This window comes from Streptomyces sp. NRRL S-31, assembly GCF_000718775.1.
In the GTDB taxonomy this organism is placed as follows: domain Bacteria; phylum Actinomycetota; class Actinomycetes; order Streptomycetales; family Streptomycetaceae; genus Streptomyces.
On the sequence record NZ_JOCB01000003.1, the window covers coordinates 172,553 to 230,223 of the forward strand.

At 70.7% G+C, this 57,671-nt stretch carries 36 protein-coding genes and 4 pseudogenes (2 of these 40 running past the window's edge); 18 read left to right on the forward strand and 22 right to left on the reverse strand.

Features of this window, described 5'->3' with window-relative positions:
* Window positions 1-181, forward strand: the end of a protein-coding gene (locus IF37_RS0102540; protein WP_030735364.1) for an MFS transporter. The gene continues 1,007 nt to the left of window position 1, outside the view; 181 of the gene's 1,188 nt are visible here — the last part of the coding sequence; its start codon lies off the left edge, out of view; its stop codon occupies window positions 179-181.
* A gap of 168 nt (window positions 182-349) precedes the next feature.
* On the opposite strand, the pseudogene sbnA reads toward IF37_RS0102540, so the two are convergent.
* From sbnA to IF37_RS0102575, 5 genes and pseudogenes are all read right to left on the reverse strand, one after another.
* Window positions 350-1,300 (reverse strand): annotated as a pseudogene (sbnA, locus tag IF37_RS41435) (2,3-diaminopropionate biosynthesis protein SbnA); the annotation flags it as partial.
* A gap of 37 nt (window positions 1,301-1,337) precedes the next feature.
* Complete coding sequence (gene sbnB, locus IF37_RS0102560; protein ID WP_030735366.1) at window positions 1,338-2,405, reverse strand: 2,3-diaminopropionate biosynthesis protein SbnB; 1,068 nt, start codon at window positions 2,403-2,405, stop codon at window positions 1,338-1,340.
* Window positions 2,402-3,406: a TauD/TfdA family dioxygenase gene (locus tag IF37_RS0102565; protein ID WP_030735368.1), complete on the reverse strand. Its 1,005-nt coding sequence runs from the start codon at window positions 3,404-3,406 to the stop codon at window positions 2,402-2,404. The genes sbnB and IF37_RS0102565 overlap by 4 nt, the downstream gene beginning before the upstream one ends.
* A gap of 43 nt (window positions 3,407-3,449) precedes the next feature.
* Entirely contained in the window at window positions 3,450-6,713 is a 3,264-nt protein-coding gene (locus IF37_RS0102570; protein WP_030735371.1) for a non-ribosomal peptide synthetase, read from the reverse strand.
* Between the two features lie 14 nt (window positions 6,714-6,727).
* Window positions 6,728-9,334: a Pls/PosA family non-ribosomal peptide synthetase gene (locus IF37_RS0102575; protein WP_253915624.1), complete on the reverse strand. Its 2,607-nt coding sequence runs from the start codon at window positions 9,332-9,334 to the stop codon at window positions 6,728-6,730.
* Between the two features lie 396 nt (window positions 9,335-9,730).
* Between IF37_RS0102575 and IF37_RS0102580 the strand changes: the two genes are divergently transcribed.
* The 5 genes from IF37_RS0102580 (at window position 9,731) to IF37_RS0102600 (ending at window position 15,064) form a co-directional block, all read left to right on the forward strand.
* Window positions 9,731-10,546: a hypothetical protein gene (locus tag IF37_RS0102580; RefSeq protein WP_030735377.1), complete on the forward strand. Its 816-nt coding sequence runs from the start codon at window positions 9,731-9,733 to the stop codon at window positions 10,544-10,546.
* 157 nt (window positions 10,547-10,703) lie between these two features.
* Window positions 10,704-11,297 carry a sigma-70 family RNA polymerase sigma factor gene (locus IF37_RS0102585; RefSeq protein WP_030735381.1) on the forward strand — a complete coding sequence of 198 codons (594 nt, stop codon included), beginning with the start codon at window positions 10,704-10,706 and terminating at the stop codon, window positions 11,295-11,297.
* A gap of 163 nt (window positions 11,298-11,460) precedes the next feature.
* Window positions 11,461-12,741, forward strand: coding sequence for an MFS transporter (locus IF37_RS0102590; RefSeq protein ID WP_030735383.1), 1,281 nt, complete (start codon window positions 11,461-11,463; stop codon window positions 12,739-12,741).
* Between the two features lie 344 nt (window positions 12,742-13,085).
* Window positions 13,086-14,438, forward strand: a complete 1,353-nt coding sequence (locus IF37_RS0102595) for a PepSY domain-containing protein (protein ID WP_253915614.1) — start codon at window positions 13,086-13,088, stop codon at window positions 14,436-14,438.
* Entirely contained in the window at window positions 14,435-15,064 is a 630-nt protein-coding gene (locus tag IF37_RS0102600; RefSeq protein WP_030735388.1) for a DUF5134 domain-containing protein, read from the forward strand. Before IF37_RS0102595 ends, IF37_RS0102600 begins: the two co-directional genes overlap by 4 nt.
* Window positions 15,065-15,272: 208 nt before the next feature.
* Here the strand turns inward: IF37_RS0102600 and IF37_RS45455 are convergent, their stop codons facing one another.
* The gene (locus IF37_RS45455) at window positions 15,273-21,368 is read right to left on the reverse strand and encodes a LamG-like jellyroll fold domain-containing protein (RefSeq protein ID WP_158727274.1); all 6,096 of its coding nucleotides are present in this window, start codon (window positions 21,366-21,368) and stop codon (window positions 15,273-15,275) included.
* 809 nt (window positions 21,369-22,177) lie between these two features.
* Here IF37_RS45455 and IF37_RS0102610 point away from each other — a divergent pair.
* Window positions 22,178-28,888, forward strand: coding sequence for an RNase A-like domain-containing protein (locus tag IF37_RS0102610; protein ID WP_158727275.1), 6,711 nt, complete (start codon window positions 22,178-22,180; stop codon window positions 28,886-28,888).
* A gap of 2 nt (window positions 28,889-28,890) precedes the next feature.
* Entirely contained in the window at window positions 28,891-29,178 is a 288-nt protein-coding gene (locus IF37_RS44270; protein ID WP_063886349.1) for a contact-dependent growth inhibition system immunity protein, read from the forward strand.
* Between the two features lie 98 nt (window positions 29,179-29,276).
* Here IF37_RS44270 and IF37_RS0102615 read toward each other — a convergent pair.
* The 3 genes and pseudogenes from IF37_RS0102615 to IF37_RS38945 all read right to left on the reverse strand — a co-directional run.
* Window positions 29,277-30,600, reverse strand: a pseudogene (locus tag IF37_RS0102615) (tyrosine-type recombinase/integrase).
* Window positions 30,600-30,788 (reverse strand): helix-turn-helix domain-containing protein, encoded by a 189-nt coding sequence (locus tag IF37_RS0102620; protein ID WP_030735398.1) that lies wholly within the window; start codon window positions 30,786-30,788, stop codon window positions 30,600-30,602. The pseudogene IF37_RS0102615 and the gene IF37_RS0102620 overlap by 1 nt, the downstream one beginning before the upstream one ends.
* Window positions 30,785-31,498, reverse strand: a pseudogene (locus IF37_RS38945) (replication initiator); the annotation flags it as partial. The pseudogene IF37_RS38945 and the gene IF37_RS0102620, both read right to left, overlap by 4 nt.
* On the opposite strand from IF37_RS38945, the gene IF37_RS41440 reads away from it, so the two are divergent.
* The 5 genes from IF37_RS41440 to IF37_RS44280 all read left to right on the forward strand — a co-directional run bounded on the left by IF37_RS41440 (window position 31,461) and on the right by IF37_RS44280 (window position 33,685).
* Complete coding sequence (locus IF37_RS41440; protein ID WP_253915617.1) at window positions 31,461-31,622, forward strand: hypothetical protein; 162 nt, start codon at window positions 31,461-31,463, stop codon at window positions 31,620-31,622. The pseudogene IF37_RS38945 and the gene IF37_RS41440 overlap by 38 nt on opposite strands.
* Window positions 31,623-32,072: 450 nt before the next feature.
* The gene (locus IF37_RS38950) at window positions 32,073-32,288 is read left to right on the forward strand and encodes a type II toxin-antitoxin system HicB family antitoxin (RefSeq protein ID WP_030735400.1); all 216 of its coding nucleotides are present in this window, start codon (window positions 32,073-32,075) and stop codon (window positions 32,286-32,288) included.
* Entirely contained in the window at window positions 32,285-32,509 is a 225-nt protein-coding gene (locus IF37_RS0102640; protein ID WP_030735403.1) for a type II toxin-antitoxin system HicA family toxin, read from the forward strand. The genes IF37_RS38950 and IF37_RS0102640 overlap by 4 nt, the downstream gene beginning before the upstream one ends.
* A 375-nt stretch (window positions 32,510-32,884) precedes the next feature.
* On the forward strand, window positions 32,885-33,064 hold the full coding sequence (locus IF37_RS46545) for a hypothetical protein (RefSeq protein ID WP_158727276.1): 180 nt from the start codon (window positions 32,885-32,887) through the stop codon (window positions 33,062-33,064).
* A gap of 6 nt (window positions 33,065-33,070) precedes the next feature.
* A complete protein-coding gene (locus tag IF37_RS44280; RefSeq protein WP_158727277.1) occupies window positions 33,071-33,685 on the forward strand; it encodes a hypothetical protein in 615 nt (204 codons plus the stop codon).
* 22 nt (window positions 33,686-33,707) lie between these two features.
* Here the strand turns inward: IF37_RS44280 and IF37_RS41445 are convergent.
* Window positions 33,708-34,098, reverse strand: a pseudogene (locus tag IF37_RS41445) (tyrosine-type recombinase/integrase); the annotation flags it as partial.
* A gap of 579 nt (window positions 34,099-34,677) precedes the next feature.
* Entirely contained in the window at window positions 34,678-36,207 is a 1,530-nt protein-coding gene (locus IF37_RS0102650; protein ID WP_030735409.1) for a UDP-N-acetylglucosamine 1-carboxyvinyltransferase, read from the reverse strand.
* 473 nt (window positions 36,208-36,680) lie between these two features.
* On the opposite strand from IF37_RS0102650, the gene acnA reads away from it, so the two are divergent.
* The gene (acnA, locus tag IF37_RS0102655) at window positions 36,681-39,398 is read left to right on the forward strand and encodes an aconitate hydratase AcnA (protein ID WP_030735412.1); all 2,718 of its coding nucleotides are present in this window, start codon (window positions 36,681-36,683) and stop codon (window positions 39,396-39,398) included.
* Window positions 39,399-39,513: 115 nt separating this feature from the next.
* Here acnA and IF37_RS40680 read toward each other — a convergent pair whose 3' ends face one another.
* Window positions 39,514-43,905, reverse strand: coding sequence for a HEAT repeat domain-containing protein (locus IF37_RS40680; protein ID WP_052844936.1), 4,392 nt, complete (start codon window positions 43,903-43,905; stop codon window positions 39,514-39,516).
* A gap of 273 nt (window positions 43,906-44,178) precedes the next feature.
* Between IF37_RS40680 and IF37_RS0102665 the strand changes: the two genes are divergently transcribed.
* Window positions 44,179-44,808, forward strand: coding sequence for an antibiotic biosynthesis monooxygenase (locus IF37_RS0102665; RefSeq protein ID WP_030735417.1), 630 nt, complete (start codon window positions 44,179-44,181; stop codon window positions 44,806-44,808).
* A gap of 28 nt (window positions 44,809-44,836) precedes the next feature.
* On the opposite strand, the gene IF37_RS0102670 is transcribed toward IF37_RS0102665, so the two are convergent.
* Genes IF37_RS0102670 through IF37_RS0102675 form a run of 3 tightly spaced genes read right to left on the reverse strand, consistent with a single transcriptional unit; the run spans window position 44,837 to window position 48,306 of the window.
* A complete protein-coding gene (locus IF37_RS0102670; protein WP_030735419.1) occupies window positions 44,837-45,157 on the reverse strand; it encodes a GYD domain-containing protein in 321 nt (106 codons plus the stop codon).
* Window positions 45,158-45,192: 35 nt separating this feature from the next.
* Window positions 45,193-45,561 (reverse strand): hypothetical protein, encoded by a 369-nt coding sequence (locus tag IF37_RS44285; protein ID WP_158727278.1) that lies wholly within the window; start codon window positions 45,559-45,561, stop codon window positions 45,193-45,195.
* Window positions 45,562-45,612: 51 nt separating this feature from the next.
* A complete protein-coding gene (locus tag IF37_RS0102675) occupies window positions 45,613-48,306 on the reverse strand; it encodes a SpoIIE family protein phosphatase (protein WP_173456698.1) in 2,694 nt (897 codons plus the stop codon).
* Window positions 48,307-48,981: 675 nt separating this feature from the next.
* On the opposite strand from IF37_RS0102675, the gene IF37_RS38965 reads away from it, so the two are divergent.
* Window positions 48,982-49,626, forward strand: coding sequence for a TetR/AcrR family transcriptional regulator (locus IF37_RS38965; RefSeq protein WP_063886350.1), 645 nt, complete (start codon window positions 48,982-48,984; stop codon window positions 49,624-49,626).
* 22 nt (window positions 49,627-49,648) lie between these two features.
* On the opposite strand, the gene IF37_RS0102685 is transcribed toward IF37_RS38965, so the two are convergent.
* On the reverse strand, window positions 49,649-50,269 hold the full coding sequence (locus IF37_RS0102685; protein ID WP_030735428.1) for a ScbR family autoregulator-binding transcription factor: 621 nt from the start codon (window positions 50,267-50,269) through the stop codon (window positions 49,649-49,651).
* A 146-nt stretch (window positions 50,270-50,415) separates the two neighbouring features.
* Window positions 50,416-51,078, reverse strand: a complete 663-nt coding sequence (locus tag IF37_RS0102690; protein WP_030735430.1) for a response regulator transcription factor — start codon at window positions 51,076-51,078, stop codon at window positions 50,416-50,418.
* A 624-nt stretch (window positions 51,079-51,702) separates the two neighbouring features.
* Between IF37_RS0102690 and IF37_RS0102695 the strand changes: the two genes are divergently transcribed.
* Both IF37_RS0102695 and IF37_RS0102700 read left to right on the forward strand, forming a co-directional pair.
* Window positions 51,703-52,722, forward strand: a complete 1,020-nt coding sequence (locus tag IF37_RS0102695; RefSeq protein ID WP_052844950.1) for a ScbA/BarX family gamma-butyrolactone biosynthesis protein — start codon at window positions 51,703-51,705, stop codon at window positions 52,720-52,722.
* A 25-nt stretch (window positions 52,723-52,747) separates the two neighbouring features.
* Window positions 52,748-53,674, forward strand: coding sequence for an NAD(P)-dependent oxidoreductase (locus tag IF37_RS0102700; protein WP_030735435.1), 927 nt, complete (start codon window positions 52,748-52,750; stop codon window positions 53,672-53,674).
* Window positions 53,675-53,719: 45 nt separating this feature from the next.
* Here the strand turns inward: IF37_RS0102700 and IF37_RS40685 are convergent, their stop codons facing one another.
* The 5 genes from IF37_RS40685 to IF37_RS0102730 all read right to left on the reverse strand — a co-directional run.
* Window positions 53,720-54,571, reverse strand: coding sequence for a hypothetical protein (locus IF37_RS40685; protein ID WP_158727279.1), 852 nt, complete (start codon window positions 54,569-54,571; stop codon window positions 53,720-53,722).
* A gap of 34 nt (window positions 54,572-54,605) precedes the next feature.
* A complete protein-coding gene (locus IF37_RS0102715; protein ID WP_052844938.1) occupies window positions 54,606-55,289 on the reverse strand; it encodes an antibiotic biosynthesis monooxygenase in 684 nt (227 codons plus the stop codon).
* A gap of 45 nt (window positions 55,290-55,334) precedes the next feature.
* Window positions 55,335-56,258: an MBL fold metallo-hydrolase gene (locus IF37_RS0102720; RefSeq protein ID WP_030735438.1), complete on the reverse strand. Its 924-nt coding sequence runs from the start codon at window positions 56,256-56,258 to the stop codon at window positions 55,335-55,337.
* Window positions 56,259-56,286: 28 nt separating this feature from the next.
* Window positions 56,287-56,790 (reverse strand): flavin reductase family protein, encoded by a 504-nt coding sequence (locus IF37_RS0102725; protein WP_030735440.1) that lies wholly within the window; start codon window positions 56,788-56,790, stop codon window positions 56,287-56,289.
* A gap of 144 nt (window positions 56,791-56,934) precedes the next feature.
* Window positions 56,935-57,671, reverse strand: partial view of a ketosynthase chain-length factor gene (locus IF37_RS0102730; RefSeq protein ID WP_030735443.1) — the 3' portion only. Its footprint extends 532 nt past the window's final position; the window shows 737 of its 1,269 coding nt (coding positions 533-1,269); its start codon lies off the right edge, out of view; the stop codon is at window positions 56,935-56,937.

Genomic DNA, 57,671 nt, shown 5'->3' on the forward strand with positions numbered 1-57,671 from the left:
CGCGATGGGCACCACCGGCCTGCTGGGCGGGCCGGCCCTGATCGGCTTCGTGGCGAGCGCGGCGAACCTGACGCTGGGCATGGCGACGGTGGCGCTCAGCGCGCTGATCGTCACGGTGACCGCCTGCTGGATCCCCTGGCGGGCCCGGACCGCCCGGACCGCCGCGCTCGCCGAGACCTGAGCCGGCCAGGAGGGACCCGACCGGAAGCAGACCCGACCGGAAGCGGACCGGCCGGGAAGAGGTCCCGACCGGGAGCGGTTCGGTTCGGAAACGGATCGGCCCGGGGCGACCGTCCGGCGCCCGGGACGCCGACTCCTCGTCCCAGGGCACCGCGTCCAGCCCCGCGGAGTCGAGCAACTGGTCGCCGTACAGGTCCTGGAGCCAGTTGGTCTGGTAGATGGTGTCGAGGTAGCGCTCGCCCAGGTCGGGGGCGATGGCCACAGCGGTCAGGTCACGGGTGCCGTGCCGGGCCAGCCAGTCCGTGGCGGCGCTGACCACCGTCCCGGTCGAGCCGCCGAACAGGAAGCCCCGCCGGGCCAGGCGGTGGCAGGTGCGGATGGTGTCCGCCTCCTCCACCCGGATCACCTCGTCCACGTAGGACTCGTCGAGCAGCGGCGGCCGCATGCTCATGCCCAGGCCCGGGATCATCCGCCGGCCGGGCGGGCCGCCGAAGGCGACCGAACCCATGCTGTCCACGGCGACGATCCGCACCGGCCGGTTCCAGTCGCGGAAGTAGCGCGCGCAGCCCATCAGGGTCCCGGCGGTGCCCGTGCCGACGAACAGCACGTCCAGGCGCGGGAAGTGGCTGGCTATCTCCGGCGCCGTCGTGCGGAAGTGCGCTCGCCAGTTGCCCGGGTTGGTGTACTGGCTGAGCCACACGTACCGGTCGTCGGAGGCGCACAGCGAACGGACGTACTCCAGTCGCGTGCCCAGGAAACCGCCGTTGGTGTCCAGGTCGGTCACGACGTGCACATGACCGCCCAGGGCCTCCATCAGCAGTTTCGTCGACAGATTGCACCTGGGGTCCGTCACGCACAGGAACCGGTAACCCTTGCTCGCCGCGATCATGCTGAGGGCGACGCCGAGGTTGCCGGAAGAGGACTCGACGAGGATGGAGTCCGGTGTCAGGTTCCCGTCCCGCTCGGCACCTTCCACCATCTCGTTCGCGGCCTTCAGCTTGATGGATCCCGCGAAGTTGAAGCCCTCGCACTTGAGATAGAGGCGGTATCCGAATACCGACTCCAGGTCGACGAAGAGGCTTCCTTCGTTGAAGGCGTGGGGAGCGGAGATCACGGGCACGGCAGGCCTCCTGTTACCAGGGCTGAGGACAACGGCCTCAGCCGTACCGGCGCAGATCGTGGAAGAAGTCGTCGATGAGGCGGAGCTCTCCCGCCCGGGCCACCCGGTCGTAGACGTACTTGCCGACGGCCAGGTCGAGGACGCCGAGGCCGAAGGGCGAGAAGATCACCGGCTGGTCCTGGGGCGGCGCGGCCCGTCCCAGCATCACGTCGTCGAGCGTGCCGTTGAGGAAGTCGCGGTCGCCGGTGAGCTGCTCCACCAGGTGCGGCGAGGTGTCCGCCTTCAGACAGTGCTCGACGTCGTCGACGAAGTTGGCCGCCTCCAGCAGCACCTCCGGGGCGAGGTCGCGCAGCGACACGTGCAGCACCAGCGGGTTGTGGGCGAACCAGCCCGGGGTGGTGACATGCGGCCGGCCGGCGACGGTCGCGAAGACCACGAGGTCGCTGGAGCGGATCAGGCCCTCCGCGCTCTCGTGCACGGTGACCGGCTCGGTGGCACCGGCCTGCCGCAGATAGCCGCAGAAGCCCTCGGTGCTGTCGGCGGACACGTCGTGCACGCCGATCGCCTCGAAGGTCCAGCCGGTGCGGGCCAGGAAGGTGTGGATGTACCGGGCGATCAGACCGGTGCCGCAGAACCCGACCCGGGCCGGCCGGGGCCGGTCACGGCTCAGCCAGTCCGCGGCGAGCGCGGCGGACGCGGCGGTCCGGGTCGCGCTGATGATGGAACTCTCCAGGCAGGCGAACGGGTAGCCGGTGTCGTGGTCGTTGAGGATGAGCACCGCGGAGGCCCGCGGCAGCCCGGCGCCCACGTTCTCCGGGAAGCTGGAGATCCACTTCAGGCCGTCCACGCGGACCGATCCGCCGATGGACGCCGGCAGCGCGATGATCCGGGCCGTGGGACGGTCGGGGAAGCGCAGGAAGTACGACGGCGGGTTGACCGAGTCCCCGGCGCCGTGCAGCCGGTAGGTCTCCCCGACCAGCTCCACGAGCTGCTTCTCGGCTCCTTCCAGTGCCCTCTTCACCTGCTCACCGGAGATGACCGCGAACCCGGGAACCGAGGGGGCGTCGCCGGCCGTGCGGGCGGTGCTCGACAGCAGATCGGTCATCGTCCGCTCGCCTCCGGGGTGGGGGAGCCGTCGGCCAGGCGCCGCGGCTCGGCCATGCCGACCAGGATCCGCCGCTCCCCGGTGTACGGCTCCCGGCTGTGCGCGGTGCGGATGTTGTCCACCAGCATCAGGTCGCCGGTCTGCCAGGGCTCGCGCCGGGTGTGCCGCTCGTAGGTGGCGTTGAGGAACTGGACGACGTCCTCGCCGATCTCGCCGCCGTCGCCGTAACGGGTGTTGAACGGCAGGCCGTCCGTGCCGTACTCGTCCACCAGGTACTCGCGCACCTCCGGTGCCAGCGTCCACTCGTTGAGGAAGGCGATCTGGTTGAACCAGCAGCGCCGGCCCGTGACCGGGTGCCGGACGACCGCGGCGCGGCGCTGCTCGGTGTGCAGCGAACCGTCCGCCCGCCAGGTGAAGTCGATGGCGTGCGCGCGGCAGTACCGCTCGATCTCGGCGCGGTCGTCGGTGCCGAACGACTCCTCCAGGGACGCCCCGATCTCGTCGTTGTAGCTGCGGGTCAGCAGCCAGCCCTCGCGTTCGAACCGCTCCGTCAGGCCGGCGGGCAGCGCGTCGAGGACCTGCTCGGCGTCGGCCACCCCGGTCGCCCCGCCCGTCTCGGGCGCGGTCAGGCACGCGAAGAGCATCAGCCCGGGCACCTCCGAGTGGTAGCTCAGCTCGTGGTGCATGCACATCGGCTGGTTGGCCGGCCAGGGCGTGGAGGAGTACAGCCCCGGGCCGTGGGCCTCGCGCGGGGCGAACGCCTCCGTCTCCGTCATGAGCCCGCCCGCCAGCCGGGCGAAGACGGCACCGGTCCGCTCCGCGTCCGTCAGGCCGAGGCCGCGCACGAGCAGCGCCCCGTGCTCGGCGACCTGCGCGCGCAGCGCCTCTCGGTGCTCGGCCGCCCAGCTCACGGCGTCGCCCGGTGGCGCGACGCGCAGCAACGCTGGTCGGTCCGGCCGCAGCTCCACGTCGAGTGGTGCTGCCAGGGATGAGGACGGCATCTCGGTTTCCTTTCGAATCGCCCGTCGGATGGAGGTACGGGCCTCAGGTGGAGGCCAGGGGCGCGGTCGCCGTCAGGACGGCCCGCGCTGCCTCGGCCGGGCGGGTGCGCAGGAAGTGGTGGCCCCCGTCGGCCAGCTCGTGCAGCTCGACCCGCTCGGCCAGCAGCAGCCAGTCGCGGTGGTGTGCGGCGTGCCCGGCGGTGTGCGGGTCGTCGGCGGCGACGACCACCGTCACCGGCGCGGACAGCCGCACCGGTGGCGGGGCGGCGAGGGCCGCGAGGAAGTAGCGGTGCGCCGCGACGCAGTCGTGCCGGTAGGCGGCGCCGACGCGCTCGGCGTGCCGCTCGTTCAGCTCGGCGAGCTCCGGGTGGCCGCCGTCCGCGGCCAGCCGCCCGGCGATCTCCGCGTCGCCGAGCGCCGTCAGCTCGGCGACGGCGGCGCCGCGGTCGGCGGCCGTGCCGAGCAGTTGCGCGCCGAGGAACACCCGCGTCACCCGCACGCCCCGCTCCTTGAGCCTGCGCGCCGTCTCCAGGGCCGGCGCCGCCCCCGAGGAGTGGCCCCACAGCATGACCCGGGTCAGACCGCGCGCGACGATCTCGTCGGTGACCTGAGCGGCCACGTCCGCGATCGACGCGAACGGCTCCCGGCGGGCCGCCAGGTCGTGACCGGGCAGGTCCACCGCGAGGACCGCCGGGCCGCCGCCCGCCAGCGCCGCCGCCAGCGGCCGGTAGTTGACCGCGTTGCCGCCCGCGTACGGGAAGCACACCAGCGCGCCCTCCGGCGCGCCGTCCGCCTCCGACAGCGGCTGGAGCAGTTCCGGCCGCTGCCGAGCGGCGCCGTCGAGCACGGCGGCCAGGTCGGCGAGGACCGGATGCCGGGTGATGTCCTTCAGGGACACCGCTCGGTCCAGGGCGACGCTGAGCCTGACTGCGGTCAGGGAGGTGCCGCCGGAGTCGAAGAAGTGGTCCGTCCGGCCGATCCGCTCCTCGGGCACCCCCAGCAGCTCCGCCCAGGCCGCGGCCAGCCGCCGCTCGGTGGGGCCGAGCGCCTCCCGCTCCGCCGGCTCGGGCCGCTCGGTGTGCGCGGCCCGCTCGGCCCGCGCCGTCAGATCCTTGCGGTCGATCTTGCCGTTGGCGGTCAGCGGAAGGCTGTCCAGCCAGTGGAACGCGGAGGGGACCATGTAGCCGGGCAGCGCCGCCGCGAGCGCCTCGCGCAGCACCTCCGGCTCGTGCCGCCGGCCGGTGTGGAAGGCGATCAGGTGCTTGTTCCCGCCGCCCCGCTCCACGACGACCACCGCGCCGTCCCGCACCCCGTCCACCCGCAGCAGGGTGTTCTCGATCTCGCCGATCTCGATGCGGAAGCCCCGGATCTTCACCTGGTTGTCCCGGCGGCCGAGGAACTCCAGCTTGCCGCCCGGGTGCCAGCGGCCCCGGTCACCGCCCAGGTACAGCCGCTCACCGGGCCGGTACGGGTCCGTGCGGTACGCCTCCCGGGTCCGCTCCGGATCGTTGACGTAGCCGCGTCCCACGCAGACACCGGAGAACGCGATCAGCCCCGGGGCGCCCAGCGGCACCAGCGCCAGGTCCTCGTCCACGACGTAGACGCGCACGTTGTTCACCGCGCGGCCCAGCAGCACCCGGTCCGGCACGTCCGCCAGCACCTCGTGGTTGGTGTCGTCCGAGGTCTCCGTCAGCCCGTACGCGTTGAGCAGCCGGACTCCCGGCATGAGCGCGAACCAGCGCTGGACCAGCTCCCGTTTCAGCGCCTCGCCGGTCACCGACACGCAGCGCAGGTCCGGCAGCTCGCGGGGGTGCTGCTCCAGGTACGCGACCACGACCTCCAGGTAGGAGGGGACGACCTGGGCGACGGCCACCCGGCCGCGCGCCAGGGTGTCGACGAACCGCTCCACGTCCACGACCACGTCCTGGCCGACCAGCAGCGTCCGCCCGCCGACCAGCAGCGCGGACACCAGCTGCCACAGCGAGATGTCGAAGCACTGCGGGGCCGTCTGCGCCACCACGGACCCCTCGCCGATCCCGAGGTCGTCGATCTTGGCGTACAGGTGGTTGAGCATGCCCGCGTGCTCGCACATCGCGCCCTTGGGCTCACCGGTGGAGCCGGAGGTGAAGTAGATGTAGGCCAGCTGTCCGGCGTCCACCGGCAACCCCAGGTCGGTGTCGGCGTGCGGCTCCGCGTACGCCGTCTCGACCGGCAGTTTCCCGGCCCCCGGCACACCGGCCAGCGCCTCGTCCAGGTTCTCCATGCCGCCGGGCCCGGTGAGGACCAGCCGGCACTCCGCCCGCGTCAGCATCGCCGCGATCCGGCCGGCCGGGAAGTGCGGCTCCACCGGCAGGTAGACACCGCCCGCCTTGAACACCGCCAGCGTCGCCGCCAGCCAGTCGAGGCCGCGCTCGGTGACGACGGCGACCACGTCCTCCCGGCCCACCCCGCGCTCCAGCAGGGCCCGCGCCAGCCGGTTGGCACGCGCGTTCAGCTCGCCGTACGTCCAGACGTGCTCGCCGTGCACCGCGGCCACCGCGTCCGGGTGCGTCCGGGCCCGGCGTTCGAAGAGTTCGTGCGCGCGGGCGTCGGGCAGCGGCCGGTGGGGTCCCGCGAGCCCCTCCAGCTGCTCCCGCACCTCCTCGGCCGACAGCAGGCTGTGCTGGTCGTGCCCGGTGTCCGGGCCGGCCGCCAGCAGCCCGAGGGCCTTCAGGTGGTAGCCGCCGATCCGGGCGGCGCCGTCGGCGTCCAGCACGTCCGCGCGGTACCGGAGGCGCAGCACCAGCCGGCTGCCCCGCTCGCACCAGCGCACGTGCAGCACACCGTCGTCGGCGTGGGCCTCGTCGGCGCCCAGGGGGCCGAACACCACCTCGTACGGCGGCTCGGCCACCGCCAGTTCCCGCCGCAGCTCGGCCACCGGGAACTCCCGGTGGGCCAGCACCGCCGCCTCGGCCTGCTCGGCGGCCGTCACCAGCGCCCGCCAGGACCCCGGCGGCACCCGGAGGCGGCACGGCAGCGGCTCGCCGCGCACCCCGGCGGTGTACCCCGTCACCACCTCCCGCTCGCCGGACAGCGCGGCCAGCACCTTGGCGTGCACCGCCAGCAGCACCGCGCTGAGCGGCAGACCCGACCGCCGCACCAGGGCGCGCAGCGCGGTCGTCACGTCGTCCGGGACCGCCGTCTCCTGCTCCACCGCCTCCGGCACCGGCTCCCGGACCCAGCGGGGTACGGCGGTGGCGCCGCCGGCGGTCAGCACACCGCTCCAGAACTCCCGGTCGGCCGTGTCGGCCTGCACGCGCGTCTCCATGAAGATCGCCTTCCTCAACTCGTGGCAGCCGCAGCGGCGTCGGTGGTCTGGACGGCCCCGTCCGGGCCGGGGGACGGCCCGGACGTCCCGGGCATGTCCACGGCCGGGTTGCCGCCCCACCGGGCGTACGGGGGGACTTCCTCGCCCTTCATCAGGAAGGAGTCGGCCGCCAGCACCGCGCCCTCGCCCAGGGTCACGCCGTAGTGCACATGGGCGCCGACGCCCAGCGTGCAGCCGGCGCCCAGCGTGATGACGTCGGACTTGAAGGTGCCGTCCTCCTGCGAGTGGCACTGGACCTTGCACCCGGCGTTGAGGGTGCAGTCGTCGCCGATGGCGGCGAGGGTCCGCTCCGTGATGTAGCAGCCGTCGTCGAACACCCGCCTGCCGATGCGCACACCGAGCAGCCGCCAGACCAGGCTCTTGAACGGCGTCCCGTTGAAGATGTTCAGGTAATGGTCCGGGACCTTCCACAGGCGCTCCTGCCGCCAGAAGACCGGGTCGTAGATCGAGCAGAGCTGGGGGCGCAGCGGGCGGAACCGGGTCAGGAAGCGTTCCACCACCACGTAGTACGCGGTGGAGAACAGCAGCGTCAGCGCCAGGTACAGGCCGATCACCACATGGCCCGCCACCCCGTAGAGGTCCGTCGTGGCGAGGGCGAACAGCGTGAGCGCGAAGACGTGCAGCCAGCGCACGAACAGCATGCAGGCCATCGAGCGCAGGTTGTAACGGTTCTTCGCGGCGAGGTGGCGGCTCAGCTCCCGGCCCGTGCGCAGGTGGTCGAACCGGGCGTCCCGGTCCACCGAGCGGGGGATCTCGAAGCACGGCGAACCGAGCAGCCCCACCCCCTCCCGCAGCTCACCGTCGAGCGGCACCATCACCTTCGTCGCGAGGAGGCAGTTCTCGCCCGTCCTGCCGCCGGAGGGGTAGGCGATGTTGTTCCCCAGGAAGTTGCGCGGACCGATCGACACCCGGGACACCCGGAAGGAGGTGCTGGAGTAGTCCGCGTTGATCAGCGAGAGCCCGTCGGCCACCATCGTGCCGCTGCCGACGGAGACCAGGAACGGCGTCTCGTGCTGCACCTCGGTGCCGAAGTTGGACCCGGTCTGCTCCACCCGCGACAGGTCGTAGCCCAGTCCGCGCAGGTAGTGCACGATGTACGAGCTGTCCCCGAACAGCCAGGCGAAGAACTTGACGTTCGTCATCCGGGCCGCCGCGCGGTGCAGCGTGTAGTGCAGGCCGTAGAGCGGGTAGACCCGGTCGGGCCGGACCGGCAGGCTCAGCAGCCGCGGGACGGTGCACAGGACGACGAGCCCCAGCACGACGAAGCCGAAGAACAGGACGAGCGAGACGGCCAGCGCGTCCGGGACCAGTTCCCCCCGGGTCAGCACGGCCGTCTCCGGATCGAGCCGCTTGCCGACCGCCGGCACCTCGGTGAAGACCATGTACATCCCGCCGACCGCGAGCGGCACGTACACGAAGAGCAGCTGGAGCAGCGTGACCGTGCCGAACCAGGTCCGGCGCCCGGTGCCGCACCTGGCCGGCGGCACCCGCACGTAGTCGACGCGCGTGGGCTCCGCCGGGGACCCGTGCCAGCGCTCGCCGGCCGGGACCGCCTGACCGCTGTGCAGCGCGGAGGCATGGCCGAGCTGGGCGCCGTCGCCCATCGAGGTGCCGATGTCCAGGACGGTCTTCTCGCCGATGAACACGTCCCGGCCGAGCGTGACCCGGCCGGTCTGCACCCGGCCCGCGTGGACCCGGTAGCAGAGGAAGAAGGAGTCCTTGCGGATCACCGTCCCGGCGCCGATCGTCACCAGGTCGGTGCAGACCGGCACGGAGTGGGAAAGGATCGTGACCCCTTTGCCGATCCGCGCGCCCAGCGCCCGGAGATACAGCACATACAGCGGGGTACCGGCGAGGAGCACCATCGGATTCGCGTGCAGCAGTACCTTGACGAGCCAGAAACGCAGATAGGCCATTCCCCACACCGGGAACTCGCCCGGTTTCCACCTGCCGACGAGAAGCCATTTCGCCATGACCGGGAAGGCGCACAACGCCAGGAATCCAAGGCTTCCGAACAGCAGTGACCGAACGTAGATGTCCAGTGCACCGGAACCGGTGGCGATCCATTCGTAGCCGCGCGCCGTGACGAATCCGGAGACGAGGGAGTACCCCAGGAAGACCAGCAGCTGGAACGCCCCGCACAGCCGATGGCTCCACGCGCCGGCGCGTGCGGCCGGAGCGGGTGCGGACGGCACGGCGGCGTCTGTTGCCGGTGATACCGGTGATGCGGGTGACGCCGTGAGTGTCGCTTCCGCCGGGACAACGGCCGGAACGACGGTGCCGGGGGCGACGGTGGTGACGTCCGCGACCGCGGCGGCCGGCGCGAGGGCCGCCGTGAGGCTCCGGATCGTGGGATGCCGGTAGATGTCCCGCATGGACGGGGACGGCAGGTCCGGATCCTTCCTGAGCCGTGCGCAGAACTGGGCCATGACCAGGGAATTGGCACCCAGATCGGTAAAGAAGTGACTCTCCGCCGGAACATGTTCGGCATCGACGAGTTCGGCCAGCGCCGCCGCGAGTTTTCTTTCCGTCTCCGCCCCGGCCGGACCGGTGTCGCCCATGGTGACGGCAGGTACGTCCGCCCCGGATATGGGGACCTCGGAGGACTGCTCCACCATTGGATCTCCTGAGGACGTGTGGATCGCCTGTGGCCGACCGGATCTTTTTCGATCACGAACCGCCGGTTTCAGTTTGGCCAGGCGGAACCCAGCCTGCCACTTCGGACCGCCGCCCCCACACACGAGAAATGCGCTCCGGCTCCGTTTCCCCGCGTTTTCCGCACCCGCGCCGCACCAGGGTTCACCCGTACGGCGGCCCCCCACACGATCGCGGGGCACCGGGGCCGGGCGCTGAGAGCGCGGGGAACCTCCGGCGCATGACGTCTGCCGCACGGAGCCTGTCCGGCGGGTGAGCTCCCCTTGTCGGCGTCCGCCTGCCGGGTGCCAGGATGAGGCGTCATGCCTGTCGGAGGGTTTCTGCGCGCAGCACGGGCCGCGGTGTTCGCGGCCGTCTGTGTGCTGCTCGCCGCCCTCGGCCACGTCCTGATGTCCGGTCGGGGGCTGCCCTGGTGGGTGCTCCTCTCCGGGGCCGCGGCGGTCGGCGCCCTCGGCTGGGTCTTCGGCGGTCACGAGCGCCGGCACCGCACGGTGGCGGGGTTGACCGTGGCCGTCCAGACCTGTCTGCACATCGTGTTCACGCTCGCGCAGTCCGGCGGCCGGGCGGCCGAGGCGGCGCCCCGGGTGACGCGGTCACCGTGGGAGTGGGCCGGTCACCTCCTCCGCGCGGCGGCCCCCACGGCCGCGCGGGCCGCTCGGGTCCACGACGTCGCCGCGGACGCGGGCCCGGTCGGGCACGCGCGTCACCTGGCCGCCGACGGCACCCATGCCGAGGCGTCGATGGGCCACGACATGGCGTCCATGGGCATGGGCGGCATGCATGACATGTCATCCATGGGCATGAGCGGCATGGCCGGCACGCACGGCCTGGGGCACATGGCCGGTACGTTCTCCTGGGGCATGCCGGCCGCCCACCTGCTGGCCGCGCTCCTGTGCGGACTGTGGCTGGCCCAGGGGGAGAGCGCCACCTTCAAGCTGGTGCGCGCCTGCGCCGACCACGCCTTCGTGCCGCTGCGGCTGGTGCTGGCCGTACTCCTGCCGCTCCCCGCCCCGCCTCCCGTTCGGCCGTCCCCGCGGTCCCGGCGGCGTCTGCGGCGGTTCCTGTTCGTCCACGCCCTCACCACCCGCGGCCCTCCCGAGGTGATCGCTGTCTTCTGACAGCCGGTGCACCGCTCCCGCGTCCGTGCGGTGGCGGTCCCCGTCCGTGCCCGTGTCCGGAGCGCGGACGGATCTCCCTCACACCCGTGCGACCACCGAGGGCCTCAAGGCCGTGCTCGGCCCGTCCGCGCGGGATTCCGGAAGGACCCACGGGATCATGACCCCTGCCCTGCCCACCGTGCCCGACGAGACGGTCACCGCCTGGGCGCTCGCCGCCGCCGGTGGCGACGGCGAAGCGGTCGACCGCTTCGTCCGCGCGCTCCAACGCGACGTGCGCCGCTACGTGACGTACCTCGCCGACGACACCCAGGCGGCGGACGACCTCACCCAGGACACGTTCCTGCGTGCCCTGACGGCGCTCCCTCGCTTCGAGGGGCGTTCCTCGGCGCGCGTCTGGCTGCTGTCCATCGCCCGTCGCGCCGTCGCCGACGGCCTGCGCCGAGCCGCCAGCCGCCCCCGGCTGGCCCACACCGAGGACTGGCTGAGCGCGGCGGAACGCGCGCAGCCGGCCGGCCTGCCGGGCTTCGACGAGGGCATCGCCCTGATGGAACTGGTCGGTGCCCTCCCCGGCGACCGCCGTGAGGCGTTCGTGCTGACCCAGCTCCTCGGCCTGCCGTACGCCGAAGCCGCCGAGGTCGGCCGGTGCCCGGTCGGCACGGTCCGCTCCCGGGTGTCGCGCGCCCGGACGGCGCTGGCCGAGTGGATCGCGGACGAGGCGGTCTCGCCCCCGGCCGAACCCGCCGTGGCCTGACGGCTCGGGCGGACGCCTCGGCCGGCAACCGCCGTCGCCGCACGGACTCGACGGCCCGCTCCGCGTCCCCGTCCCGCGGCGGCGGGCAGAAGGCATCGGAGCCCACACCCTCCACTCCTGCATGCTGTTTGTTATTGCAATTCACAAGCAATAAGGTCGGGTTGTGCACTCCTCCCCACCCCCTCGCCCAGGACGGCGGTCAGTTCTGCGGGACGTCGCCTTCCTGCGGCTGTGGGCCGGCGCCACGGCATCGGGCCTGGCCACCTGGGCCCTGCCGTTCGTGCTCGGGCTCGCGGTGCTGGACGGCGCGCTCACCGGGGCCCGACTCGGCGTGCTGCTCGCGGCCCGCACGGTGGGCTTCCTCGCGGCGGTCCCCGTCGCGGGCGTCCTCGCCGACCGCCACTCCCGGCGGGGCGTCGTCCGGTGGGCGGGACTGGCGGCGGCGGGCGCGGCACCCCTCATGGTCCTCGGGCTCGGCCGGTCGGTACCGCTCATGGCGGTGGCCGCCGTCGTCGCCGGGGCGGGGCAGGGCGCCTGCCGGCCCGCCTTCCAGGCGCTGACCGCCGAGGTCGTCGAGGAGGAACACAGGCGGCAGGCCAACGCCGCCCTCACCCTGGCCGTGCGGGTCACCACTCTCGCCGGGCCCTCGCTGACGGCCCTGGCCGCCCTGTCGCTCGGCACGGGGGCGTTGCTGCTGGGCATCGGCCTGCTGTGGCTGCTGGCCGCGCTCGTCCCCGGTCCCGGCGCGCGCCTCGGAGGCGAAGGCACCGGCTCCGGCGGCCGTCCCCGACGGGCGTCCGTCCTCGCGGAGTTCACCGACGGGGTGCGCGAGGCCCGTGCGCACCCCTGGTTCCTCGCCGGACTCGGCGCGCTGACGGCCGTCATCGCCACCGGATACTCCGCCACCGGCGTCGCACTGCCTCTCGTCAGCCGCGACGAGTACGGCGGCGAGGTGGTGCTCGCCGCCGCCACGACCGCGTACACCGCCGGGGCCCTCGCCGGCGCACTGCTCATCGCCCGCCGGCGCCCGCGCGCACAGGGCTGGACCGCCCTGGCGGGTCTGGCCGCTTACGGGTTCGCCCCGCTCAGCCTCATGGTCCAGGTCCATCCGGTCGTGGTGGTGGCCGCCTACGCCGTCGCGGGCATCGGCATCGAACTGTTCAACGTGCCCTGGTTCACCGCCACCCAGCGCGAGATCGCCCCGGACAAGCTCGCCCGGGTCTCCTCGCTGGACTTCCTCCTCTCCTACGGTCTGGCCCCGGTCGGTCTCGCCCTGATCGCCCCCGCCATCGGCGCCTTCGGTACCGGCCCGGTGCTCGCCGGGTGCGCGCTGACCTGCTTCGCCGCACCGGCGGTCGCCGCCCTCGCACCGGGCGCCCGCCATTTCTCGCGGCGGCTCGGCACCTCCTCGCGGCCCGTGCGGGAGAGGGACGCCGATGCCTGATCGTCTCCGCAGCGGCGGCCCGGCGCGGCGCGGCCACCAGTCCCTCGGCGGACTCGCGTTCGCGAGGGTGCGCCCCGGCACGGAGTGAGCGGCGGACATCGGCCCGGCACCGCGACATCTCACGGGAACTCACCCGGCCCCGTGTCCGACTACTGCATCGGAACACCGAAAGCGGCAGGAGCCGTTCCGATACAGAGAGGCCCGTCATGGACGAAAGCCACTCAGCACGCGCTGCGACGGACGTACCCACGGCGGACCGGCGTCCGGGGACACCGGACGCGGGCGACACGAGCGTGCCTCCGGGACAGGCGCCGGGGACCACCGCCGGCACAGGTGCTCCCCGCGTGTCGTGGAACGCCCTCCGTCCCACGCTGCTGCGGCTCCACTTCTACGCGGGCATCCTCACCGGCCCGTTCCTGCTCGTCGCGGCGGTGACCGGCCTGCTCTACACGGCGACCCCGCAGATCGAGGCGATCGTCTACCGCCACGAACTGCGCGTGACCCCGGACGGCGCACCCGAGACGCTGTCGGCACAGGTAGCCGCCGCGCGCGAGGCGGTCCCCGGGGGGACGCTGGTGTCGGTGACCCCCGCTCCCGGCCGCACGGACAGCACCAGGGTCGTCTTCGAGAAGCCGGGACTGCCCGAGAACGTCACGCAGACCGCCTTCGTCAACCCGTACACCGGCGAAGTGCTGGGCCAAGAACGCACTTTCGCGCGGTGGTGGATGCCCGTGCGGGCCTGGGTGGACGGGCTGCACCGACACCTGAACCTCGGCGAGCCCGGCCGCGTCTACAGCGAGATCGCCGCCAGCTGGCTGTGGGTGGAGATCCTAGGCGGCCTCGCCCTGTGGCTGACGGCCCCCCGCGCGCGGGGGCGCGTCCGGCGGATACTGGTCCCGCAAGGCGGGCCGAAGGGCCGCAAGCGCACCATGTCCTGGCACGCCGTCATCGGCGTGTGGGCCTCGGCCGGTCTGCTCGGCCTGTCCGTCACCGGCATGACCTGGTCCGTGCACGCCGGAGCGAGCATCGGCAGGATCCAGTCGGCTCTGACGGGCCCGACCCCGGCCATCTCCACGACTCTGTCGGGCCCCGCCGACGAGGAGACCTCCGGCGCCGGGTCAGGACCGGCGAACGACGTGGGCATGGACGCGGTCGTCGCCTCCGCGCACGCGGCCGGACTCCGCGGCGTGATGAACGTGTCGCCGCCGTCCGGGGGCCAGGCCGCCTACGTGGTCGAGGAGAACACCCGTTCCTGGCCCGAGCGCCACGACACCGTGGCCGTCGATCCCGCCACCGGCGAGATCACCGATCGTGTGAACTGGGCCGACCAACCCCTTGTGGCCAAGATGACCAGCTGGGGCATCGACGCCCACATGGGACTCCTGTTCGGCCTGGCCAACCAGATCGTCCTCGCGCTGCTCGCCCTCGCCCTCATCGGGATGCTCCTGTGGGGCTACCGCATGTGGTGGCTGCGCAGGCCCACCCGCACCGAGGGCCGCGCGCTCGGCCGCGCACCGGCACGCGGGGGCTGGCGTCGACTGCCGGGCCGTTTCCTCGCACCCGCGGTACTGGTCACCGCGGTGATCGGCTACTACGTACCGCTGTTCGGCCTGCCCCTGCTCTGCTTCCTCGCTGTCGACCTGGCCGCCGGCTCCCTGCGCCGGCGCCGCGATGTCCGGACGGAGACGAGCGCGTGATCAACCCGACCGGCCTCCGCTGGGTCCTCACCGTCCTGTTCGTCCTCCCCGCCCTCTACGCGCTGTGGCTCGCGGCAGCGCCCGGCCGCACGCTTCCCGGCCGGCTCAGCCACGTCCTCCACGCGGTCATGGGCGTGGCGATGGCGGCGATGGTCTGGCCCTGGGGCATGGACCTCCCCGCGGACCCGCAGGTCGCCGTGTTCTCGGCGGGAGCGCTGTGGTTCGCGGCCACGCCGTGGTTCCGTTCCCCGGGAACGGAACCACGGCGGGCGCGCTTCCTCGCCGCCGTCCCACACGTCGTCATGATGCTGGCCATGGCGTGGATGGCGGCCGTGATGGACGGGGCCGCGACGGCCTCCGGCGGCCATGGGGGCGGTCACGACATGCCGGGGATGGACATGTCCGGCCCGGACGCGGTCGGCGCGATGTCGCTGACCGGTACGGGTCAGCAGTGGACCGCCGCACTCCTGGCCGTCTTCCTCACCGCGGTCGGGCTGCTGTGGCTGTCCCGAGCGTTCGACCGAGGACGCGTCGCCGCGTCGCCGAAGCGCGACGACGGGGCGGCCGAACCCGCCTGCCATGCCGCGATGGCCGTGGGGATGGCGGTGATGTTCCTGCTCCTGTGAGGCCGAACAGGGCTTCAGTCCATGTGTGCCCGGTGAGGTGCGGACGTCGTCCCCCGCGTGTCGGTCTGCACCGGTGACCACTCGGCTGCTGGACGCCAGTCCCACGGATGCCGCCGCGACCACCACGACCTGCGGACACCGTTCTGCAGATGTACGTGGGCCCGCCGCTCATGAAAACAGGAGCGGCGGGCCCGAGGCCGAAATGTGGCTAGTGCAGGGTGCTGACCTCGGTCGTCGTCAGGGCTCGCGGGTAGACGTGGACGTCGGCCACGGAGCCGGGGAAGGCCAGGTAGGGGGTGGTGGCTGAGGCGCTGTTTGCGCAGCCCCCGATGGTCAGGGGGAGGGAGGAGTCGTATTGGGGGCTGAGGTTGGTGGCGGTACCCATCAGGGTGCCGTTTTGGTAGAGGGCCATGGTGCCGGTGTTGGAGTCTCCGCTGACCGGTGCCCGGTAGGTGGCGACGAGGTGGGTCCAGGTGCCGATCGGTGCGGTGTTGCTGTCGCCTTCGGCGGTGGGGAAGTCGGCGTTCTCGTCGTTGGTGGTGGTGGTCTGGAACATCCAGGCTTGGCTGGGCTTGTCGTAGGAGAGGTAGAAGGCTTGGTGCTGTGTGGTGCCCTGGCAGACGGCGGTGGTGCCGAGGGCGGAGTTGATCTTCACCCAGGCGGAGACGGTGTAGTCGCCGAGTGTGTTGACCGCGCTCTGCTTGCTCTTGAGGAAGCCGGTGCTTCCGTCGAAGGCCACGCTGCCGGTCATGCCGCTTGGCGCGTCGGTGCTGAAGGTGGCGCTGCCGGAGGCGTTCAGCGGGTTGAGGGAGGCGGTGTCGGTGCCGTCGGCGGCGAGCTTCCATTCGTCCTCGGGCATGCCGTTGTCCCAGCCGGAGGGCACGATGACGCTTTCGGCGCTGGCCTGGCCGGCTTGCATCGCGTACGGGTAGACGCGGACGTCCGAGACGGAGCCGGGGAAGGCGGCGTACGGCGTGGTCGTGTCGGTGTCGTTGATGCAGCCGCCGATGGTCAGAGGCAGAGAGGAGTCGTACTGGGGGGTGGGATTGGTGGCGGTTCCCATCAGGGTGCCGTTCTGGTAGATGGCCATCACGCCGGTGCTGGAGTCACCGTCGACGGGTGCCGTGTAGGTGACCAGGAGGTGTGTCCAGGTGCCCACGGCCCCGGTGCTGTTGTCTCCTTCCGCGGTGGGGAATTCGGCGCTTGCGTCGTTGGTGGTGGTGGTCTGGAACATCCAGCCCTGGTTGCCGCTGTCGTAGCCGATGTAGAACGCCTGGTGCTGGCTGGTGCCTTGGCAGATGGCGGTGGCGTCGACAGCTGAGTTGATCTCCACCCACGCGGAGATGGTGTAGTCGCCGAGGGTGTTCACGGCGGTGTGGTCGCTTTCCAGAAAGCCGCTGGTGCCGTCGAAGGACGCCGTGCCGGCGCTGGCGTTGACCGCGTCGGGTCCGTTGGAGCCGAAGGTGGCGCCGCCGAGTGCGGTGAACGGGTTGTCCCCGTTTGCATCGGTGCCGTCGCTGTCCAGTTGCCAGTCGTTCTGGGGGGTGTCGCTGCCTGTGGCGAGCGGGACGACCATGTTGGGCGCGATGCTGACCACGCTGTTGTCGATGTCGTTGACGTAGCGGGCGGCGAGGTCGGCGTAGTAGGCGTCGGACGGATTGCCGCCGGACAGGTCGGCTGCCTTCACGGTCGAGGAGGTGGCGGTGCCGTCCGTGGAGACGGCTGCTGCGAAGTCGATGACCTGGCCGGGGTAGTTGTCGAGGAGATAGCTGTTCACCTGCTCGCGCGCCGACTCTTGTGTCGCCGTGCCCGGGTGGGCCGCGGTGAACGGCGGAATGGTGGCGAGGTAGACGGTGATGGTGGCGTTCTCGGTGATCGGGCGGCCGTAAATGTCATAGGACTGGCCGTCGTCGGTGTAGTACGAGCTGAGCTGGCTGTTGAGTGAGGCCAGCCCCGTTTCGACGTTTGTGGCGCAGGTGTCGGCGTCATCAGTGCAGTTGAGCAGGTCGGCGGTGCCGGTGGAGATGAGGACCGTGCGTGCGTTGCCCTGGGCCAGGACGTTGCGGTCCAGCGGATTGAGCGCGTTGGTCGGGGTGGCGCTGTTGGTGATCTGGGGGAGCAGGTTGTTGGTCAGGCTGCTGCTGTTGGTTCCGGCGTTGAGGACGCCGTAGTCGACGGAGTTGTCGCCGACGGGGTCGTTGACCAATGCGTCGGTGATGGCGTCGCTGAGGTGGTGCCGGCCGTCGCCGGTTGCGCTGTCGCCGTTTACGCTCTGGTCGCCGTAGAGGACCAGCGAGCCGGTGGGAGCAGAGGTCGGGGTGGTGACGTCGATGCCGGCCAGGTAGGGCAGACCGGTGTAAGTGGTCTGTGTGTAGTTGGTGGCAGCAGTGTCACCGGTGTGGTTGCCGGCGCTGCTGACCCATACGGGGGTCCGAGCCGCGGCGTGGCCGGCCATGCTGGACACCGAGCCGTGTACTTGAAGGCTCACCAGGAGAGTTGTCTGCTGCGCGACGGCGAGGATGACAGGGTCACTGGTGATGTCACTGCCTGCCGGGATGGTGACGGAGGCGGAGCCGCCGAAGGTGACCCCTGTAGGCGTTGCAACAGCAGTGGCCCCCCCTCCTGTGGCCTCCTGCACTGCGACGGAGGCCGCGTCGAAGGTCACAGGTGTGGTGCCCATGGCGTTGGACAGGCGGATACGCAGTCCGTTGCTGTCATCAGCGCCGATGCTGACGCGGGCCGGGATGCGCAGCGTCTGCCCGTTGACGGTGGCGTTGCTCCCGCTGGACAGCTGCACCTTGGCGGTGTCCTGCACCGAGGACCACGTCCCGACCCAGTGCCGGGCGCTCGTTCCGTTTCCGTTGATCGTGCTCGGCCGCACGCCCAGGCCGATGACGTGCAGGCTGGGCTGGCCGGCCTGGACGCCGTTGGTGAACAGTGGAAGCGAAATGCTGCTGATGACCGAACCGGGGCACTGCAGCGGGACGCTGATGGCATAGACCTTCAGGCCAGAGCTCGGGCTGGTCTGGGTGTTGTTGCTGTGGTTCTGGTGAACGAGAGCGATCGACGCCGCGGAGGCCGGCCCACTGGTCCAGTCCGGCACCGTGTCCAGCTTGTACGGTTGCTCGGCGGGGTCGCCGTTGGTGTCCAGGCAGTTGTTCTTGGCGTAGGTGATGGTGCCGATGGCGCCCTTGGCCGCGCCTCCGGTGGCGAAGGCGAGGAAGACGACGGAGTCGCCGGTGTTGACCACGCCGCTGCTCGGCAGGGTGATGGTCTGGCCGGAGGCCAGCATGTTGTCGTAGGTGCCGATTCCGAATTTCGGCAGGGTGACGGTCGCGCCGTCGATGGTCACCGTCTTGTTGCTCTGCCAGCCTGCGGTGCTCGTCAGATCGGCGGCGTTGATGCTGTTGCCCGAGCCGTCGGCGTCGGCCGGGCTGGTCGCCGTCGTGAAGGTGCTGGTGGCGGTGTTGTTCAGGCAGCTGCCGGGAGTGTTGATCGCACAGGTCAGCGCCGGGGCGAGCCGCAGTACGTCGATGCCCGCCTGGTAGCCGGCCGAGCGGGGGTTCTTGCCCGTGAGGGTGAGGGTGAGGGTGTGTACGCCCTGTTGGAGGGTGAGGAGCTGACCTGTGGTGTCCTTGGGGATGCCCAGGTTGAGGAACTGGGTGGTGACGTAGGGGCTGTAGGCGTCGAAGCCGCTGATCAAGGTGGACTGAGTGGTCTTGCCTGCGTCCAGGGTCAGACGGTAGATGCCGTAGTCCTTGGCTTTGGTCAGGTTGACCCCGAAACTCCAGGGGCCATCTTTCGGTAGGTCGAAGCTGAAGGTGGCGCTATCACCGCTGACGGCTTTGGAGGTGCTGCTCTTGTTGATGAGCATGGCTTGGTAGCCGTCGGCGAACTCGTACCCGCTGCCGGCAGCTTGGCTGATCAGCTGGCCGCCGGTGCTGGTGGTCGTCGCCTTGGGCACGGTGGTGGTCGTGCCGTCGGTGTTGGTGGCGGTCCAGCCGCTGATCATCTTGTCGCCGTAGGCGTAGGTCGGGGAGCTGGTGCCGGCGTAGAAGGCGTAGGCCGTCTGGGTGAGTGATGTCGAGCCGGCCTGGTCCACGGCCTTCGCGTAGAGCGTGTGCGGTCCTGATTTGCCGGGGGCGAAGGCGGGGGAGGCACTGCCGTTGATGACCGAGGTCCCGGTACCAGGGCCGTTGTCTGCGGTGGCGTAGTAGACCTTGCCTGGTGTGATCGTCGTTCCTGCTGCCCAATGGGCGACGGTGCTGCTGTAAACCGTGTTGCCGAGGGTGGCGTCCAGGGAGAACAGGTAGCCGGTGACGTTGTTGGTGTGGTTGTTGCTCAGGACGAAGGTGCCCTTGCTGTCGAAGGCCGTGCCGATCTGTTTGGCCGGGAACTGACTTGAGGTGACCGTAGGGGCTGGTGGTGCGCTGGTGTCCACGGTGAAGGTTTGGGTTTTCGTCCAGATACCGGAGCCGGGCCCGGCCCAGTAGCCGGCGGCGTTCTGTGCGGTGGCTTTCCAGGTGTATTTGCCGTCCGGCAGGCTCGGTGTGGTCCAGTCACTGCCGTTGGTGTTGTACCGGGCGCGCTTCTTCGAATCGAGGTTGGGCCCGAAGCCTTGACCAACCAGGGTGCCGGAGGAGTTGAAGACGTTGTAGTCGACGCGCACCAGTTCGCTGCCGCCGGCGAGGTCGGGGTTGACCGCGCGTGCCGACAGCGTGGGGGTGTGGGTGGTGGTCATCGTGTTGCCCGCGCTCACGATGGACGGCTTGATGGCGGGAGTGCCGGTGCCGTTCTTCAGCTTGGGCCGGTAGCTGTAGGTGACGGACATGGTGGCTCCGCCGCCGTAGGCGAGCTGCTTCCACTGGGTGGCGTCGTTCATGTCGGGCGACTGGACCATCAGCGTCATGCTGCTCCAACCGCCGGCTGCCGCACTCTGTGCCCGGGACGTCACGTCGAACTCGAGCGACGGTGGGCTGACCCAGGAGTCGGAACCGCTGGTGACCGGGCAGGTTCCGGCCTCGTGACTTTTCGGGTTGGTGCCCAGTGAGCTGGTACGCCCCCCGGGCTCATGGCCCCAGTACAGCGAGGAGGAACTCCATCCTGCGGGGCGGTCGGTGCCATAGACGGCGGCCGGGGTGTCGGAGCAGGAGGCGGCGGACAGCTGTTTGACGTACAGCGAGGCGTGGGTGACCACGGCACCTTTGATGCCGCTGGTGTTCATCTGGTAGTAGGTGCGGGCGCGTTCGCCGTTGCCGGGGTAGGAGTTGTCCCAGCCCTCGCGCGCGTTGGTCGAGCCGGTGGTGGAGGTCGAGTTGTAGACGTTCCACCCGTTGTCCGAGATACGGGCCCAGTCCAGCTGGGAGGGCCTGCCACTCCACTCTGGGTCGACGTAGACCGGATACGTGGTGGTCTTGGCAGTCAGCAGCTTCTCGTCCAGGCCGAGTAGTTGCCGTCCGTGCTGGAGTCTCACCTTTACCTGAGCGCGGTGTTTGCCGACGTCGGCCGCTGCTTTGTGCTCGGCCCGGGCTGCGGCGGTGGTCGCGACCCGGGCAGGCGGATGGCCGCCGGTCTTGTTACCGACGCTGTCCCACATCAGCGCGGTGTCGCTGTGGAACACCGTCCTGCCGGTGTGCTTGTCAGTGGCTCGCGCACCGCCGTTCGAGGTGGCGGTCAGCGTGAGGTTCTTCGAGGTGGTGTTCAGCGCGAGCTTGCGTAGCCGCCGATCGGTTGCCGCTTTGGGTGTTTTGACCACCAGGATCGAGGAGTAGCCGGAGGCGTCCGCGGTCAGTTGCAGGTCGACACCGGGGAGCACTTCCGGGTAGGTGGCGGTGTCTCCTGCAACGACGGGTTTGGGCAGCGCGTCCGGCCAGGAAAAGCCGAGCTTGTCTGCCCTGTCGCGCATGGTCACCATGGCACCGGAGCCACCACCGGTGAAGGCCACGGGCGTGACGGCCGCCTTTGGCGCCCAGGTTCCGTCCGCCTGCCGCACGAGTGTGGTGTCGATGGGTACCCATTTTCCGTCCTGCTGCACGCGCTGCGGCATAGAGGAGTCGGTCCGGGTGAAGGTGCCGTCCGGATTGGCCACCACCGTGGTGCCGGTGTCGGTGAGCTGGTCGATGGTCACCGGCTTGCCGGTCGCCTTCGCCTCTGCCGAGGCCGCTTCAGTCGGATTGAGGCGTGTGGGGGCGGCTGGGGGCTGATCGCTCTGCGAGTCGGAGCCGACTGTCTGTGCTGGGGCATCGGACGACGCATGGGCCGGCACGGTGGCTGACAGGGCCCCGGCAGCCAGCGTCGTGACCACAGCGACAGCGACTGGTCTTGCCGCGGGACGTCTGGACGCACGTACAGGTGCGCGGAATGCGGACATCGACGTTGGGATCCTTCGCAGGTCTCATGCGGTCCCCACCGTGGGCCCCGCGCCGCTGAGCATTCTGAAGGTCGGTGTGCACGCGGTCCACGTGTATCCAATGGCCAAGTCTCCAAGTGCAGAACGTTTTTGACGGTTGCGCGCCCTATTGCGTTTCACAACAGGTGATTTCTTTGCTCTTCCTGTGGAGATGGTTTGCAAAGTGTGTCGATCTAAGGACCTAGCGTGATCGATCGCGGGGGAGGACTGACTGTGCCGCCGCTCTGACGCGTACTCAAGTCGCCTCTGCAGCAACCACCTTCAGGGCGCCTTGCGATCTGGAGGGAACGCACAGCATGGCGTTGATGACGGGGCGGAAGCGCGGCCGGCCGGCCTGGGCAGCCGGCAGGATCCGTCGTACAGCGGTGATGACGGTCGGTGCCCTGATCGTGGGCAGCCTGCTGCCCACGGGTGTCGCCACCGCGGCCACGGCAGCAGAGCACCATGTGTCAGCTCCAGCCGCACCGCACGATAAACAGATCCCCTTCACCCGTAGGACGCCCAAGCAGGTTTCCATACGGCGAGGGTTCAAGCACTTCGACCCCACCGCTCACGCCAAACTGCCCTCAGCAAGCAGTGCCGTGGTTACTCTTCCCGTCACGGCCGTCTCCTCGGGTCTCACCGCAAGGGCGATGCAAAGGCGGGCCGGCAGCACCCCCGTCCTCCTCGGCCCTGCCGCAGGCGCACACCTTCAGCCGACCGCCGTGGCTGCATCGCAGCGCGTGCGGGTGCGCGTACTGGACCAGAAGACCACGCGTGCCGCCGGTGTCCACGGAATGCTGTTCGCCCTGCAGCGCACCAGCCCCGGAGGCGGCAAGGTGGCCCTGCGGGTAGACGACTCCTCCTTCCGCTACGCCTTCGGCGGTGACTTCGCCTCCCGTCTGCACCTGGTCCGCTTGCCCGACTGCGCCCTGACCACGCCGAAGCTGGCCAAGTGCCAGGCACAGACCGAGATACGCACGGCTCCCGGGACGCCGTTGTCCGCGCAGGTGACCATCCCGGGCACGGCCAGTGCGGCGTCTCCGTCAGCCGCCACCTCGCGATCAGCAACAAGTTCGTCCAGCGCGATGACGGTCATGGCGGCGACCTCGGACGCCTCGGGTCCGTCCGGCGACTACTCGGCGACCAACCTGTCACCGGGCGGCTCCTGGTCGATCGCCGGTAACACGGGCGCGTTCACCTACAGCTACCCGATCACGGTGCCACCGGCGATCGGCGGAACGGTACCGAACGTCGATCTCTCCTACAGTTCCAGCACCCAGGACGCGCGCACCGAAGGGACCAACAACCAGTCCTCCTGGCTCGGTGACGGCTGGAGCTCCACCGAGAACTACATCGAGCGCACCTACAAGCCCTGCAAGGACGACTCCTCGTCCGGGGCACCTGACAACGATGGCGACCAGTGCTGGGCCGGACAGATCCTCACCCTGTCGCTGAACGGCACGTCCACCGACATCGTCTACGACGACTCGACCAAAACCCTCCGCCCCGCTGACGACAACGCCACCACCAAGATCGAGGACCTGTCCGACACCTCGAACAAGACGGCGAACGGGGAGTACTTCAAGGTCACCAGCGACGGGGTGCAGTACTTCTTCGGCCTCAACCACCTGCCGGGCTGGACCAGCGGCAAGGAAGAGACCAAGTCCGTGTGGACCGAACCGGTCTACCACGCACACAGTGGCGTCACCGACTGCCCGGACAGCACCGACTTCGCCGCCACCGCCTGCACGCTCGGCTACCGGTTCAACCTCGACTACGCCGTGGACACCCACGGCAATGCCACCGCCTGGTACTACTCACCGGAAACCGGCTACTACGGCGCCGCGAAGAAGGACACCTCGGTCGCCTACACCCGCGGCGGCACCCTGTCCCGGATCGACTACGGCATCACGTCCTCGACGATCTACTCGGGCACTGCCCCCGAGCAGATCCTCTTCGACACCGCCGAACGCTGCATCCCGGGCACGCCGTCGGGTAACACCTGCGCGGACACCCAGTTCGCCGCGGCCAACGCCGCCTACTGGCCCGACGTACCGGTCGACCTGAACTGCACCTCCGGATCGAGCTGCACCAACCACAGCCCGAGCTTCTGGTCGCGCAGGCGCCTGACCTCCATCACGACGCAGATCCAGACCGGCGGTGCGACCAAGCAGGTCGACAAGTACACCTTCTCCCAGTCCTTCCCCGATGGCGGTGACCACGCGCCCACCTTGTGGCTGGACTCCATCCAGCGCACCGGCCTGGACACTCTGGGGGGTGCAGCCGGGAGCACATCCACGCCGACGGTGAACTTCGACCCGCCGCTGCAACTGCCCAACCGGGTCGGCACCATCCCGCAGATGCCGCTGATGTACCACGACCGGATCCAGACGGTCACCAGCGAGACCGGCGCGCAGACGACGGTCATCTACGACCGGCCCGACTGCTCCAGCGCACCGGCCAGCGACCCCAACGATCCCACCGACGCGGCGGCCAGAACCTTCGCGTCCACCAACACCCTGTCCTGCCTTCCGGTGTACTGGACACCGGACGGCCAGCCCGCGCCGTGGATGGACTGGTTCTACAAGTACAAGGTCGCCTCGGTCGTCACCACGGACCCGCACAACTCCTACCAGGACGGCACGCAGCCCGAGCTGGAGACGGACTACACCTACAAGGGCAACCCCGGCTGGCACTACGACGACAACGAACTCGTCAAGGCCAAGAACCGAACCTGGGGCCAGTTCCGCGGCTACCCGGAGGTGGACGTCACCACCGGAGACCCCAACGTCTTCCACTACACCAACGGCGCCAAGGTCAACGACCAGAAGACCCTGACCAAATCCCACTACTTCCTGGGCATGAACGGCGACACCCTGCCCGGCGGCAAGACCCGTGCCGTGCCCGACCTGACCAGCCAGGACGGCGCCACCTCGGTCCCCGACAACGACGCGTTCGCCGGCCAGACCTTCGAGACCGACACCTACACCAGCGCCAAGGGCAGCCTGGACAAGGCCGTCGTCAACGTGCCCACGGTCATCGGCCCCACCGCCACCCGCAACCGCAGCGGCCTTCCGGACCTGACCGCCCAGATGGTCCGCCCCGCCGAGACACTGACCCGACAAGCCGTCTCCTACGGATGGCGCAAGACCGAGACCGACACCTTCTACAACACCACCCTGGGCAAGTCGACGACCGGCATGCCGGTCCAGGTCGACGACCGAGGCGAAACCGCCGACAGCAACAACGTCGCCAAGTGCACCTACACCCGCTACCTCACCGGCAGCAGTGCCACCCTGGTGGTGCCCGCCGAGGTCATCACCACCGCACAGGACTGCTCCAGCGCCGGAGCCACTCCCAGCGGAACCCTGATCGCCGACACCCGCAGCTCCTACGACACCAACGCCTTCGCCTACGACGGGGACGGCCAGCAGAACCCGGCTCTGCCCACGACCGGTGACGTCAGCCTGGTCCAGCAGGCATCGGCCGCCACCGGCGCAACCGCGACCGCCTTCATAGACCAGGCCACCACCAGCTACGACTCCTACGGCCGGGCCACCAAGGCGACCCGCACCCCGAAGTCCACCTCACCGGACGGCAAGAGCCTCGCCCAGACCGTGTTCACCCGCTACACCCCCTCCAGCGGCGAGCTCCCCACCAGCAGTACGACCATCACCCAGGTCACACCCGGCGTGGACTGCTCCACTGCCACCACCTCATCGAAGGACTGCCAGCTCACCAGCAGCACCATCGACCCGTCCCGCGCCCTGCCCACCGCCAAGACGGACGCGGCCGGCCTGCTCACCTCACTCGCCTACGACGCACTCGGCCGACTGACCGACGTGTGGCTGCCCAATGAGATCAAGGCCAACGGCGCGCCGGCGAACATGATCTACGCCTACAGCCCGTCCCAGACGGCCCCGACCGTCGTCGCCTCCAAAACACTGCTGGACAACGGGACCTACAAGACCAGCGAAACACTGTACGACGCGATGATGCGGCCGCTGCAGACGCAGGCGACAGCGGAGAACTCCAGCACCACCGTCTCGGACACCGAGTACGACTCGCACGGCTGGACGGTTGCCACCAACAACGCGTACAACGTGAGCGGCACCACCCCCGGCAGCAAGCTCATCTCCGTCTCGCAGGTGTCCATCCCGGACACCACCGTCACCGACTACGACGGCCAGGGACGAGCCGGCCTGGTCACCGAGGAGCACAACGGGGTCAAGTCCTGGACCACGAGCACGGCCTACACCGGTGACAGGACCACCGTCCTGCCTCCCCAGGGCAGCGTGGCCACCACCACGGTAGTCGACGCCCGCGGTCAGACCACCGAACTCGACCAGTACACCGCCGCACCCACGCTGAGCGGATCCGCGACGGCCGGCTTCACCGCCACCGGCGGCACCACCTCATCCACCACCTACGGCTACAACGCCGCCGGACAGCAGACGCGGATCACCGGCCCGGACCAGACAACGTGGACGGCTGGTTACGACCTGCTCGGCCACAGGACGTCCCAGACCGACCCGGACGCCGGCGGAAGCAGCTACGGGTACGACGACGCCGGCAACCTGACCTCCAGCACGGACGCCAAGAAGGTCGAACTCGACTACACCTACGACCTGCTGGGCCGCAAACTCACCGGCACCGACGAATCAAGGTCCAACTTCAAGTTCGCCTCCTGGACTTACGACACCCTGCGCATCGGCCTGCCGACTTCCTCCACCCGCTACGTCCAGGGCGTCACCGGCGGCTACACCGTCGCCTCCACCGGCTACACCGTCCTCGGGAAACCGACCGGAACAAAGATCAGCCTGCCGGATTCCGAGGCGCCACTGCCGTCGTCCTACACGACGACCTACACCTACACGATCCGGGACCAGCTGCTGGCCACCCAGAGCGACCCACGTGCGCAGAACCTGAGCAACGAGCTGATCACTTACGGCCACGACGCCCTGGGTAATCCAAGCACGACCGATAGCAGCGCCTTCACCTACGTCAGCGGCACCGTCTACACCAACTACGGTCAGCCGTCCGTAATCACGCTGGGTGCCTCGACCAATCCCGCCACAGTCACGTACGACTACGAGGACCAGACCCTCCGACTGCAAGAACGCAAGATCACCCGCACTCAGGCTCCCGGCCCGACGGTAGACGACACCACATACAAGTACGACGCTTCGGGCAACCCGACCTCCACGACCGACCAGCAGTCGGAGACCGGCAATACCGTCACCGACCAGCAGTGCTACCGCTACGACACCCTGGACCGGCTGACCGACGCCTGGACCGCCAACGACAACTGCGCCGCCAGCCCGCCCACGACCGGCACCGTCACCACAACGGCCGGCTCCTACTGGCAGTCCTTCAGCTACGACGCCATCGGCAACCGCAAACAGAGCGTCGACCACGCCATCGGCACCTCCGGCACCACCTCCACCACCAGCTACGCCTACGGCTGCAAGACCAACTGCAACTCCTCCGGTGACCAGCCCCACACTCTGACCGCCGCCACCGGAGGCACCAACCCGACCGCGTTCGTCTACGACGAAGACGGCAACCTGCACACCCGCACCCCCACCACCGGGCCCATCCAGACCCTGACGTGGGACGACGAGAACCACCTCGCACAGGTCGACGCGGGCGGTACCAGCCCCACAACCACCAAGTACCTGTACGACGCCGACGGCAATCAGCTCATCCGCCGCGACCCCGGCAAGACCACCCTCTTCGCCGGCGACACCCAGATCATCGTCAACACCAGCGTCACCCCCAACGTCCTCCTCGGCGCCGTCCGCACCTACACCCACGGCGGCAGCGGAGAGCCCGTGGCCGTGCGCTCCAGCCTCTCCGGCGGCGGACTGAAGTACTTGTTCAACGACCCGCACGGCACGGCGACCCTGTCGATGGACACCACCACTCAGCAGGTCGCACGCCAGCAGTACACCCCCTACGGCCAACCGCGCGCCAGCGGCAACAGCACCGCCTGGCCCGACCCGACCCACTCCTACCTCGGCGCACCCCAGGACAGCTCCACCGGCTACACCGACGTAGGCGCCCGCAAGTACGACCCGAGCCTGGGCCGCTTCATCAGCCTCGACCCGATTCTGGAAGCCGCCAGCCCCCAGGAACTCGGCGGCTACACCTACGCCGCCGACAACCCCATCACCTCCGCCGACCCCAGCGGACTCGAATCCTGCTACCCGCACTACTGCTCCGGAGACAACGGCACCTACAAGCCCTACAAGTCGTACAACGACCCCGCCTCCCCCCACTATGAGCCGCCACAGGGCAGGAAACTGCCTCCGCTCAAGCTCATGAAGAAGTTCGGCGGCCACAAGCCCACGATCACGCAGATGATGGGCTACGGCACCTACCGGTCGGACCTCTCCCCGGCGTGGAACGTCGAGCTGTACTACCGCGAACGGTGCGGCGGTGAAGACCTGCTCTGGACCTCTTCCTGCCAGGGATTCCAGCAGTTCTACGACCACTGGTCCGACATCAAGGACGTACCCAGCAATCCCTGCACGGCCGTTAGCCTGTGCGAATCACTCGGTGACCTTGCGGTCGGCATCTCCGCTGCCACAGCTCTCGAAGCAGAGGCCATGCAGGAGGGCGTTCCCTTCTGCAGCTTCGATCCCAAGACACCGGTCTTGATGGCGGACCGGAAGACGAAGGCCATCGGCAAGATAAAACCGGGTGACCGCGTGGAAAGCGCCGACCCGGAGAACGGTAAACACCGAGGCCCCCGCAAGGTCACCGCTCGCCTGGTCCACCGCGACAACGACCTCGTCGACGTAACGATCCGCGGTACGGACGGTCGCAACGCCACCCTCCACACCACCTCGCGTCACCCCTTCTGGGACGACACCCTCCACACCTGGATCCCCGCCGGCAAGCTCAAGCCCGGTCACCTCCTCAACACCGCCAACGACCACCACGTCCGCATCGACACGGTCCGCACCCGCCCCGGCACCGCGGACATGTACAACCTGACGGTCGACCAACTCCACACGTACTACGTTGTGGCGGGCGGCGTCCCGGTCTTGGTCCACAATACGAATGCAGCCTGTGATCTACCCCTGCATGAGAATGCCGGCGGGCACGCGATTGCTCGCCATGTTGGAAGGACGGATGCGCAACTTGCCGCCCGCAACATTCGTTACTCTTCGACGTTCACTGACCTGTCTGCGGCAGAAACTGCAACCGGAGACAATATCGCTGCGAATCAGGGCGATATTGCCCAGTGGCTTGCTGGCGCGGATCGGCGTCTCGTGATCACGAATCCGATGGATGCCGCTGGCGGCCGAGTTCTGGAGCGATCCACGGGTAACATATTGGGCCCATCTAGCGTGCGGACTGTGTTGCAGCGAAATCCTTCGATGCCAGACGGGTACCTCATCATCACCTCGTATCCGGAGCCGTGACCATGTATCCGAAGATCAACTACCTGGCGCAAGCGTACTTTCATCAAGATTACGATCTTGAGGCGGACAGCCCCATTGCGATCGTCTCGCTATTTCGCGAGCGTGAGGTATTCGAAGTGGTGGAAGCGTTGAGTGGCGAGATCTTTTCGATCCTTGCTTCCGGGGCGGACGAAAGCCGACTGGCGAGCATCTGGCTTGACGAAGCTGGTGCTTGCTATGACCCTCGCGAAGACGGGGTGTCAATTCAGGACTGGCTGAGTCGGGTAGGCGAGGTTTTGCTTAGGGGATAAACACCCGTGTGACCCTGTCTCCGCAACCACGCTGGCCCCACCGGAGCACGTTCCGGTGGGGCCTCTGCGGTGTCTGACGGCAGTAGTTGACGGCAACGTCAGCGGACGGATGCTGAACAAGGCGGCGGGTCGTCGCCGTCGTCGGGCTCGCTGACGGACTCCGAGGGTTTCGCGAGAGCTTGGGCTGAGGAGGTCGATGGCGTCGCGCTGGAGGCGGAGTCGTACGTGTGCGTACACCGTCGCGGTCACCCCGATGTGGGCGTGCCCCAGTAACTCCTTGATGACGACGAGTTCGACGCCCTGCTCCAGAAGCAGGGTCGCCGTCGAGTGGCGGAGGTCGTGAAACCGAATCGGCCGCAGGCGAGCTTCGCGGAGCAGGGCGTTGAAGTGCCGTGTGAGGGTGGCGGGCTCGATCGGGTGCCCGTCCGGCCGCGTGAAGACGTGCCCGCTGCCCTGCCGCACAGAGCCCGCCCGGTCCCGCTCCTGGGCCTGCCGCTCGCGGTGTGCGCGAAGCGAGGCGACGCAGGAGGCCGGCAGGGTGATGCGCCGCTCCGAGCTGATGGTCTTGGTCGGCAGGGTGGCCAGGCCCCGGCTGGTGGTGCGCTGGAGGGTCCGGCGGATGCTGGCCGTGCCGCTGTCCAGGTCGAGGTCTTCCCAGCGCAGGCCGAGGAGTTCGCCCTTGCGCAGCCCGGTGCGCAGGGCGAGCTCGAACAGCGCGGCGAGCCGGTGCCCGTGGGCAGCGGCGAGGAACTGCCGTGCTTCGTCGGCGGTGAGGGGGTTGAAGCGGCGGGGGCGGGGTGTTCCGGTGCGGACGTTGCGGGTCACGTTGCGGGAGATCTCCTCCTCACGGACGGCGTGCTCCAGGGCGGACTTGAGCACCGAGTGGATGTAGGCGAGCGTCAGTGCAGAGAGCCGCTTGCCGCAGCAGAGGCCGAGTGCGCAGCAGCGCGGGCGTCGGCTGGCCTGTGCGTTCGGGTCGCGTCCGGCGTCGATGCCGCGAGTGCAGCACTGGCAGACGGTCCGCAGCTCGTTGAGCCAGGTTCGGACGTCCTTGGCGGCGAGCTTGGCGAGCTTCTTCCGGCCCAGGCCCGGTATGAGGTACTGGCGCACGACGGCGGTGTAGCGGGTGTGGGTGGTCTCGCGAAGGTGCTGGACGGCGACGTTCTCCAGCCAGTACGTCAGGTAGGCGGCGAGGCTTCCCTGGGCGGTGATGATGGGGACGCCGCGGTTGCTGGCGGCGATTTTCTCGGTCAGTTTGGCCAGTGCCTCCGTGCGCGTGCTGCCGTAGACGCGGACGCGATTGCGAGTGTTGCCGGGGGCGAGGACGTATCCGGCGGCTTCCCAGCGGCTGTCCTTGCGCTGGTAGACGGTTCCGTTGGCGCGGGTGCGGCGGGAGGCGGGGGTGTCGCGGGGTGAGGTCATCAGGCGGCGTCCTGTTCGAGGCGGGTGTGGATGAAGTCGGTGAGGGCGTGGGTGGGGATGCGGCGGGCGCGGCCGAGGGTGAGGGAGGGGAGTTGCCGGGTGCGGATGAGGTCGTAGACGGCGGTGCGGCCGAGTTGGAGGCGTTCCATGACCTGGGGGACGGTGAGGAGTTCCGTGCCGACGGTCACGTGACGGCCCCCGCCCGGGCAGCGCTGGTCAGCCGATCAGTGGAGTGACTGACCGGGTGACCGGCGGGGCGACCGGCGCGGTCACCAGAGTGTTCCGAGCGCCGGGTTCGGGTCGTTTGCTCGGGTCGGGTCTGTCGCGTCGTGGCCAGGAGGTTGGCGAGGTGTTCGAGTTCGGGCAGGAGGCCGGTTCCGGCGTGCTGCCAGTGGGAGATGACCAGCGTGGTGTCCGAGTCCACGCGCTGACCGGGGATGTTGCGGTGACCGGATGCCAGGTCGGTGGGGTGTCCGGCTCGGTCATCGACCGGACTGTCGTCCGTCTGACCGGCCCGTGTCTCAGCCGCTGCTGGGGTCTGGCTGGCGGTGTCGGGTTGACCGGTTCGCCAGGCGGTACGTTCGGCTCGGAGGTGGGCGAGGGTGGTGGAGTAGTGGCGGGTGCGGGTGGAGAAGTGGCCTCGGAAGCCGAGCATGTGGGCCCATTGCCGCAGTCGGAAGTGGGCGTGCCGGCGGTTGGTGGCGAGGTGCCAGGCGGTGTGGATCACGCGGCGGGCGTGGTCGGTGATGTCGTGGGTGGCGAGTTAGGCGAGGAAGCGGAGGCGGCGGTCGAGGGTGCCGGTGGTGGTCTCGGCGCCCTTGGTGGCGTACTTGGCGATGTAGGCGGCGACGTGCCGCTCGGTGACCGGGCCGCCGCCGGTGAAGTCCGTACTGCGGATCGGTGGGACGACGGCCCGCGTCGAGGCGCTGGAACGAGCGCTGGCCGAGGCCGTTCAGCAGATGGCCGACCTTCGTGGCCGCGTCGAGGCCCTGGAGTCGGGCGGCGGCGGGCGGGGTCACTGACCCGCCGCGCCGGGCGGCCCTGGGCGTGCGTTCAGATTTTCTCTACGAGGTTCAAGGCGGGCCCCGCCCGCCGGAGCTGGCCGCCGTCGCCGACAAGCCCGCCGTTCAATCGGGAGGCCAGCTACGCCGCAGGTGGCGAGCCGCCCCGGCAGCCGGGGGTGATCCAGGGCTGCCGGAGCGGCAATCTGCCTGGTCGCCGAGCTGACCGTAACTGGGCTCCTGGCGGAGCAAGTTGTCGCCTACGACCGTCCTACGGCCGGATCGCAGGCACAGGGCCGACCAGGGGGCCGACCCTTCTCGTCCGTCGCCGGGCTCACCGAGGGCGGTGGCCGGCGTCGCCTCCGACGGGGAGTCGCCCCCCGACCGCGCGTCGCTGGAGGCTCACCGCATGCGGTGGTCCACGGGCGGAAAACCTCTGACGGCGTCGCTCGGCGTGCCAGACTTTCATCTATGACGCGCGCACTGCATCTGACCGCTGCGGTCACCCGTGAGGACGAGTGGTACGTGGCTCGCTGTCTCCAGGTCGAGGTCACCAGCCAGGGGGAGAGCATCGAAGAGGCCCTGGCCAACCTCCGCGAGGCGCTGGAGTTGTACTTCGAGGACGCCCCCGCCCCCGAGGTCGTCGCCGACGTGATCACCGCACCGGTCGAGGTCCGCGTCGCATGAGCCCCGCCGTCCCCCATGGCCTGTCCGGCACCGAGATCGCCAAGGCGCTCGAACGCGCCGGCTTCGGCCACATCGCGACCCGGGGCAGCCACGCCAAGTACCGCAAGGACGACCGCACCGTCATCGTGCCCCTACACCGCTCTCTCGCGCCCGGCACCCTCCGCTCCATCCTCCGCCAGGCCGACTGGACCGTGGACGACCTCACTGAGCACCTCAAGTAGCCCAGAGGCCCAGTCCGGGTCTGGAACAGGTCTGGACCTCTGACGGCAGTAGTGACGGCAACAACCACGAACAACCCCGGCCGAACCCGCACCTCAGCGGACCGTCGAATACCGCTTGACCTGCGAAAACGCAGGTAGAGAGGGGTCGCTTAGCACACGTACTATGTGCTGACGGGGAAGACGTCGGCTCTGGTCCGCAATTCTGGCGGATGCCCGACAAACCTCCAGTCCGGGAATAGCGCCGCTGCTTCCCGATGGACGAGAGTCCATAATGGGCCCGAATGGGGAGAGCATTTGGACTCCCTTGGGTATTCGCGCGGTCATCAAATCTCGCCAGGCAATATTCCAGACGGATTTACTGCAGATGGATTCCCTGTGGAGCTCAAGCCTAATACCGAGAGCGGGATCAAGGCTGGTACTAGGCAGTTGCGACGCTACATGAACGAAATGGGTGTCGATTACGGCGAGCTGTGGACGTATCGTGACACGCCCGATGGGATGGTATTCGACCTCGTAAGGGTGCCCAACGGGCCTCGCAGATGGACGAAGTGGTGATGTTGGATGGCTGCTAAGTCGCTGACCGCACCGGCTGTGTTGCGTGCAGCCATGGAGCTCGGCGTTGTCCCTTCCGAGGCTGAGGTGTCGCGGCGGGGCGAAGTGCGGTGGGAGTCAGATGATCTAGCGTACCTCGGATGGATCTCCAAGGATGCTGCGGGCATGCTGGCCTGGCACATGAACGTGGGGGACGCCAAGTTCGGCCCAGCTTTGGAGAAGTACGGGCGTATGTCTGTATCGATTCGTAGCTCAAGTAACGAGATGCCGTGGCCTCAAGCGGTAGACAGCTTGGTGGAGGAGTTTCTTCGGGAGGGGCTGGGGCGAGCTACTCAGTTCGTAACTGACCGCATCGACTTGTGTTTGCTGCTGTCTTCTTCCGAAGATGTGCAGCGGGGTAATCTCTATGCTTGGCTTCCCGTGGCCAACTATCCAGCTCGCCTCGTACAAGCTCTGGTATTGGCGCGTGATATTGGCTCCCTCGACCTGGAGTCCAAAATTCAGGGACAGCTGACGCAAGCGCCGATTCGCTTGTCGAATGGAAGGTCTATGGATATCCTGGCGTCGGCCAAAGGGTGGGCGAGTCGATATTCGGGCGCACTGGGACTCGACATCCTGATCTGATCGATCATAAAGAGGTGAGACCTTATGGTTTCCCTCTACGAGTCGCGTTCCGCATGATTGAGGAGCCCCGTCGAATATTTCGGCAGCCGAGGAGGTGCCCCAGGGCGTCGATGGCGTCACGCTGGCGTCGGAGTCGAACGTGCGCGTAAACGCTGGCGGTGACACGGATGTGGGTGTGGCCGAGTATTTCCTTGATCACGACGAGGTCGACGCCCTGTTCCAGGAGCGGGACCGCAGTCGAGCGGCGGGGGTCGTGGAAACGGATGCGCCGGAGTCCTACCCGGTCGAGGAAGCTGCGGAGCCGGGACGAGAGGCTGGCTGGTGGGCGTGGTGAAGACGAGGCCGCTGTCCTCCCAGTCCGGGCCTGCCGATTCGCGCTTCTTGTCCTGCCGTGCATTGTGCTTCCTGAGGGAGTCCGCAGCCGCAACGGGCGGAGCCGTTGACGCGTCGCCTGTGGACGCGGCCGTACGAGAGCGCGGTGAGGGTGGCAAACACGCGGGGATGGGAGGCGACCTGCTTCCAGGCCGGCGCGGAGCGTGGCCGCGATATCGGTCATAGGCGCCGGGTTCTCACGGCGTATCCACCGGTGAGAACCAGGGGATACGGCGAGCCGAGCGTGATCACATCCGCCAGGAGCCGCGTGTGTGTGAGGTCTTTCCCGACCAGGCCATGTGCAGCGGAAGTTCCACGACACCGTGGGGATCGGCCCGTGCAACTGGTCCAGCGACTCCGGCAGGCGGCGGCGGAACTTCTCCCGGTACAGCGCGAGATTCCTCGGCGCCCGCGCCAGGGGCGTTCCTCGGGGCGGGTGTGGGGTGCTGTGGGCTGGAGACAAGGGCGGATCCCCGCGGCGAGCTGACTGCCGCAGTCTGCTCCGCGCTCGTTGACTCTGCGCCCGGCCAGAAGTCCCAGAAAAGTCCCAAAGGCACGCCCTCCTGTCCTCTTATTTGTGCAGGTCAGGAGGGGTTTCGCGCTACTTTTTCTCAGAGTCCTCAGATGTCCCGGAAGATCTCGATCTGTGCCCCCACCGAGTTCAGGCGCTCCGCGAGGTCCTCGTAACCCCGGTTGATGACATACACGTTGCGCAGCACCGACGTGCCCTCGGCCGCCATCATCGCGAGCAGGACGACCACCGCGGGGCGCAGTGCCGGCGGGCACATCATCTCCGCGGCGCGCCAGCGGGTCGGGCCCTCGACCAGGACCCGGTGCGGGTCGAGGAGCTGGAGCCGGCCGCCGAGGCGGTTCAGGTCGGTCAGGTAGATCGCGCGGTTGTCGTAGACCCAGTCGTGGATCAGGGTCTTGCCCTGCGCGGTGGCCGCGATGGCCGCGAAGAACGGGACGTTGTCGATGTTCAGGCCGGGGAACGGCATGGGGTGGATCTTGTCGATCGGCGCCTCCAGCTTGGAGGGCCGCACCGTGAGGTCGACCAGCCGGGTACGGCCGTTGTCCGCGCAGTACTCGGGGCTGCGGTCGTGGTCGAGCCCCATCTCCTCCAGGACCGCCAGCTCGATCTCCAGGAACTCGATCGGCACCCGGCGCACGGTCAGCTCCGACTCCGTGACCACGGCGGCGGCCAGCAGGCTCATCGCCTCGACCGGGTCCTCGGAGGGGGAGTAGTCGACGTCCACGTCGATGTCCGGCACGCCGTGCACGGTGAGCGTGGTGGTGCCGATGCCCTCCACCTTGACGCCCAGCGCCTCCAGGAAGAAGCACAGGTCCTGGACCATGTAGTTGGAGGAGGCGTTGCGGATGACCGTGACGCCGTCGTGCCGGGCGGCGGCCAGCAGCGCGTTCTCGGTCACCGTGTCGCCGCGCTCGGTCAGCACGATCGGCCGGCCGGGGCGGACCGCGCGGTCCACCTGCGCGTGGTACTGGCCCTCGGTGGCCGCGATGTCCAGACCGAAGCGGCGCAGCGCGATCATGTGCGGCTCGATGGTCCGCGTCCCCAGGTCGCAGCCGCCGGCGTACGGCAGCTTGAAGTGGTCCATGCGGTGCAGCAGCGGGCCGAAGAACATGATGATCGAGCGGGTGCGCACGGCGGCCTCCGCGTCGATCGCCGCCATGTCCAGCTCGGCGGGCGGGACGAGCTCCAGGTCGACGCCGTCGTTGATCCAGCGGGCGCGCACACCGATGGAGGTGAGCACCTCCAGCAGGCGGTACACCTCCTCGATCCGGGCCACCCGGCGCAGCACCGTGCGCCCCTTGTTCAGCAGCGAGGCGCACAGCAGGGCCACGCAGGCGTTCTTGCTGGTCTTCACGTCGATGGCACCGGACAGCCGGCGACCGCCGACCACGCGCAGGTGCATCGGGCCCGCGTAGCCCAGCGACACGATCTCGCTGTCCAGGGCTTCACCGATCCGGGCGATCATCTCAAGGCTGATGTTCTGGTTGCCGCGCTCGATGCGGTTGACCGCGCTCTGGCTGGTGCCGAGAGCCTCCGCGAGCTGCGCCTGCGTCCAGCCCCGGTGCTGCCGGGCGTCACGGATGAGCTTGCCGATGCGTACGAGGTAGTCGTCTGACATGAGGTTGAGGCTATCTCAGATATGAGATGGTGCTCGCCAAGGGGGCCATTCGGGTGATGTCGGTGACGGACTGTCAGTACCGTTCGGCGCAGGGGTGTGCCGGTACCCGGAAAGCCCCGGGTGAATCATTTGATGTCGGAGATTTCGGGCAGGGGGGCGCGATCCGTCCGTGAGTCCGCGAGTCCGTGAGTCCGTGAGTCCGTGAGTCCTGAGTCCGCGAGTCCGCGAGTCCATGGGGCGGCGAGTCGGCGAGTCCGCGGGGGAGGGGGCGATGTCCGTTGTGGGCCGGGTCGGGCATGACCATTCGACGCCCATGTACTACTGTTATCTCGACATCGAGATATCTGCCGAGGCGCACCGTGGTCGCCGCACCGGTAAGGCATGCCTAACTTAGCCTGACCTCACTGGTCCGGCCAAGTCGGTGGGGCGGCACGATTGACGGTGGTACGCGCACATCAATGAAGGAGACTGTCGTGTCGGCGAACAGCTTCGACGCCCGCAGCACGTTGCAGGTGGGCGACGAGTCGTACGAGATCTTCCGGCTGGACAAGGTGGAGGGCTCGGCCCGGCTGCCGTACAGCCTCAAGGTCCTGCTGGAGAATCTGCTCCGCACGGAGGACGGCGCGAACATCACCGCCGACCACATCCGCGCCCTCGGCGGCTGGGACTCCCAGGCCCAGCCCTCCCAGGAGATCCAGTTCACGCCGGCCCGCGTGATCATGCAGGACTTCACCGGCGTCCCCTGTGTCGTGGACCTCGCCACGATGCGTGAGGCCGTGAAGGAGCTGGGCGGCGACCCCGCCAAGATCAACCCGCTGGCACCGGCCGAGCTGGTCATCGACCACTCCGTCATCGCCGACAAGTTCGGCACCAACGACGCCTTCAAGCAGAACGTCGAGCTGGAGTACGGCCGAAACAAGGAGCGCTACCAGTTCCTGCGCTGGGGCCAGACCGCCTTCGACGAGTTCAAGGTCGTACCGCCCGGCACCGGCATCGTCCACCAGGTGAACATCGAGCACCTGGCCCGTGTCGTCATGGTCCGCGACGGCAAGGCCTACCCGGACACCCTGGTCGGCACCGACTCGCACACCACCATGGTCAACGGCCTCGGCGTCCTCGGCTGGGGCGTCGGCGGCATCGAGGCCGAGGCCGCCATGCTCGGCCAGCCGGTCTCCATGCTCATCCCGCGCGTCGTCGGCTTCAAGCTCACCGGTGAGCTCCAGCCCGGCACCACCGCCACCGACCTCGTGCTCACCATCACCGAGATGCTCCGCAAGCACGGTGTGGTCGGCAAGTTCGTCGAGTTCTACGGCGAGGGCGTCGCCGCCACCTCGCTCGCCAACCGCGCCACCATCGGCAACATGTCGCCGGAGTTCGGCTCCACCGCCGCGATCTTCCCGATCGACGACGAGACCCTGAACTACCTGCGCCTGACCGGCCGTTCCGCGCAGCAGGTCGCCCTGGTCGAGGCGTACGCCAAGCAGCAGGGCCTGTGGCTGGACCCGGCCGCCGAGCCCGACTTCTCCGAGAAGCTGGAGCTGGACCTCTCCACGGTCGTCCCGTCCATCGCCGGCCCGAAGCGCCCGCAGGACCGCATCGTCCTCGCCAACGCCGCCGAGCAGTTCAAGCAGGACGTCCGCAACTACGTGGACGACGTGGACGAGGCGGGCCAGGAGTCCTTCCCGGCCTCCGACGCCCCGGCCGTCTCCCCGAACGGCGTCCCGTCCAACCCGGTCCCCGTGACCGCCCCCGACGGCACGACGTACGAGCTGGACCACGGTGCGGTGACGGTCGCGGCCATCACCTCCTGCACCAACACCTCCAACCCGTACGTCATGATCGGCGCCGCCCTGGTCGCCAAGAAGGCGGTCGAGAAGGGCCTGACCCGCAAGCCGTGGGTCAAGTCCACCCTCGCCCCGGGTTCGAAGGTCGTCACCGACTACTTCGAGAAGGCCGGCCTCACCCCGTACCTGGACAAGCTGGGCTTCAACCTCGTCGGCTACGGCTGCACCACCTGCATCGGCAACTCCGGCCCGCTGCCGGAGGAGGTCTCCAAGGCCGTCAACGACCACGACCTCGCGGTCACCTCGGTCCTCTCCGGCAACCGGAACTTCGAGGGCCGGATCAACCCCGACGTCAAGATGAACTACCTGGCGTCCCCGCCGCTGGTCGTCGCCTACGCCATCGCGGGCTCCATGAAGGTGGACATCACCCGTGACGCCCTGGGCACCGACCAGGACGGCAACCCGGTCCACCTGAAGGACATCTGGCCCTCCGAGGCCGAGGTGAACGAGGTCGTCGCCAGCGCCATCGGCGAGGACATGTTCTCCAAGTCGTACCAGGACGTCTTCGCGGGCGACGCCCAGTGGCAGTCGCTCCCGGTGCCGACCGGCAACACCTTCGAGTGGGACACCGAGTCCACCTACGTCCGCAAGCCCCCGTACTTCGAGGGCATGGAGATGGAGCCGGCCCCGGTCACCGACATCGCCGGCGCCCGCGTCCTCGCCAAGCTGGGCGACTCGGTCACCACCGACCACATCTCCCCGGCCGGTGCCATCAAGGCCGACACCCCGGCCGGCAAGTACCTCACGGAGCACGGCGTCGAGCGCCGCGACTTCAACAGCTACGGCTCCCGCCGCGGCAACCACGAGGTCATGATCCGCGGTACGTTCGCCAACATCCGCCTGCGCAACCAGATCGCGCCGGGCACCGAGGGCGGCTACACCCGCGACTTCACGCAGGACGGCGCCCCGGTCTCCTTCATCTACGACGCCTCGCAGAACTACCAGGCCGCCGGCATCCCGCTGGTCGTCCTGGCCGGCAAGGAGTACGGCTCCGGCTCGTCCCGCGACTGGGCGGCCAAGGGCACCGCGCTCCTCGGCGTCAAGGCCGTCATCGCCGAGTCGTACGAGCGCATCCACCGCTCCAACCTCATCGGCATGGGCGTCCTGCCGCTCCAGTTCCCGGAGGGCCAGTCCGCCGCGTCCCTCGGCCTGACCGGTGAGGAGACCTTCTCCTTCTCCGGCGTGACCGAGCTGAACAACGGCACCACGCCGCGCACGGTCAAGGTCACCACCGACACCGGCGTCGAGTTCGACGCGGTCGTCCGCATCGACACTCCCGGTGAGGCCGACTACTACCGCAACGGCGGCATCATGCAGTACGTGCTGCGCAGCCTGATCCGCAAGTAAGCGGCGACGGCGGCCGGTCGAGGGCCGTATCCCCGGGGCACCGGGGGTACGGCCCTTCGCCGTACCCTTCGAGCACCGCCGAGCACCGTGCCCCGGGGACGTCGAACGGAAGCGGTCACGCGTCCGCGCGGCGGAACGCCGCCGCCACGTCCAGCGCCACCCGCGCCGCCCGCCGCGCGGCCTCGGTCTGCCGGGCCTTCTTGTCGACGGCCATCTCCTCGTCACCGAGGTCGCTGACGCACTTGAGCATCGCCCCGCCGACGAATCCCTTCGCCTTGAACGTCTCCCAGATCGCGTGCAGCACCCCGTGCGCCTCGGTCTCCACCCCGCCGATGTCGGCGGACTGCTCCAGCAGCCGGGCGCGCAGCGCGGAGTCCCGCCAGGCGATCACCTTCTCGCCGCTCGCGAAGTCCTTGACCAGCAGCTCATGGCCGGCCAGCGACGCGTCCAGCCTGCCCTGGGTGTCGAGCCGGGTGGCGAGCCGCAGCACCTGCTCGTCCGTCCGGTAGACCTGCGGCCTCAGGCCCCCGCCCTCCGGCCGCACCTTCTCCGGGCCGTAGTCGAACACCTCCCGGGCCAGCAGGACGTCGCCCGGCGACACCCCGTGCTCGGCGAAGCCGCCGCACACGCCGACCAGGAACACCAGGTCCGGCCGGAACGCGGACAGCAGGTCGCGGGTCACCGCCGCCGCCGACTGGCCGCCCTGGTCGGTGGCCTGCGTGGTGACCACGCGGACCGGGGGCCGGTCCGCAGAGACCAGCTCGAAGACGTCGTAGTACCGCCCGTCGAGCTGCACCTCGGTGGTGGCGGTGCCGCGCTCGGCCAGCACGGTGAGGAGTGCCCTGGTCTCCACGGGCACGGCGGTGAGCAGGGCGACGTGGTACTCGTCGCCGCTGATCGGTGCGGTCACTTCGAACCTCGACTTCCGTTGTTCGCGGAACCCGGCGAGCACCGCCTCGGGGTGTCTGCTGAACGATTCGACGTCGTCCCGTACCCGCCTGCGCTCGGCCAGGGACTCCCGCTCGGCGGCCAGTGCCGCCTCCAGGTGCGGGTTCTCCGGTGCCTTGCCGCCCATCAGCCGCACGATGCCGGCGAAGACCCGGTCCGCGACGTCGAGGGGGAGCAGCCGCAGCTGGGTGAGCGGCGGGATGACCGTCGCCCAGTGCGTGTCCTTCTGCACGAGCAGGCGGACGACGCTGGGGAGCAGGGAATCGGTGTAGGCGGGGCGGTCGGCCGCGGCGCGCACCACGGCCGCCGCGGCGACGCCCAGGACACCCGAGTCGCTGTCCCGGGGCCGCCTGTCGGGCCGGGGGTGCTCGGGCGCGATGATGAACTTGATCAGGTCCACGTCCGCCTGACCGGCCCGGGCCAGCCCTTCCAGGGCCGTCGTACGGTTCCACGGGTCCTTGTCCCCGCGGATCACGCCGACCAGCCAGTCCTTCGTCCGCGGGGTGATCTCCCGGCGGGCCACCAGGTCGACGATCGCCCCGCGCAGCGCGTGCCCGTGCCGGTCGCGGGCGGTGAACTTCAGCCGGTCCGCGACCTTGGTGATCCACTCCTCGTCACCGGTGTCCAGGTGGGTGAGCGAGGCCACCGCGGCGCGCCGGGTCAGATAGGTCTCCTCGGGGTTGCCGATGGTGGCCCGCAGGACCTCCGCCGCCGCCGTGTCGCCCAGGTGCCCGAAGGCGTTGGCGGCCGAGCCGCGCACCTTGTCGTCGCGGTCGTGCAGGAGGGCGTCGATCAGCGGGGCCAGGGCGCCGGGGGCGTTGACGCGTCCCAGCGCGTTGGCGGCCGCCCCCCGGGTGTGGGTGTCGTCGTCGGTGGCGAGGGCGACGGAGAGCGCGTCCAGGGCGCCGGGGTCGCCGATGCGGCCGAGCGCGTTGGCCGCGGACGTCCTCGCGTAGCTGTCGGGGTCGCCGGTGAGCGCGGCGGCCAGGGCGGGAACGGCCCGGGGGTGGCCGATACGGCCGAGGGCCTCGGCCGTCGATCCCCTGGCCCGGCTGTCGGTGTCCTCGGCGAGGGCGGCGGTGAGCGCGTCGAGGGCGCGGGGGTCGCCGATGCGGCCGAGGGCGTTGGCTGCGGAGCCGCGGACGCTGGCCTCGTGGTCGCCGAGCGCGGTGGTGAGGGCGGGAACCGCCTGGGGGTGGCCGATGCTGCCCAGGCCGGTGGCTGCGGAGCCGCGGACGCTGGCCTCGTGGTCGCCGAGCGCGGCGGTGAGGGCGGGGACCGCCTGGGGGTGGCCGATGCGGCCGAGGGCGGTGGCGGCCGACCCCCGGACTATGGCGTCGGTGTCGCCGAGCGCGGCGGTGAGCGCGGCGACCGCCTGGGGGTGGCCGATGCGGCCGAGGGCGTTCGCGGCCGACCCCCGGACTATGGCGTCGGTGTCGCCGAGCGCCGTGATGAGGGCGGGAACCGCCTGGAGATGGCCGATACGACCGAGAGCGGTGGCCGCCGCTCCCCGGACACTGGCCTCGGTGCCGGCCCCGGCCCCGGCCCTGGCCCCGGCCCCGGTGTCGGTCAGCGCGGCGGTGAGCGCGGGGACCGCCTGGAGGTGGCCGATGCTGCCGAGCGCGGTGGCGGCGGCGCCCCGGACGCTGGCCTCGGCACCGGTGTCGGTGAGCGCGGCGGTGAGCGCGGGGACCGCCTGGAGGTGGCCGATGCTGCCGAGCGCGGTGGCCGCCGCTCCCCGGACACCGGGGTCCCGCTCGCCGGCGGTGGCCTCCAGGAGGGCGGGGACGGCGCGCAACGAGCCGATCCGCCCGAGCGCGGTGGCGGAGGCGCCGCGGACCGTGGCGTCCGGGTCGTCCAGCATCGCCGCCCGCAGGTCGTCGACGTCCCGCTCACCGCCGTTGGCGCCCAGCCAGTTGGCGCTGCGGCGGCGCGCGAGCGGATCGGTCTGCTCGCGCAGCGACCCCCGCCGCTTCGCCGCGAGGGCCTCGTCGCGATCCCGTGTCCTGGGCGCCGGCTCCTTCTTGTTCCGCTGGTGGGTGCGGCGCAGGCGCTGGAGCGTCTGGGCGTCCAGCGACCCGTTCCACAGCCCGGCGAAGATGTCGTCCGCGAACTCCGGGTCCCGGGAGTTGACCGCCCGCAGCAGACCGCGTTGCAGCCCGTCGCGCAGCACGGTCGGCGGCAGGCTCGCCAGCGCCCCCGCCAGCCGGTCGCGCGTCTGGCGCCCCTGGTGGAAGCAGCGGCCGAGGTGCCGCCACAGCTTCCCGCGCGCCTCGTCACCCAGCACGGCCCGGTTGGCCAGGAGGACGTCCGCCACCAGTTCGGGCGGCAGCGGCTTGGCGTCCTGGGCGAGCAGGGCGTCCACGGCACCGTCCGGGTCGGGTTGCAGACCGACCCAGTCGCCGAGGCACTGGTCGAGGTGGACGGGGTCCAGCATGACGGGCGGCGGAGGGGTGTTGTGCCAGGCGAGGGCCAGGCCGAAGTCGACGAAGGCCGGGTGGATGAGGCTGTACCGGCCGTCGTCCGCGTCGCCGGCCGGCTCCACCATCTGGGTGTCCAGGAACGCCTTCACCGTGTGGGCGATCCGGTCCCCGTCGTCCCACACCCGGCCGAGCAGGGCCTCCACGTCCCGGGCGAGGAAGTCCGCGCTGCCCTTGCCGGTCATCGCGGCCAGCGCCGCCGCGCACAGGGCCGCCTCCATACCGAGCCCGCGCTTCGCCGCGTCCTTCTCCGCCTTGCCGAACCTGCCCTCGCTGTTGGGCCGGACCACGGTCTGCCGCAGCAGGTCCGCGCGGCTGCGCGGGATCTCCCGGTCCTTGACGGACCGCGTGCCGAGCAGCCAGTCGGTCAGCAGCGACAGCATGAACGGGTTGGACGCCACGCCCAGCATGTCGCCCGACCTGATCTCGGCCAGCGCCTCGGTCGCCGACCCGTCGCGCATCCCCAGATAGGTCTCGATGTCCTGCTCGCCCAGCGGCTCTATGGAGATCGTCTCGACATCGCGCAGGGCGGTCACGTCCAGATCGTCGATCTCCCTGCGGGACGTCGCCAGCACCGTGAAGTCGTGCGAACCCGCCGCCAGTTCCCAGATGAACTGCCACTCGGGTTCACCCTCGAACTCGCGCTCCAATTCGTTCAACGCGTCGACCAGGAAGACCACGCGGCTCTTCTTGACGTGCGCTTTCCACAACTTCTCGTCGACGCCCGCCGGACGTAATCGCTTGGCGAATTCCTTGACCGTCGAGCCGCGTACGTTCCACTTCCTGATCGTGCGGTTGTCGATGACGGCACAGGGGGTCTCGCGGTCCAGCAGGGCGATCGCGTACTGGAGGACGGCGGTGCTCTTGCCACTGCCCGCCCCGCCGGTCATCAGCCAGGTCTTGGGCCTGGGTTCGGGCTGGGACCGGTGCCTCGGCAACTGGTCGAGCAGCGTGTCGAAACGAAGGCGCTCCCCGGAATCGTCCGCGGAATTGCGGACCCGGAAAGTGGGGCGGAGGTAGTGCTCGACGGTTCTGCTCACCAGCCTGGCGCGCATCGCGCTGTACGGCGAACCGCTCATCCGTCCCCCGCGTCCGCTCCACGCCACCCCTGACGAATGCCAGCCAAGCTACCACGCGCGAAAGCCCGTGAGAACGAGATCACCACGCTCCGCGCGGCCGCTGCCGCGCACCCGGTCGAGGTGAGGCCCGGCCGCCGACACACACCCGGCCGGGGTGATGCCCGGCGGCCGACGCGCACCCCGCCCGGTCCGCCGCCGCGACGGCACTCCCCCCGGGGCAGCGTGTCCCAACTCCCTTGACCTGAAGCCTGGTCGAGGTTTCACGATGGTGCGATGACTGACAACGGAATCACCCTGATCGACGCTTGGGAACTGCCCGAGGACCGGATCGACGAGTCCATCGCACGCTGGCGGGAGCGCGTCGGGCTCATCCACACCGCCCCCGGTTTCCGGGACGCGCGGCTGCACCGCAGACTGTTCCCGGAGTCCCGGCTCGGCCTGGTCAACGTGGCGCACTGGGACAGCGTCCAAGCCCGGGACGAGGCTCTGGCGCATCCCGGCTTCACCGCGTCGGCGGCCACCGCGGCCGGCTATGCCACCGTGCACGGCGGATGGTACGAGGTGGCGGCCGAACTCCGCGCCGGGGGAGACGGTCCGGACGAAGGGCCGGGCATCACCTTCGTCAACGCCTTCGAGCTGCCCGCCGAGCGGATGGACGAGTTCCTGCCGCACTGGCTCGGCCGCGCGGAGCCGATGAGCAAGGCGCCCGGTTTCCGGGACCACCGGCTGCACCGTGCGGTGGCCCCGGACACTCGCTTCCAGCTGGTCGGCATCGCGCACTGGGACAGCCTCGACGCATGGCGCGCGGCGGACGACGACCCCCGCTTTCAAGGGGGCCTGCCCGCCTTCCCCGACTTCGCCACCGCCTGCCCCGCGCTCTTCCGGGTCGTCGCCGCGTTCTGAGCGTGCCGCGGGGGAGTCCGCCGGTCCGTCACGCGCCGGGTGGCCGGAAGGTGACCCGGCGCCGGGTGGCCTCGTCGATCTCGTCGAGGGTGAGCAGGGGAGTGGCCCGGGTGCGGAGTGCGCCGCTGGCCTTGACGCTGAGGCTGACCGCGGCCATGGAGACCGGGTCCGGGAAGTCGATGATGCAGACCAGGTCGTCCTCCCCGAAGGCGAAGTACATCGCCTCGACCGTTCCGCCGAGCCCGGCCACGAGCTGCTCGACGGCGGCGCGGCGGCTGCTCGCGCCCTCCTTCAGCAGCCCCTTGGTGCCCTCGTGCGTGTAGGTGGCCTGGATGAGGAACTTCGGCATCGGGGTGCTCCCTGCCCGTGACGTGTCCGGTACGTTCAGGCACTTCCCGCGCCGGCCCCGTCGCGCCCCGACACGCGGCGGAATTCACTCGTTGGCAGCCGCACCGCGCCGCCCGGCTTGTCGTTCCACCGGTTCGACGTGGTCTTGTGCCGACTGCCTTTGACGGCGGCTCCGCTGGTCACGGGGTGGATGCCGACCGAGTCGATCTTCGGCGCCCCGGCGGTCGAAGGGGCGTGCCGATCGGGTGCTCCACCGGCCGTCGACGCAGCGGGCGACGCAGCCGCACCCCCGGAAGGGGGGCTTGCCGATGCGGTGTCCTGATGGCTCGCCTCGCAACCCGCCGTGGCCAAGGCGGCAGCCACCACACAGCCGAGCAGGTGAGCGGAGCGCGGTGTGACGGTCATCAGGCTTTCCACATACCTGGCCCTCAATCTTGGCGACGTCGGGCGACAAGCTCAGCCGGCCGGCGGTCCGCTCGGGGCCGGTACCGCCAGCTCCGCCCAGATCACCTTGCCCTGCGGGGTGTACCGGGTGCCCCAGCGTTCGGCCAGCTGCGAGACCAGGAACAGGCCCCGGCCGCCCTCGTCGGTCGTGGCGGCGTACCGCAGGTGCGGTGAGGTGGAGCTGCCGTCGGCCACCTCGCAGATCAGCGTGCGGTCGTGGATCAGGCGTACGCGGACGGGGTCGGAGCCGTACCGGATGGCGTTCGTGATCAGCTCGCTCAGCACGAGTTCCATGCCGAAGCCCAGCTCGTCCAGGCCCCACTCGGCCAGCTTGGCGCAGACCGCTCCGCGCATCCCCGACACGGCGGCCGGATCGCGCGGAACGTCCCAGTCGGCGAACCGGTCGGCCGGCAGCGCCCGGGTGCGCGCGACGAGCAGGGCGACGTCGTCGCAGGGGCGTTCGGGCAGCAGCCGCTCCAGCACCGCCCGGCAGCTCTCCTCCGGCGACCGGCCGGGGTGCCCCGCCAGCGCCCGGCGCAGCAGTTCCAGACCCTCGTCCAGGTCCCGTCTGCGGTCCTCGATCAGCCCGTCGGTGTACAGCACGAGCTGGCTGCCCTCGGCCAGCTCCAGCTCGGCCGTCCGGAACGGCAGACCGCCCAGGCCCAGCAGGGGGCCGGCCGGCAGGTCGGCGAAGGCGACCTCGCCGTCGGGACGGACCAGCGCGGGCGCCGGATGCCCGGCCCGGGCCATGACACAGCGGCGCGACACCGGGTCGTAGATCGCGTACAGACAGGTGGCGCCCACGATCTCCCCGGCCCGCTCCGGACACTCCTCGTCCAGGTCGATGCGGCCGACCAGGTCGTCCAGGTGCTGGAGCAGCTCGTCGGGCGGCAGGTCCAGCGTGGAGAAGTTGTGCACGGCGGTCCGCAGCCGGCCCATCGTCGCGGCGGCGTGCAGTCCGTGTCCCACCACGTCCCCGACGACCAGCGCCACCCGGCCGCCCGGCAGCGGGATGACGTCGAACCAGTCCCCGCTCACCCCCGACTGCGCCGGCAGGTAGCGGTAGCCGACGTCGAGCGCGTTCTGCTCGGGCAGCGCCCGCGGCAGCAGACTGCGCTGGAGGGTGACCGCTAGGGCGTGCTCGCGGGTGTAGCGGCGGGCGTTGTCGATGCTGACGGCGGCACGGGCCACCAGCTCCTCCGCCAGGGACAGCTCCTCCTCGTCGAACGGTTCCTGCTTGGCCCGCCAGAAGTCGGCCAGGCCCAGTACGACACCGCGCGCCCGGATCGGCACGGTGATCAGCGAGTGGATGCCGTAGTCCAGGATGCGCCGGGCCCGCTCGGGGTCCTGTGAGTGGAAGTCCTCGTCCGCCGACAGGTCGGTCACCAGTTCCGAGCGCCCGGCGTCGAAAGCGCGCGCCTGCGGGGTGGAGGGCAGGAAGTCGATCAGCCGGCCCCGCTCGTACAGGGGGTGGTCGTCCTGGATGCCGCTCACGGCGACGCGCCGTATGTCCGTCGCCGTCGGAGCCGGTTCCTCCCCGTGCAGGACGGCGTCGGCCAGGTCGACGGTGACGAAGTCGGCGAAGCGGGGTACGGCGACCCGCGCCAGCTCGTCGGCGGTGCGGACCACGTCCAGGGTGGTGCCGATGCGCAGGCCCGCGTCGTACAGCAGCTCCAGCCGCTCGCCGGCGGCCTCGGCCCTGCCGGACAGCGCCTGGAGCTCGGTGCAGTCGCGGAGCGTCACGACGGTGCCGCCGGGGCCTCCCGCCCCGTCCGTGGGCCGCTGGTTGACCGCCAGCAGCCGGCCCTGGGCGAAGTGCACCTCGTCGCCGGCCTCGCGTCCGGAGGCGAGCAGCTCCATCACCCCGGGGTCGAGTCCCGGCAGCTGCCGCACCAGGCGGCCCTCCGCGTCGGCGGGCAGCGCGAGCAGACGCCTGGCCTCGTCGTTGGCGAGCAGGAGCCGGCCGTCGGAGGCGATGATGAGCACGCCCTCGCGCACCGAGTGCAGGACCGTGTCGTGGTGCTGGTACATGCGGGACATCTCGTCCGGCGCCAGGCTGTGCGTCTGCCGCCGCAGCCGTCGGCCCACCAGGGCCGTGCCGCCGGTCGAGAGCAGCAGCGCGCAGCCGCCCGCCGCGAAGATGATCGGCAGCTGCCGGGCCAGCGCGCCGGTGACGTTCTTGACCTTCATCCCGGCGGCGACCAGCCCGACGACCTTGCCGTGGGTGTCGTCGACGGGCACGGTCGCCTGCACCTCCCGGCCCAGCGGTCCGCGCACGCTTTCGGTGTGCACCCGGCCGGCCAGCGACGGCTCGATGGCGCCCACGAACCGCTCGCCGATCCGCGCGGCCACCGGATGCGTGTACCGGATGCCGTGGGTGTCCATGACCACGATGAAGTCGACGCCCGCGGCCTTGCGTCCCGCCTCGGTCAGCGGCTGGAGGACCCGGGACGGGTCGGGGAGCCGCAGCGCCTCGACCACGCCCGGGGCGTGGGCGAAGGTCTGCGCGACGGCTATCGACCGGCGCGTGGCCTCGGCGGTGGTGTCCCGCTTCGACTGGAGGACGAGCGCGACGACGGCGCAGAGGACGAGCAGCACCACCAGCGCCACCTGGAGCAGGAAGACCTGCCCGGCGACGCTCCGGGGGCTCTTGCCGATCACGGTCCGCCATGCGAGACGCAGGAATTGGGCGTATGCGTCCGACATGTCGCATTTGTAGCACCCGGGTTTTCCGGGTGGCCATGGTCCGTCCACGAGGTGGACGCGGGGCGCTCGCCGCTTGACCCCCTGCCCGCGTTCACGGGCCGCCGCCCGCCTCGCCGTCCTCGTCGGGGAACGCCTCGCCGTCGGGGCGCCTCGCCGCCGGGCCGACTGAGCGGCTCTGGGCGGACCCGGTGGCCTAGGGCACCGGGTCCGCGAGCCGGGCAGGTGAGGGGGTGGATGGCCTGCCCGGAGGGGGTGGTCTGCGGCCGGGGCCGGGGCCGGAGTCGTGATCGAGATGGATGGCCCGACGCGTCCGACATCGTTGTCATGTGGGTGTGTGGATGACTCTACTCCCTCATCGGACAACGATGTCAACCCACTTGACCAACCCTCCGGCGTGATGCCGGCGCGCGCCTGCCGGTGCGTACGCGGCCTCTCGTGGTATCGGTGGGGCGCCGTTTCCGGTGGTGGTGACTCCACTTCGTGGCCGGATGTTTAACAAACAGGCTGGTTTGGTTCGCGCGGTCGTGTACGGGGGCACTGCTGGCGGTATGGTCCCGCTCCTCGGGTGCCGTGAAGATCCACACGAGGTATTTCCGCGCCGAGGCTTCGCTAAAACAGGCAACCTTGTATGCTTTGGCCCCGGTGGCAGGAGAAGCAGGAAGCAGGTGCAGCCTGATGCAGACACGAGCCGAGCGGACCCGTCTGGCTCTCGTCCAGGCCACGGCCGAGCTGATCGCGGACGGCCGCCCGGCCGACGCGGGCCTGGTCAACATCTGCCGCCGGGCGGGGGTGAGCCGGGGCGCGCTCTACCACCACTTCTCGTCCATCGGGGCGCTCACCGCCGCCGTGCGCGAAGAGGCGCGACTGCGGCTCCTGGTGCTGCTGGCCGAGGCGTTCGCGACGGCGGACGGCAACGGGCTGGAGCGCTTCCTCCACCTCTTCGGCCGCGCGCTGCGCGAGGAGAAGATCGTCCGGGCCGGCATGCGGCTGGCGGCCGACGGACCGGCGGAGCCCACACGGCTGCGGGACGAGCTGCTGGTGCTGGTGCGCGAGCGGGTGGCCGGCGCGCCCGGCCCGGTGTGCGAGCGGCGGGACCTCGCCGACCTCGCGATGGTGGTGACCGCCGGTGTCGAGACGCTGGGGTACGCCGACCCGGGCTGGTGGGAGGCCGGGACGGTACGGCGGCTGTGGGAACTGCTGCGTCCGGTGTTCTCCCCGGTACCGGAGAGCGGCCCGGCGGCGGGGTACGGGGCCGGACCGGCCGCGGCGCCCACGGACGGCTGTGCGAGCGGATGGGCGCCGGGCGGGGTCGCGGGGTGACCGGCGGTGTGACCGGGCGGGCTCAGCCCGCCGCGGGCGCCGGGGGCGGGGTGATGCGCAGACGGCTGATCAGGCCCGGGATGACCAGGCCGGGCAGCAGGAAGCGCCAGAAGCCGGTGACCCGCTCGGGCAGGTCGTCCCGTCCGGTGTACGCCTGGGACATGATCTGGAGGCCGGTGAACGAGCCGACGATGGTCGAGGTGGCCTCCCGCACGTCGGTGCCCGGCAGGATCTCGCCCTGGGCGTCGGCTTGGCGCAGCAGTTCCAGGATGGTCCGGCTGGACTGCTCGTAGGCGGTGCGCGGCGGACAGTCGAAGGACGTCTGCTCGATGGTCAGGCGCAGGCTGGCGCGCAGCACCGGGTCGTGCTGGAGGCGCTTGGCGAAGGCCAGGGTCAGGTCGATGACCGACTGGACCTTCACCGGGTGTTCGGTGACCTCCAGCGCCTCGGCGTGCGCGTCCAGCAGCGCCAGCGCGATGGCCTCCTTGGAACGGAAGTGGTGGTACATCGAGCCGCGGGTCAGGCCGGTGCGCGCGAGGATCTCGTTGGTGCTCGCGGCGTCGTACCCCCGTTCGTCGAAGACGAGGGCTGCGGCTTCCAGGATCGAGCGCCTGGATTTCCTACCGCGTTCCTGCTGGGCCATTTCGCTGATCCCTCACACCTAACCAACAGACTTGTCTGTACACTACCGAGCCCAGACGCGTCAGTCGCCAGTCGTTCCGCCCGGGCCGCCCTGGTCGGGGGCGGGCCGGGCGGAACGGGTCGTGGTGAGGGCCGGCCGGCGGGAGGTCACGGGTGCCCGAGCCGGAAGCCGACTCCCCGGACGGTCGTGATCCACCGGCTGGAGCCGAGCTTGCCGCGCAGTGTGCTGACGTGCGTGTCGATGGTGCGGCCGTGCGGGGACCACGCGTCGTCCCAGACCTGGGCCATGATCTGGCGCCGGGGGATCACGGCGCCCGCCTGTGACGCCAGCAGGTAGAGCAGGTCGAACTCCTTGCGGGTCAGGTCCACCGGTTCGCCGTCCAGAGTGGCGACCCGCGCCTCGGCGTCGATGCGCAGCGGTCCGTGGGTGATGACCCGGGACCGGCTCTGCGACCTCAGCCGCACCCGGCGCATCACCGCCTCGATGCGGGCCAGCAGTTCACGGAAGCCGTAGGGCTTGACCAGGTAGTCGTCGGAGCCCGCCTGGAGGCCGAGCACCCGGTCGAGTTCGGAGTCGCGGCCGGTGACGACGATGATCGGGGTGTCGCTGACGGCCCGGATGCCGCGGCACACCTCCAGTCCGTCCAGGTCGGGCAGGTCGAGGTCGAGCAGGACCAGGTCCGCCTCGTGATGGGCCCGCAGCGCCTGTGCCCCGGTGGTCGATCCGTGGGTCGTGTAGCCCTGCCTGGCCAGTCCCCGCATCAGGGTGTCGGCGGCGCGCGAGTCGCTCTCGACCACCAGGACGTTCATGGTCCCCTCCGGCTCGCCGCCCGGTGCGGGGCTCGCCCGCTGGGGCGGGAACGCCGGGGAGGGGTGCCGGTGGTGACGCTGGGCCGTGGGTGTGTGGGCATCCACGCTGTGCCGATTCATCGACCCTCCTGAGACGCATCCCCCGTCAGCATCCTGTGCTGAACGCTCACGACTGCGAAGGTACCAAACAGACTTGTCTGATTGTCAACGAGACCTGCTTTGGCCGGAGCTTGCCCTTCCGTGACTTGAGAGGGGCTCGAAGTGCGCCTGAACCCGCGAACCTGCGCGGGTACGGGAGTGGCTGTGCGGTGCTTGTGTGGTTGAACAAAAGGCCGGAACGAATCATTCCGGGCGGGTAGGGCGCCAATTACCATGCAGTGCTGCATGGTTATTCACCGCAAACAGGTCGGATGGGGTGAATGGTGCGCACGGCTGTGCCGAAGGCCGGATCTGTGCCGTCGGTGAAGGGGTGCGCGAGCAGTCGCGCAAAGAAAGAGTAAACGGCTACTTGAAATTCCGAACTGACATGTCTGTATCTTATGAAGTGCAACGCGTCGGCCGCGGGGGAAGCAAGCCGGCGTACGGCTGGTCTCCCCTGCCCAGGAACTGACAGGAGTGCTGTCCATGCCGTATGTCGCCGGTCGCACCGCCCCTGACCTACGCACACCGCAGCTGACCACCACGGTTCCGCGTGAGTACGTGCACCGGGCCGCGGTGTCGGAGGTTTTCCTGACCGGGTGGAGAGCCGACCCCGTCGGCTCTCCGGACCCCTCCTTCACCGTCACCGCGCAGTGGCCCCGCAGCCACGCCCTCTTCGCCCGCGAGGGCGGCTACCAGGACCCGATGCTCCTCCTGGAGTCCGTCCGCCAGACCGGCTCCCTGCTCGCCCACGCCGAGTTCGGCGTGCCCTTCGGCCACCAGTTCGTGATGTCCGACCTCACGGCGCACGCCGAGCCCGCCCTGCTCGTCGCGGGCCCCACCCCCACCGAGACCGAACTGCGCACCGTCTGCCGGGACATCACCCGCCGCGACGGTCGGCTCACCGCCATGCGGTACGACGTCACCGTGCTGCGCGACGGCGTACCGCTCGGCACCGCGACGGCGGCGTTCCGGTGCATGAGCCCGGCCGTCTACCGCCGGGTGCGCGGCGAGCGGCCCACCCTCGCGCGCGGCGCGACGCCCCCGGCCGTCGCCCCGTTCGCGGTCGGCCACACCAGCGCGCGGCACGTCGTCCTCGCCGTACCCGAACCCGCGCCCCCCGCCCCGACCCTGCCCCACCTCCGCATCCAGCCCTGGGCCCAGCCCCGGGCCCGGCCCGTGCCCGGCGCCCGGGGCCGCTGGGAACTGCGGGTCGACACCGAGCACCCGACCTACTTCGACCATCCCGTCGACCATGTGCCGGGCATGGTGCTGCTGGAGGCCGCCCGGCAGGCCGCGCACGCCTCCACCGGACTCCCCGACGCGCTCGTGCTCGGGGTGCGCGGCGCCTTCGCCCGCTACGCCGAACTGGACGCCCCCTGCTGGATCGAGGCGCACCCGGAGCCGGCCGGCGCCGACGGCGACGTACGGGTGCGGGTGACCGGCACCCAGCAGCGGCAGACCGTGTTCACCGCCGATCTCATGGTGCGGCCCCGCACCCGCTGAGCCGACCGCCACCGGGAGACACCGCATGCCTCCGACCATCCTGATCACCGGCGCCGCGGGCTTCGTGGGCGGCCACGTCACCCGTGAGGCCCGCCGGCTCCGGGTCCGGCTCCGGCTCGTGCGACACCACCGCACCCCGCTCGCCCCCACCGCCGACGTCGTGCGCGCCGACCTGGTGGACCCCGGCAGCCTGCGCGGCATCTGCGACGGCGTCGACGTCCTCGTCCACTGCGCCGCGCGGATCGGCGGCGACACCGAGACCAACGAGGCGGTCAACGCCCGCGGCACGGCGGCGCTGGTCGCCGAGGCCCGGCGGGCCGGCGTCCGGCGCGTCGTCCAGCTCAGCACCGCCTCCGTCTACGGCAGGGGGACCTTCCGCGGCAGCCGCCCGGAGGACCTCGTACGCAACCCGGCGTCGGTGACCTCCCGGACCCGGGCCGCCGCGGAGGACGCCGTGCTGGGGGCCGGCGGGATCGTCCTGCGCCCGCACCTCGTCTACGGGGCCGGCGACGCCTGGGTGGGTCCGGGGCTGGCCCGGATCCTGCGCGCGCTGCCGGGCACCGTGGACGGGTGGCCGGCCCGCACCTCGATGATCGCGGTCACCGACCTGGCCCGGCTGCTGGTGGCCGCCGCGCTCGCGCCGGACGGCGGGCTGACCCGGTCCGTCTACCACGCCGCGCACCCCGAGCCGGTCGCCGTGTCCGCGCTGCTGCGGGCCGTCGCCGAGTGCGGGTCGATCGCCTGGCCGCGGACCCGGATCGGCGCGGAGCGGGCCCGGGCGGTCCTCGCGGAGCACGGGCAGCCGCCGTCGGCGCTGGACATGCTGACGACCGACCACGTCTTCGACAGCGGCCCGCTCTGGTCCGACCTCCGCCAGTCGCCCGGGGCCCCCTTCCCCGCGGGGTTCCGCCGGGAGGCCGACTGGTACCGGGAGGCGCTGCGGGCCGGGTGAGCGGGGCGCCGGGGGTGCGGGGCGCCGGGGGTGCGGGACGCGCCGTCAGCGGGGCGTCCCGCGCGCGTCCAGGGTGCGGGCCACGTCCTCGCCGTGGTAGTACGTCCGGCCGTGGCGCCGGCAGCGGCGCCACTCGGACCGGCACGCGTGGCGGTAGGCGCCGCCGGTCGAGATGCCCCACAGCCGGGCGATGTCGGCCGCGGTCAGCCACCGCACCGTCCTGGCCGGCGGGGCGCCCGCCGCATCCGGCGCGTCGTCCAGGCGGCGGCTCAGCCGGAGCCACTCATGGCCCTGCCAGTGGTGCGCGGGGTCCCGGTCGCAGCGGATCACGGCCGCCGCCGGGCTCTGCCGTGCCGCCAGCACCGCGGTCAGCGCGCCCGCGCAGCCCCGCTCCACGCACGCGCCGACCCGCACCCGCCGCCGCACCTCCGGATCGACCACCCGGCGGGCCCGGCGCACCAGCCGGTCCAGTTCGGCGGAGAACTCGCCCGCCGCGTCGTGCGCCGGCAGCCACCGCAGGTGCCCGGCGAGGAACGCGCACAGCGACGGCACCGCCCGCGGGGGAGCGGGCACCGCGCGTTCCGTCACCACCGCGCCGGCCCACGAGCCCAGCACCGCCAGGATCTCGGTGCGCACCTCGGCCGCGTGGGCGTTGAAGGGCAGGCCGCGCGGCGGACCGCCGGTCGTCCGCGGCCGGGTCCGGTCCCGGCCGCCGCCGTCGAGCAGCCGGCCGCAGGACTCGTACAGGTCCGGCAATCGGCGCAGCGCGTCCGCCAGCCGTGCCACGCAGTCCGGGCACAGGCGCCGGCCCGGCGCGGGCCGCCGTCCCCCGGCGCAGCCGGCACCGGCGCACACCCGGGCTGCCGGCCGGGTCCGGGTCGCCGTCGCGCTCGTCACGTCATCTCCCCCTGGCTGATGGTCACGGAACGGGTCAGGCCGCGGTGTGCGAGCGGACCACGCGGAAGGTGTTGTACTCCCAGTCCCGGGTCAGCTTCCGGGCCCGGTCGCGGGAGGCCCGTACGTCCTCGGGCCACCGCTCCTCCGGCACCTGGTGGAAGGCCCGGTACGCCTCCTCGCTCTCCCACTGCGCGTAGTTGACGACGAAGGTGCCGTCCAGGCCGCGCAGCACGCTGTGCGAGCGGTAGCCCGGCAGCAGGTGCACCCACTCCTCGCGCGGCCGGGTCAGCTCCGCGACCAGCGCGTCCTGGTCCGCCGGAGCCACCCACTGGATCGCGATGGAGGTCCAGTCGTCCCGCTCGGCGGTGACGTCGACCGGGCCGGTGACGGACGGGGCCCGCTGCACCGAGACCGGTTCGGCGGCGAGCACCCGGTGCCGGCCGGCCAGGCCGCCCAGCTGGAGCAGCTCGCGCTGGTGGGCGTCGCCGGCGTGGTGGGCGCGCAGGTCGGCGACGGTGCGCCACCGGGTGAGGGCGGCGACACCGGCCCGGGTGTGCGCCGCGTGCAGGGCGGCCGAGTGCCGGCCCGGGTGGGCGGTGGTGTCGTGGGAGTGGCCGAGCAGGCCGAGCAGTTTCTCCTGCCCGGTCCAGTCCTGCTCGGCGAGTGTCAGCCAGTCCAGGGCGACGGCCGAAGCGCCGTCCGGATCGAGGACGAGCATGGTGGCTCCTTAAGCGGGAGGGAGAGGGTGGGTGCGGGGCGCGGGTCAGGCCGCGCAGGCGGGCAGACCGCCGTGGTAGGCGACCATCTCGGCGAACAGCTCCTCGATGTCGAGCCAGTGGCCGGGTTCGGCGCCCGCCGCCTCGGCGTAGGCGCGGTGCAGGTTCGGCACCAGCCGTTCGCTGTCGAGGAGGTGGGCGTACGGTCCGGCTCCGGCCTCGCGTGCCGTCTGCAAGGGGGTCAGCCCGGCGGCGGTGCCCTCGGCGGCCAGCCGCTGCACGTACCGCAGATAGCCGGCGCTCTCGTCGAGGATCTCCGGTCCGCCGACCGGGCCATGGCCGGAGACGACGGTCTCGGGGTCCAGGGCCCGCAGCCGCTCGATCACCGCCAGGGACCCGGCGACCGATCCGGTGAGGCAGAACGGGGTGGCCCCGGACATCACCACGTCACCGGCGAACAGCACCCGCTGGCGCGGCAGCCACACCACGGTGTCGTTGCGGGTGTGCGCGGTGCCCAGGTGCATCAGCTCGGCCGGGGTGTCGCCGAGGTGCAGGGTGAGCCGGTCCCGGTAGGTCAGCGAGGGCAGTTCCACGCTGACGTCGCCCCAGCAGACCTCGGGCCACAGCCCGGTCAGGTGCAGCCCGGCCAGGTCCATCTCGGCGCGGGTCGCCTCGTGCGAGACGATCACCGCCTCGTCGGCGAAGAACCGGTTGCCGAAGGTGTGGTCGCCGTGCGGATGGGTGTTGACCACGAACCGGGGGGCGCGCGGACTCACCGCGGACACGGCCCGCCGCAGCGCCCCGGCCCGGGCCTCGGTGGCCGCGGTGTCGATCAGCGCGGGGCGGTCCCCCGAGGTGATCAGGCCCGCGTTGTTCAGGCACCAGCCGCCGTCGGGCTGGACGTAGGCGTGGACGTCTTCGGCCACCTCCCGCAGATGCGGTTCGGCCGTGCCATGGGTGTGAAGGCTCAACTCGATCTCCTGGTGCGGGCCGGCCCGGTCATGCGGGTGCCGCCAGGGCCGGGCTGCCGGCGGGCCGGGTGAAGAGGCGGTTGTGGTAGACGAGGGGGTCGGCGCCGCCCACCGAGACCTGCTGGACGCGGCCGACGAGGATGCTGTGGTCGCCGCCGTCCAGCACGTCGTGCAGGGCGCAGGCCAGCCGCGCCGTCGCGTCGGGCAGTCCGGGCAGGCCCAGCTCGCAGGGCTCCATGGAGCTGCCGGCGAACTTGTCGGCGCCGGACCGGGCGAAGCCGGCGGCGACACCGGCCTGGCCGGCCGCCAGCACGTTCACCAGGAACCGGTCGGCGGTGACGAACGCCTCGTGGCAGGAGGCCGACTTGGCGGGGCACACCAGCACGAGCGTCGGGTCGAGGGACAGCGAGGAGAAGGAGCTGGCGGTGAATCCCCAGCGGCGTCCGCTCGGGTCCACGGTGGTCACGATGGTGACCGGGGCGGGCACATGGGCCATGGCGCGGGTGAAGTCCGCGGGGTCGACGGTGGGCAACGGTCCTCCGGCTGTCGGAAGCTGACGGGGTCAGGGAGGTTCGTCCGGATCGGCGGTCCAGTGCTCCGATCCGGGGAGACCCCCTGGGGCCGGCCGGTGTCCGCCCGCCCGGCCGGGCGGGCGGACACCGGCGCGGGGGCCGGCTCAACCCGCGGCGCGCACCACCGCGGCCGAGTTGAAACCGCCCCGGCCCCGGGCGAGCACCAGGGCCGTACGCAGTCCGCCGGCCGGCCGGCGGACCTCGGTGACCAGGTCGACCGGGCAGTCCGCGGCCGGGGCGCCGACGTGCACGGTCGGCGGGATGACCTGGTCGCGCAGGGACAGCAGGGCGGCTGCCAGGTCGAGTGCGGCACCGCCCGCGGCCAGCCGGCCCGTCATGGTCTTCGGCGCCGTCACCGGCACACCGCCCGCCCCGAAGAGCCCGGCGAGGGCCTCGGCCTCCGCGCGGTCGGCGGTCCGGCGCCCGGCGGCGTCGGCGAACACCACGTCCACGTCGGCCGGGGACAGCCCGGCGTCCCGCAGGGCCAGTTCGGCGGCGTCCCGGAGCCGGGGCGCGCCGCCGGAGCCCGGGGCCGGATCGAAGGTGGCCGCGCAGCCGGCCACCGTGCCGTAGACCCGGGCACCGCGCGCGGCGGCGGCGTCGGCGTCCTCCAGCACCAGCAGCGCGCCGCCCTCGCCGGCCACATGACCGGAGGCGTCCGCGGAGAACGGCAGGAAGGCCCGGGCCGGATCGCCGGCCTCGGTCAGTTCGCCGCCCGCCAGCTGCGCGGCCCAGCCCCACGGGCACAGCGCGGAGTCCACGCCGCCGGTGACCAGCAGCCGGACGCCGCGGCGGATCTGGCGCCGGGCCTGTGCCACGGCGTCCAGGCCGCCGGCCTGTT

Coding starts and splice junctions, on each gene's coding strand:
- sbnB (WP_030735366.1), bottom strand. CDS start 2,405: ATGACCGATCTGCTGTCGAGCACCGCCCGCACGGCCGGCGACGCCCCC.
- IF37_RS0102565 (WP_030735368.1), bottom strand. CDS start 3,406: ATGCCGTCCTCATCCCTGGCAGCACCACTCGACGTGGAGCTGCGGCCG.
- IF37_RS0102570 (WP_030735371.1), bottom strand. CDS start 6,713: ATGGAGACGCGCGTGCAGGCCGACACGGCCGACCGGGAGTTCTGGAGC.
- IF37_RS0102575 (WP_253915624.1), bottom strand. CDS start 9,334: ATGGGCGACACCGGTCCGGCCGGGGCGGAGACGGAAAGAAAACTCGCG.
- IF37_RS0102580 (WP_030735377.1), top strand. CDS start 9,731: ATGCCTGTCGGAGGGTTTCTGCGCGCAGCACGGGCCGCGGTGTTCGCG.
- IF37_RS0102585 (WP_030735381.1), top strand. CDS start 10,704: ATGACCCCTGCCCTGCCCACCGTGCCCGACGAGACGGTCACCGCCTGG.
- IF37_RS44270 (WP_063886349.1), top strand. CDS start 28,891: ATGTATCCGAAGATCAACTACCTGGCGCAAGCGTACTTTCATCAAGAT.
- IF37_RS38950 (WP_030735400.1), top strand. CDS start 32,073: ATGACGCGCGCACTGCATCTGACCGCTGCGGTCACCCGTGAGGACGAG.
- IF37_RS0102640 (WP_030735403.1), top strand. CDS start 32,285: ATGAGCCCCGCCGTCCCCCATGGCCTGTCCGGCACCGAGATCGCCAAG.
- IF37_RS44280 (WP_158727277.1), top strand. CDS start 33,071: ATGGCTGCTAAGTCGCTGACCGCACCGGCTGTGTTGCGTGCAGCCATG.
- IF37_RS0102650 (WP_030735409.1), bottom strand. CDS start 36,207: ATGTCAGACGACTACCTCGTACGCATCGGCAAGCTCATCCGTGACGCC.
- IF37_RS40680 (WP_052844936.1), bottom strand. CDS start 43,905: ATGAGCGGTTCGCCGTACAGCGCGATGCGCGCCAGGCTGGTGAGCAGA.
- IF37_RS0102665 (WP_030735417.1), top strand. CDS start 44,179: ATGACTGACAACGGAATCACCCTGATCGACGCTTGGGAACTGCCCGAG.
- IF37_RS0102670 (WP_030735419.1), bottom strand. CDS start 45,157: ATGCCGAAGTTCCTCATCCAGGCCACCTACACGCACGAGGGCACCAAG.
- IF37_RS44285 (WP_158727278.1), bottom strand. CDS start 45,561: ATGACCGTCACACCGCGCTCCGCTCACCTGCTCGGCTGTGTGGTGGCT.
- IF37_RS0102675 (WP_173456698.1), bottom strand. CDS start 48,306: ATGTCGGACGCATACGCCCAATTCCTGCGTCTCGCATGGCGGACCGTG.
- IF37_RS38965 (WP_063886350.1), top strand. CDS start 48,982: ATGCAGACACGAGCCGAGCGGACCCGTCTGGCTCTCGTCCAGGCCACG.
- IF37_RS0102685 (WP_030735428.1), bottom strand. CDS start 50,269: ATGGCCCAGCAGGAACGCGGTAGGAAATCCAGGCGCTCGATCCTGGAA.
- IF37_RS0102690 (WP_030735430.1), bottom strand. CDS start 51,078: ATGAACGTCCTGGTGGTCGAGAGCGACTCGCGCGCCGCCGACACCCTG.
- IF37_RS0102695 (WP_052844950.1), top strand. CDS start 51,703: ATGCCGTATGTCGCCGGTCGCACCGCCCCTGACCTACGCACACCGCAG.
- IF37_RS0102700 (WP_030735435.1), top strand. CDS start 52,748: ATGCCTCCGACCATCCTGATCACCGGCGCCGCGGGCTTCGTGGGCGGC.
- IF37_RS0102715 (WP_052844938.1), bottom strand. CDS start 55,289: ATGCTCGTCCTCGATCCGGACGGCGCTTCGGCCGTCGCCCTGGACTGG.